Annotated in this window: 45 protein-coding genes (2 of these 45 running past the window's edge); 25 read left to right on the top strand and 20 right to left on the bottom strand. The window is 60.4% G+C overall.

The window, feature by feature from the left end; genetic code table 11:
* The 4 genes from IPK17_RS33805 to IPK17_RS33790 form a co-directional block, all read right to left on the bottom strand.
* A protein-coding gene (locus IPK17_RS33805; RefSeq protein WP_343422126.1) for a xylulokinase crosses the window boundary here: on the bottom strand, positions 1-979 show its 5' portion. It extends 500 nt beyond the left edge of the window; 979 of the gene's 1479 nt are visible here — the first part of the coding sequence; it begins with the start codon at positions 977-979; its stop codon lies beyond the left edge, outside the window.
* Positions 980-1126: 147 nt separating this feature from the next.
* The gene (locus IPK17_RS33800; protein WP_343422125.1) at positions 1127-2131 is read right to left on the bottom strand and encodes an ABC transporter permease; all 1005 of its coding nucleotides are present in this window, start codon (positions 2129-2131) and stop codon (positions 1127-1129) included.
* Positions 2121-3653, bottom strand: coding sequence for a sugar ABC transporter ATP-binding protein (locus tag IPK17_RS33795; RefSeq protein ID WP_343422124.1), 1533 nt, complete (start codon positions 3651-3653; stop codon positions 2121-2123). Before IPK17_RS33795 ends, IPK17_RS33800 begins: the two co-directional genes overlap by 11 nt.
* A gap of 55 nt (positions 3654-3708) precedes the next feature.
* Positions 3709-4653 carry a substrate-binding domain-containing protein gene (locus IPK17_RS33790; RefSeq protein WP_343422123.1) on the bottom strand — a complete coding sequence of 315 codons (945 nt, stop codon included), beginning with the start codon at positions 4651-4653 and terminating at the stop codon, positions 3709-3711.
* Between the two features lie 249 nt (positions 4654-4902).
* On the opposite strand from IPK17_RS33790, the gene IPK17_RS33785 reads away from it, so the two are divergent.
* Genes IPK17_RS33785 through IPK17_RS33775 form a run of 3 tightly spaced genes read left to right on the top strand, consistent with a single transcriptional unit; the run spans position 4903 to position 8177 of the window.
* The gene (locus tag IPK17_RS33785) at positions 4903-6045 is read left to right on the top strand and encodes a hypothetical protein (RefSeq protein ID WP_343422122.1); all 1143 of its coding nucleotides are present in this window, start codon (positions 4903-4905) and stop codon (positions 6043-6045) included.
* Between the two features lie 54 nt (positions 6046-6099).
* Positions 6100-7407, top strand: coding sequence for an SH3 domain-containing protein (locus tag IPK17_RS33780; RefSeq protein WP_343422121.1), 1308 nt, complete (start codon positions 6100-6102; stop codon positions 7405-7407).
* 14 nt (positions 7408-7421) lie between these two features.
* Positions 7422-8177, top strand: coding sequence for a class I SAM-dependent methyltransferase (locus IPK17_RS33775; RefSeq protein ID WP_343422120.1), 756 nt, complete (start codon positions 7422-7424; stop codon positions 8175-8177).
* Positions 8178-8229: 52 nt separating this feature from the next.
* Here IPK17_RS33775 and IPK17_RS33770 read toward each other — a convergent pair whose 3' ends face one another.
* Complete coding sequence (locus tag IPK17_RS33770; protein ID WP_343422119.1) at positions 8230-10512, bottom strand: glycoside hydrolase family 3 C-terminal domain-containing protein; 2283 nt, start codon at positions 10510-10512, stop codon at positions 8230-8232.
* A 174-nt stretch (positions 10513-10686) separates the two neighbouring features.
* Here IPK17_RS33770 and IPK17_RS33765 point away from each other — a divergent pair, with 174 nt between their 5' ends.
* The 5 genes from IPK17_RS33765 (at position 10687) to IPK17_RS33745 (ending at position 14124) form a co-directional block, all read left to right on the top strand.
* Positions 10687-11280 (top strand): FMN-binding protein, encoded by a 594-nt coding sequence (locus tag IPK17_RS33765; protein WP_343422118.1) that lies wholly within the window; start codon positions 10687-10689, stop codon positions 11278-11280.
* Between the two features lie 178 nt (positions 11281-11458).
* The gene (locus IPK17_RS33760) at positions 11459-11998 is read left to right on the top strand and encodes a DUF4405 domain-containing protein (protein WP_343422117.1); all 540 of its coding nucleotides are present in this window, start codon (positions 11459-11461) and stop codon (positions 11996-11998) included.
* Between the two features lie 22 nt (positions 11999-12020).
* The gene (locus IPK17_RS33755; RefSeq protein ID WP_343422116.1) at positions 12021-12740 is read left to right on the top strand and encodes a hypothetical protein; all 720 of its coding nucleotides are present in this window, start codon (positions 12021-12023) and stop codon (positions 12738-12740) included.
* A gap of 56 nt (positions 12741-12796) precedes the next feature.
* Positions 12797-13384 (top strand): FMN-binding protein, encoded by a 588-nt coding sequence (locus IPK17_RS33750; protein ID WP_343422115.1) that lies wholly within the window; start codon positions 12797-12799, stop codon positions 13382-13384.
* Complete coding sequence (locus IPK17_RS33745) at positions 13381-14124, top strand: FAD:protein FMN transferase (protein WP_343422114.1); 744 nt, start codon at positions 13381-13383, stop codon at positions 14122-14124. The genes IPK17_RS33750 and IPK17_RS33745 overlap by 4 nt, the downstream gene beginning before the upstream one ends.
* Positions 14125-14419: 295 nt before the next feature.
* Here IPK17_RS33745 and IPK17_RS33740 read toward each other — a convergent pair whose 3' ends face one another.
* The gene (locus tag IPK17_RS33740; RefSeq protein ID WP_343422113.1) at positions 14420-15769 is read right to left on the bottom strand and encodes a sensor histidine kinase; all 1350 of its coding nucleotides are present in this window, start codon (positions 15767-15769) and stop codon (positions 14420-14422) included.
* A 4-nt stretch (positions 15770-15773) separates the two neighbouring features.
* A complete protein-coding gene (locus tag IPK17_RS33735; RefSeq protein WP_343422112.1) occupies positions 15774-16460 on the bottom strand; it encodes a response regulator transcription factor in 687 nt (228 codons plus the stop codon).
* A gap of 502 nt (positions 16461-16962) precedes the next feature.
* Between IPK17_RS33735 and IPK17_RS33730 the strand changes: the two genes are divergently transcribed.
* Positions 16963-19518: a PAS domain S-box protein gene (locus tag IPK17_RS33730; RefSeq protein WP_343422111.1), complete on the top strand. Its 2556-nt coding sequence runs from the start codon at positions 16963-16965 to the stop codon at positions 19516-19518.
* A 6-nt stretch (positions 19519-19524) separates the two neighbouring features.
* Here IPK17_RS33730 and IPK17_RS33725 read toward each other — a convergent pair whose 3' ends face one another.
* Complete coding sequence (locus IPK17_RS33725) at positions 19525-21555, bottom strand: hypothetical protein (protein WP_343422110.1); 2031 nt, start codon at positions 21553-21555, stop codon at positions 19525-19527.
* Between the two features lie 292 nt (positions 21556-21847).
* Here IPK17_RS33725 and IPK17_RS33720 point away from each other — a divergent pair, with 292 nt between their 5' ends.
* Positions 21848-22249 carry a VOC family protein gene (locus IPK17_RS33720; protein ID WP_343422109.1) on the top strand — a complete coding sequence of 134 codons (402 nt, stop codon included), beginning with the start codon at positions 21848-21850 and terminating at the stop codon, positions 22247-22249.
* Here the strand turns inward: IPK17_RS33720 and IPK17_RS33715 are convergent.
* Positions 22246-23130 carry a cyclase family protein gene (locus IPK17_RS33715; RefSeq protein ID WP_343422108.1) on the bottom strand — a complete coding sequence of 295 codons (885 nt, stop codon included), beginning with the start codon at positions 23128-23130 and terminating at the stop codon, positions 22246-22248. The genes IPK17_RS33720 and IPK17_RS33715 overlap by 4 nt on opposite strands.
* Before the next feature lie 132 nt (positions 23131-23262).
* Here IPK17_RS33715 and IPK17_RS33710 point away from each other — a divergent pair, with 132 nt between their 5' ends.
* Positions 23263-23754 carry a c-type cytochrome gene (locus IPK17_RS33710; RefSeq protein ID WP_343422107.1) on the top strand — a complete coding sequence of 164 codons (492 nt, stop codon included), beginning with the start codon at positions 23263-23265 and terminating at the stop codon, positions 23752-23754.
* 63 nt (positions 23755-23817) lie between these two features.
* Here the strand turns inward: IPK17_RS33710 and IPK17_RS33705 are convergent, their stop codons facing one another.
* From IPK17_RS33705 to IPK17_RS33695, 3 genes are all read right to left on the bottom strand, one after another.
* Positions 23818-24747 carry an ABC transporter permease gene (locus IPK17_RS33705; protein ID WP_343422106.1) on the bottom strand — a complete coding sequence of 310 codons (930 nt, stop codon included), beginning with the start codon at positions 24745-24747 and terminating at the stop codon, positions 23818-23820.
* Positions 24744-25715: an ABC transporter permease gene (locus IPK17_RS33700; protein WP_343422105.1), complete on the bottom strand. Its 972-nt coding sequence runs from the start codon at positions 25713-25715 to the stop codon at positions 24744-24746. Before IPK17_RS33700 ends, IPK17_RS33705 begins: the two co-directional genes overlap by 4 nt.
* Before the next feature lie 272 nt (positions 25716-25987).
* Entirely contained in the window at positions 25988-27724 is a 1737-nt protein-coding gene (locus IPK17_RS33695; protein ID WP_343422104.1) for a peptide ABC transporter substrate-binding protein, read from the bottom strand.
* A 228-nt stretch (positions 27725-27952) separates the two neighbouring features.
* On the opposite strand from IPK17_RS33695, the gene IPK17_RS33690 reads away from it, so the two are divergent.
* The 4 genes from IPK17_RS33690 (at position 27953) to IPK17_RS33675 (ending at position 31614) form a co-directional block, all read left to right on the top strand.
* Entirely contained in the window at positions 27953-29341 is a 1389-nt protein-coding gene (locus tag IPK17_RS33690; protein WP_343422103.1) for a tryptophanase, read from the top strand.
* Positions 29342-29555: 214 nt separating this feature from the next.
* Positions 29556-30794, top strand: coding sequence for a HAMP domain-containing sensor histidine kinase (locus tag IPK17_RS33685; RefSeq protein ID WP_343422102.1), 1239 nt, complete (start codon positions 29556-29558; stop codon positions 30792-30794).
* On the top strand, positions 30791-31222 hold the full coding sequence (locus tag IPK17_RS33680; RefSeq protein ID WP_343422101.1) for a response regulator: 432 nt from the start codon (positions 30791-30793) through the stop codon (positions 31220-31222). The genes IPK17_RS33685 and IPK17_RS33680 overlap by 4 nt, the downstream gene beginning before the upstream one ends.
* Positions 31223-31242: 20 nt before the next feature.
* Complete coding sequence (locus IPK17_RS33675) at positions 31243-31614, top strand: response regulator (RefSeq protein WP_343422100.1); 372 nt, start codon at positions 31243-31245, stop codon at positions 31612-31614.
* A gap of 3 nt (positions 31615-31617) precedes the next feature.
* Here IPK17_RS33675 and IPK17_RS33670 read toward each other — a convergent pair whose 3' ends face one another.
* Both IPK17_RS33670 and IPK17_RS33665 read right to left on the bottom strand, forming a co-directional pair.
* On the bottom strand, positions 31618-34512 hold the full coding sequence (locus IPK17_RS33670; RefSeq protein WP_343422099.1) for a PAS domain S-box protein: 2895 nt from the start codon (positions 34510-34512) through the stop codon (positions 31618-31620).
* Positions 34513-34645: 133 nt separating this feature from the next.
* The gene (locus tag IPK17_RS33665; RefSeq protein WP_343422098.1) at positions 34646-37549 is read right to left on the bottom strand and encodes a PAS domain S-box protein; all 2904 of its coding nucleotides are present in this window, start codon (positions 37547-37549) and stop codon (positions 34646-34648) included.
* A 258-nt stretch (positions 37550-37807) separates the two neighbouring features.
* Between IPK17_RS33665 and IPK17_RS33660 the strand changes: the two genes are divergently transcribed.
* From IPK17_RS33660 to IPK17_RS33645, 4 genes are all read left to right on the top strand, one after another.
* Positions 37808-38599 carry a response regulator gene (locus tag IPK17_RS33660; protein ID WP_343422097.1) on the top strand — a complete coding sequence of 264 codons (792 nt, stop codon included), beginning with the start codon at positions 37808-37810 and terminating at the stop codon, positions 38597-38599.
* A gap of 132 nt (positions 38600-38731) precedes the next feature.
* On the top strand, positions 38732-39466 hold the full coding sequence (locus IPK17_RS33655; RefSeq protein WP_343422096.1) for an SDR family NAD(P)-dependent oxidoreductase: 735 nt from the start codon (positions 38732-38734) through the stop codon (positions 39464-39466).
* A gap of 89 nt (positions 39467-39555) precedes the next feature.
* Positions 39556-40338, top strand: coding sequence for an NAD-dependent epimerase/dehydratase family protein (locus IPK17_RS33650; protein ID WP_343422095.1), 783 nt, complete (start codon positions 39556-39558; stop codon positions 40336-40338).
* Positions 40339-40348: 10 nt separating this feature from the next.
* Complete coding sequence (locus IPK17_RS33645; protein WP_343422094.1) at positions 40349-41653, top strand: voltage-gated chloride channel family protein; 1305 nt, start codon at positions 40349-40351, stop codon at positions 41651-41653.
* Position 41654: 1 nt separating this feature from the next.
* Here the strand turns inward: IPK17_RS33645 and IPK17_RS33640 are convergent, their stop codons facing one another.
* The 3 genes from IPK17_RS33640 to IPK17_RS33630 form a co-directional block, all read right to left on the bottom strand.
* On the bottom strand, positions 41655-42890 hold the full coding sequence (locus tag IPK17_RS33640; RefSeq protein ID WP_343422093.1) for an MFS transporter: 1236 nt from the start codon (positions 42888-42890) through the stop codon (positions 41655-41657).
* A 139-nt stretch (positions 42891-43029) separates the two neighbouring features.
* Complete coding sequence (locus tag IPK17_RS33635) at positions 43030-44322, bottom strand: class II aldolase/adducin family protein (RefSeq protein WP_343422092.1); 1293 nt, start codon at positions 44320-44322, stop codon at positions 43030-43032.
* A 65-nt stretch (positions 44323-44387) separates the two neighbouring features.
* Positions 44388-45653 (bottom strand): L-rhamnose isomerase, encoded by a 1266-nt coding sequence (locus tag IPK17_RS33630; protein ID WP_343422091.1) that lies wholly within the window; start codon positions 45651-45653, stop codon positions 44388-44390.
* Between the two features lie 264 nt (positions 45654-45917).
* Between IPK17_RS33630 and IPK17_RS33625 the strand changes: the two genes are divergently transcribed.
* Positions 45918-47186, top strand: a complete 1269-nt coding sequence (locus IPK17_RS33625; protein ID WP_343422090.1) for a hypothetical protein — start codon at positions 45918-45920, stop codon at positions 47184-47186.
* Between the two features lie 22 nt (positions 47187-47208).
* Entirely contained in the window at positions 47209-48357 is a 1149-nt protein-coding gene (locus IPK17_RS33620; protein WP_343422089.1) for a TolB family protein, read from the top strand.
* 56 nt (positions 48358-48413) lie between these two features.
* Here IPK17_RS33620 and IPK17_RS33615 read toward each other — a convergent pair whose 3' ends face one another.
* Complete coding sequence (locus IPK17_RS33615) at positions 48414-49091, bottom strand: hypothetical protein (protein WP_343422088.1); 678 nt, start codon at positions 49089-49091, stop codon at positions 48414-48416.
* A 299-nt stretch (positions 49092-49390) separates the two neighbouring features.
* Here IPK17_RS33615 and IPK17_RS33610 point away from each other — a divergent pair, with 299 nt between their 5' ends.
* The 4 genes from IPK17_RS33610 to IPK17_RS33595 all read left to right on the top strand — a co-directional run bounded on the left by IPK17_RS33610 (position 49391) and on the right by IPK17_RS33595 (position 54308).
* Entirely contained in the window at positions 49391-50911 is a 1521-nt protein-coding gene (locus IPK17_RS33610; RefSeq protein ID WP_343422087.1) for a sugar ABC transporter ATP-binding protein, read from the top strand.
* A 127-nt stretch (positions 50912-51038) separates the two neighbouring features.
* Complete coding sequence (locus IPK17_RS33605) at positions 51039-52025, top strand: ABC transporter permease (protein ID WP_343422086.1); 987 nt, start codon at positions 51039-51041, stop codon at positions 52023-52025.
* 216 nt (positions 52026-52241) lie between these two features.
* Positions 52242-53162 (top strand): ABC transporter substrate-binding protein, encoded by a 921-nt coding sequence (locus IPK17_RS33600; RefSeq protein ID WP_343422594.1) that lies wholly within the window; start codon positions 52242-52244, stop codon positions 53160-53162.
* A gap of 108 nt (positions 53163-53270) precedes the next feature.
* Positions 53271-54308 (top strand): LacI family DNA-binding transcriptional regulator, encoded by a 1038-nt coding sequence (locus tag IPK17_RS33595; RefSeq protein WP_343422085.1) that lies wholly within the window; start codon positions 53271-53273, stop codon positions 54306-54308.
* Between the two features lie 5 nt (positions 54309-54313).
* Here the strand turns inward: IPK17_RS33595 and IPK17_RS33590 are convergent, their stop codons facing one another.
* Complete coding sequence (locus tag IPK17_RS33590; RefSeq protein ID WP_343422084.1) at positions 54314-56209, bottom strand: sensor histidine kinase; 1896 nt, start codon at positions 56207-56209, stop codon at positions 54314-54316.
* 147 nt (positions 56210-56356) lie between these two features.
* Positions 56357-57671 carry the 3' portion of a glucoamylase family protein gene (locus tag IPK17_RS33585; protein ID WP_343422083.1) on the bottom strand. It continues 794 nt past the right edge of the window, so only the last 1315 of its 2109 coding nucleotides appear in the window; the start codon falls outside the window, past its right edge; it ends in the stop codon at positions 56357-56359.

Below are 57671 nucleotides of genomic sequence, written 5' to 3'. Positions count from 1 at the left end.
ACGCCTGGGTGATGAATTCATCCACTGCCCCGGCGGCGAAAACCTCTTTGATCCATTCGAGATTTCCGGCGGCGGTCAGCAGCGGCGCAATCTGGATGTAGCGATCCGGCTGCGGGTGCGCCAGCGTGAATACTCCGTTGAGCGGCGATCCGGGCGCCGCGGAGGTGAACGCCACCCACCCGCTCGTGCCGAGATAGCCATACGCCCGCCCTACCTCGCCGCTGCCCGCGCCAATCGTCGCCGCGCCCGCATCCCCCGGCGCGTGATACACCGGAATGCCGACCGGCAGCCCGGTCACCGCCGCCGCGCGTTCGGTCACTGGGCCGACCTGCCCGCCCCCGGCGACCAGCGGTGGCAGCTTGGCCGCACACGCACCGATCCCCATGGCGTCGAGCACGTCTACGTCCAACCAGCGGCGCGTCTGCAAATTCATGAGTCCCGTCGTGGAGGCAACCGTCGTATCCGTGCTGGCGTGCCCGGTCAACTGATAAATGATCGCGTCCGCCGCGCCGAACAGAATATGCCGTGCCAATTGGAGCGCTCCCGGCTGGTGATGCGTGAGCCAAAGCAGCTTCGCCCACAGGCTGTCTGCCCCCTGCTCATTGCCCGTCAGCGCCATCAGCCGATCCGCACCAATCCGCTCAGTGATCAGGTCAGCCTCGGTCTGCGCCCGCGTATCGCTGTACAGGATGACCGGATGCGTGGGCACGCCGTCCGCGTCGAGGAGGATGCAATCCTGCATCTGCCCGGTCACGGCGACCGCGCCAACATGCTGAATATCGTCGCCAAACGCGCGGCAGGCCGCGATCACGGCCTGCCACCAGTCAGCAGCATTCTGCTCGTTGACGCCGCCCGCGGCGCTGAACGTTGCGTAGCTTTCGGTCGCCGTGCGCCGCAGGTCACCTGCCGCCGTGATCAGCGCGGCTTTCGCGCCGCTCGTCCCCACATCCACAATCAACCAGATCGCATTGTTGGTCATAGGCGTTCTTCTTAATGCTTAAACCTCACCCTGCTTGCTACACAAGCCGTCCCTCTCCGGGTGGAGAGGGACAAAAGCCAACTCGCTGTTGCCCCTCGCCCTCTGGAGAGGGGCAGTTGAGCGCAGCGAAACGGGGTGAGGTTGTGTCTACCGATTGCGGCGCGAAATGCTGCTCAAGGTGACCGACGCGATGATGATCGCGCCCGTCAGAATGCGCTGAATATACGTGTCGACGCCCAACTGCGTGAAGCCGTTCGCCAACACGCCGATCAGCAGCACGCCGACCAGCGTCCCGAGCACATGCGGTTCGCCCTCCTGACTCATCGTCATGCCGAGGAAGACCGCCGCAATCGCATTGAGCATCAGGCCATCGCCGAGCGTCGGGTTGGCCGTCGCCAACTGCCCGGTGAGCATCGCGCCCGCCAGCGCCGCGCCAAACCCGGTGATCACGAAGGCCAGCAGCCGCAGCCAGCGCACGCGCACCCCGGCGAGGCGTGCCGCTTCCATGCTCCCGCCGATGGTGTACAGCCGCCGCCCGAACACCGTCTGTTCGAGCACAAACCACACGAGGATCAGCACGGCCAGCGCGATCAGCGTGAGGTGCGGCAGGCGCACGGCTTGCTCATTAATCGTGCCAAGCGGAATACCGCCATTGGCGAACTCGGTCAGCACATCGGGGAATACATCGCCAAAAATCGTGCGCCCGCCGCTGATCGAGAAGGCCAGCCCGCCGAAGATCGTCAGCGTGGCGAGCGTCGCGACGAACGGCGTGATGCCCACATAGGCGACCAGCACACCATTGAGCAGCCCGCCGAGCATGCCCACCACCAGCGCGGCGATGATCACCACCGGCAGCGGCTGATCAGCTTGCAGCAGCACGCCGATCACGATGCCCGAAAGGCTGGCCATCGTGCCCACGCTCAAATCGAAGTCATTCAGCACCATGACGACCGTCATCACGAACGCGACCACGCCGAGGATGCTCACCTGCTGCGTGATGTTGAGCAGGTTGCGCACACTCATAAACGTCGTTGGACGCTGAGTGGCGAAGAACAGGACGATCAGGAAAAAGCCGATCAGCGTGCCGAAAGTGCGCAAGAAGCGCCCCCACGCGAACGGCGGTCGCGAACTCATCATCTTTTCAGCCGACATGATCCATGTTTCCGTAGCACAGGGCTAACAAGCGCTCCGCGGTCAGCCCCGAAGAATAGGCGGTGTCGGCCACTTGCCCGCCGCGCATAATCAAAATGCGGTCGGTCATGCCGATCAGTTCGGGCAGGTCGGACGAGACGAGCAGAATGCCCGCGCCGCGCCCGCTGATATCGCGGATGATGTGGTACAGATCCACCTTCGCGCCGACATCCACGCCGCGCGTCGGCTCGTCAAGCAGCAGCAAGCGCGGCATCTGCACCAGCGCCCGCCCAAATACGACTTTTTGCTGATTGCCGCCGCTTAGTTCGCGGACAATCTGCGCGGGGCCGCGCGCCTTCAACTGCACCGTTTCGGCGAGTTCCCGGCTCACCCGTCCCTGACTGCCATGCGCCAGCATCCACCCGCCGATGCTCAGACTAGCGAGCTTCGGCAGCGTCAGGTTATCACCGACGCTGCGTGAGAGCACCAGCCCCTGCGAGCGCCGTTCTTCCGGCACATAGGCTATGCCCTCCAGCCAGGCCCGTTCGGCGGTATGCGGCTTGAGGCGCTTGCCGTCGAGCCAGAGTTCGCCCGCGGTCAGCTTATCCAGGCCCATAATCGCGCGCAGCAGTTCGGTGCGTCCGGAGCCGTTCAACCCCGCCACGCCAACGATTTCGCCCGCGCGCACGGCGAAGGTCGCGGGCTGCACCGCCGCCGTCGCGATTCCCCGTGCATCCAGCAGAATGCTGTCGCCGATCGGTGCGGTGCGCACCGGATAGATCGCCTGCAGGTCGCGCCCCGTCATCTTCTCGATCAGTTCCGGCGGCGTGATCGCGCTGATCGGCGCGGTAGCGATTACCTGCCCGTCGCGCATCACCGTGACGCGGTCCGCGATGGTGAAAATCTCGTCCATCCGATGCGACACGTACAGCACCGCACTGCCCCGCTGGCGCAGGCGGTCGATCACGCGGAACAACTGCGCCGTCTCCGCCCCGGTGAGCGCGGCGGTCGGCTCGTCCATCACATAGATCAGCGCGCGGTCTTCGTCGAGGTTATCGCCGACGAAGGCGTGCGCGATGTTGACCAGCATCTGGTCACCGGGGCTGAGATGCCCCATCGTCTGCCGCGGGTCTATATGCTCAATGCCCAGACGCGCCAGCACCTGTTCGGCCTGCCGATGAAGCAGCTTCCAGCGCACTTGAATCCCAAAGCGCGTCGGGTACGTTTGACCGAGGAAGATGTTCTCAGAAGCCGAGAGGTGGCGGACAGCATGCAGTTCCTGATGGATGAAGCGCAGACCGTGCGCGAAGGCGCTCTGCGGGCTGGTGATGCTCACCAACCGACCGTCAACTTCAATCTCGGCGCGGTCCGGCGTGATCACCCCCGCCAGAATCTTGATCAGGGTGGATTTACCCGCGCCATTTTCACCCATCAGCGCGTGGACTTCGCCGCGCAGCAGGTCGAAATCGGCGTCGACCAGCGCGGGGATGCCGCTGTAGGCCTTTGAAGCGCGGCGTATACGGAGGAGAACAGACTGGTTCATGCGTGGGGACGAACGGAGCAAGGCTCTGCCCCGTTCGTCTCTTCACAATCTGGAATTAGGGCGCGGCGACGAAATCGGCGACGTTCGCGGCGGTCACGAGCGTGGTCGGCGCATACACAACGCGCTGCGTCAGCGTTTCGCCCGCCAGGTAGCGCTCGATCTGCTCGGCGACGAGGCTGCCAATGCCGCTGAAGTCCTGCGCGATGCTGGCTTCAAAGTTGCCGCCCTGAGCAATCGCGTCCAGCGCCTGCGGGTTAGCGTCAATGCCCGTGATCACGATGCCTTCGCCTTCGCGACCCGCGGCTTCAATCGCCTGCAGCGCGCCCAACGCGGGCTGATCCCACGCCGCCCACACCGCCGAAATGCTGCCGGGTTCGGGGTTCGCCGCGAGGATCGCTTCCATGCGCGCGCGCGAATCGGCGATGCCGCCATCGGTGACATCTGGTTCGATGAATTCGACGATTTCAATGTCGGGCGTGTTGCCGAAGATCGCCTGCGCGACCACGCCGCGCTTCTGCACGGGCGGGTAGGCGTTGAAACCGAACATGACGATGCGCCCCGCGCCGTTCAGGCGGTCGACCACGTAGGTGGCGGTCACGGCAGCCATGTCATAGCCGTTGCTGGTCACGTTGACGAGCACTTCCGGCGTGCTGCCCGCGTCCATACCGAACACGGGAATGCCCGCCGCCGCGGCTTCGCTCAGCGCGGGGATCTGCGACGGATCGACGTTGATGACAATCGCGTCTACCTGCTGCGTGACCGCGTCTTGCACACGGCTGTTCAGTGCAGCGACATCGCCCGCCGTGTCCACCACGTTGACCGTCCAACCGCGGCCTTCTGCCGCCGCCTGAAAGCCTTCGACCATGAACTGAGTGCCCGGCTGGGCGAGATACGGGGTGAGCACGGCGACGACCGGAGCGTCCTGCGCCACGGCCACGCCGATAGTGAACAGGGAAATACCGAAGACCACGATCAACAGCAGCATAAATCTTTTCAACATGCCGAAGCTCCTCAAAGTTATCATTACGTAAGAAATAGAACGGCGCAATTCTAGCGTATTTGAAGGGTTCCGCCACCTGATCCCGCACGAGTTTAGACGGCGTCCATTTGTGGAAAGCGCCTAGTCAAAACCTCAATTGACAGGTTTCTATTCTTATCTACACTATGGCATGTAATAGTTGTCATGCGTGGTTGACCCACGGCCTGAAAACTTGTCCGCGTAACCCATCTAGTTCATTGAGACCATCCTGTGAAATCATTGCTCACGCGCCTATTGGCTCTTGCCCTTGTCCTCGTTTTTTCCGTCCCGGTCAGCCTGCACGCCCAACTCATCGAAGGCCGCGTCGTCGCGCCGACCTTGAATGTGCGCAGCGGCCCTACCAGCCATGCTGAAAATGTGATCGGCCAGCTCTCGGTCGATGCGCTCGTGTCGATTGAGGGACGCAACCCCGCGGGCGATTGGTTCTACATCCGCGCGGAAGGCAGCGGCCTCGCGGGTTGGGCGGCGTCCGGCTTCATCGCCTACATTCAGGATCAATACAGCGCCATCCCGGTGCTGACCGAAGCGCCGCCGGCAGTTGCGGTGGCGAGCGGCGACACAGTCAGCACGGGCTCGGCGGATCTCATCATGCAGACGCCGATCTTCAGCAACTTCACCACCAGCACCGTCTACAACACATTCAACCGCGGGCTGCGCCTCGGCAACAACCCACACGTCTTCATGAAGGTTGGCGACAGCGTCAGCGCGACGCAGCCGTTCCTGTACGGCTTCGGTGGGCCGGGCTACAACCTCGGGCCGTATGCCGACCTGCAGGCGACGATCGATTTCTTCTCCGTCTCGCCCGTGCGCGACGTATCGAACTCGTTTGTGCGCACCAGCGTGAGCGCGGTCAACGGCTTTGTCTCCGGCGCGGTCTTCGACGGTACCTGGTCGCCGGAATACTGCAGCGGGCTCGTGCCGCTGGAATGCGAATATGACATCCTGCGTCCCAGCGTGGCGATTGTGCTGCTCGGCGGTCAGGATGTGCGGCTGTTCGACGCGGGTTTCTTCGAGACCAACATGCGCCGCATCGCCGTTGATCTCAAAGCGCTCGGCGTGATCCCGGTCTTTACGACCTTCCCCATGCACGCCAGCTACCGGCTGGATCAGACGATCCAGTTCAACAGCATCGTGATCAACCTCGCCAACGAACAGGACATCCCGCTGATCAACCTCTACCGTGCGCTGCAAGACCTACCGGACGGTGGCGCGAAGTCGGATGATGTCGTCCACCTCACGCAGGGGCCAGACTACTTCAACTTTGACGGCTCAGAAGCGACGTACGGCGTGACCCTCCGCAACTTGCTCACCCTGCAAGCATTGGATATGCTTCGGCGCGACGTTTTGCAGTAAGCATAGTGTGCCACCCGCCGCCTGAATCCGGCGGCGGGTGCCTGACAGGGTCCCATGTTCGCTCTCAAATCATCCCTTCGACAACTGGTGCTGATCGCCCTTCTCGTGTTGAACGGATGCCAGATCACGCAGGTGGCGGTCACGCCCGTCGAGCCAACGCCGCCCCCGACTACGCCCGCCGTCCTCCCGAGCCAACCCCCGACCGCGATGTCCGTGATTGCCACACTGACGCCGTCAATGACGCCCACGACGACCGCCACCCGCACGCCAACCGCGACCCGGACGCCGACGTTCACCCCGACGGCCACGTTCACGCCGACGCCCGATGTCCCCGACGCAGAAGTGCTGGAAATCGGTGAAGGGCTGCGCGTGCGCTCCGAACCGGGGCTGTCGGCGAGCGTCGTGGAGAACCTCGCGGCGGGCACACAGTTGAACATCATCGGGCGCACAGGCGATGGCGGTTGGTATCAGATCATCACGCCGGGCGGCGCGACGGGTTGGGTGTGGGGCAATTACCTGCGCTTCCTGACCGATGTGAGTGCTGTTCCGGTCACAGGCGAAGCGCTGCAAGCGCCGACCGTGCCCGCCGCCAACAACAGCGGGTCGATCTCGGGCGTATCGAGCAATGCCCGGCTGATCTTCGAACGCGGGCAGCAGTTAGGCAACCGCCGCGACGTGTTCTCGAAAGTCGGCGACAGCCTGACCGTGGCCACGTTTGTGCTCTACCCGATCGGTTGGGGCGCGTACAACCTTGGCAGCTACCAGCATTTGCAGTCGGCGATCAACTTCTTTTCGTCAACCACCGCGCGCGAAGGCAACTCGTTCGCCAATATCTCACTCTCTGCTGACAACGGCTGGACGACGCGCGACATCCTTGATCCCGGCCATGCGCGGGCGGGTATCTGTCAAGCGGGCGAAACGCCGCTCGAATGCGAATACCGGGTGGTGCGGCCGTCGGTCGCGCTGATCCTGATCGGAACCAATGACGTCGCCAACGTGCCGCTCGACGAGTACCGTACCAATTTGCAGCGCATCGTGCAGATCAGCCTGGATCGCGGCATCATCCCGGTGGTGAGCACGATTCCCAATCGTCTTGGCTTCGACGTTGCGCCATTCAATCAGGCGGTCACGGTGATCGCGCAGAGTAACGACATTCCGCTGTGGGACTATTGGAGCGCGATGCAGGTGCTACCGAATACCGGCCTGTCGCCGGACGGCGTACATCCGTCGTACCCGTCCGAGACGGATTTCGCGCAGTCGGCCAACTTCACGGGTGATAATTTGCAGTACGGCTATGTCATCCGCAACCTGACCGCGCTCGAAGTGCTGGACGCGGTGTGGCGCTACGTATTGTCGTACTGAGTCAGCGAGGCAGGATGAACGAACACGAACTGCTTAAGCAGTGGGAAGCGGAAGCGCAGGAACCATTTGCGGGGTGGGATTTCTCCCACTTGCGCGGGCGCTGGCACGAAGACGCGCCGCCGTGGTCGTATGAGGCGCTGGTGCGGGCGGCGCTGCCGGGCGCAGAGTCGCTGCTCGACATGGGGACGGGCGGCGGCGAAAAGCTGCTCGAATTCCGCGACGTGTTCCCGCCGCGCGTCTTGGCGACCGAAGGCTACGAGCCGAATATGGCCGTCGCTGCAGCGAACCTTGCCCCGCACGGTGTGCAGGTGCTCGCCTACGACGCCGAACGCGATCCCGCTCTGCCGTTCGCCGATGACAGCCTCGACCGCATTATCAATCGCCATGAAGCCTATGACGCTGCGGAGATCGCCCGCGTGCTGCGCCCGGGCGGCATCTTCTGCACTCAGCAGGTCGACGGACGCGACGCGCTCGACCTGTATTCGCTGTTCGGCGTGCAGCCCGCTTATCTGCACATCACACTCGGTCATCTGCAACCCGACCTTGAAAACGCCGGATTGATCATTCAAGCGGCCCAGAATTGGGCGGGCACGATGACCTTCGCCGATGTGGGCGCGCTCGTTTACTACCTGAGCGCCATTCCATGGAACGCCCCGCCCGATTTCTCCGTGCCGCGCTACAAGGATCAATTGCTGGCCTTGCACGCGCGCTCCCGGTTGGAGTTCACCATCCGGCGCTTCTACCTGCAGGCCGTCAAGCCCAAGTCGTGATCAGGATGTTGAGAGCGGGACACAGCCTCTAGGGCGTGTCCCGCCTCGGGGCTTACAACTGCGCGAGCAGACCCTCGACCACTTCGTCGGGCGACTTGCCGGGCACGCCGCCGACGAAACTAATTACGATGGGCAGCGGTAGATCGCGGAAGAAGACCTGCGGATCCGCGCCGAGGGTGTCGTTGTTCAGCCCACTTTCACCCTGACTGTAGAAATGGTCAAGCATCGGCTTCAGGATCGCGGCGCTGCGCGGGTGCTGCATCCAGTCGCCGACGGTGCTTTCGAGGTGCAGGCGCGGCTCAAACGGCGTCCCTTCGACCAGCTTGACCGTCTGGCGCAGGTGAATGGCCGCCGCCGAACTCCCAACGAGCAGTTCAAACTCGCCCGCATCGGCGATCCACTGGCTGTAAGTCGGGTCATAGTAGCTGAAAGCCCGGCTGCCGAGCGTGAGCGTCACCGTCTTGGTCTCACCGGGTTCGAGCGCCACTTTCGCAAACGCCTTGAGTTCCTTTACCGGGCGGCGCAGACGCGCCACCGGGTCATGCACGTACAACTGCACAACTTCCTTGCCCACCCGCTTGCCCGTGTTGGTCACATCCACGCTGACCGTGATGGTATCGTCGATATTGAATTCGCTCTGCGACACGCGCAGCTGGCTGTAGGCGAACTGCGTATAGCTCAGGCCGTAGCCGAACGGGAACAGCACCGGGCGGTTGGTCGCTTCGTAGCCACGATAGCCAACAAAAATGCCTTCGCCGTAGCGCACGACGTCGCCGTCGCCGGGGAAGTTGAGGTACGCGGGCGTATCCGCGAGATCGAGCGGGAAGGTCTCGGTGAGGCGCCCCGCCGGATTCACCACGCCATACAACACATCCATCACCGCGCCCGCGCCCGCCTGACCGGGCAGCCACGCTTCCAACACCGCCGGAACCGAGTCGATCCACGGCACCATGTTGATTACCGAGCCGTTGTTCAGTACGACAACCGTGCGCGGCTGGACGGCAGCAACCGCCTTGATCAGCGCTACCTGATGCGGCGTCAGGTCAAGGTTGCCCCGGTCGTAGCCTTCCGATTCGATTTGCGCGGGAAGCGCGATAAACAGCACCGCGACATCAGCCTCGCGGGCTGCCGTAACCGCATCGTTGATCAGCACCTGATCGATGAACGGTTTGGAGTTGTCGCCCTCGGTGAAGCTAACTTCGGCGCGTTCCTTGATGAGTTCGAGCGGCGCATCGACCTTGGTCGAGTTGACGTGCGAACTGCCCCCACCCTGATACACCGGGGTGAGCGCCGCGCGTCCGATGACAGCCACGGTTTCGTTCCCGGTCAGCGGCAGCAAATCGCCTTCGTTCTTGAGCAGCACAATCGCTTCCGAGGCGATCCGCCGTGCGAGGGCGTGATGGCCTTCGATGTCGAGCGTGCCCGTCTTCGGCGTGGCCTGTGCGCGCAGGATGATATTGAGCAGGCGTTCAACCGCGCGATCCAGCGCCGCGACATCCAGTTCGCCGCTGTTGACTGCCTCGACAATGCGTTGGAGGTTGTGCGGCGCTGGCCCCGGCATCTGCAGATCGAGTCCCGCCTCTACCGACGGTACACGGTCGCGTACTGCCCCCCAGTCGGAGACGACGAAGCCCTCAAAGCCCCATTCATTGCGCAGAATCTGCGTCAGCAGGTAAGGATGTTCCGAGCACAGCGTGCCATTGACGCGGTTATACGCGCACATGACCGTCCACGGCTTCCCCTGCTTGACCGCGATTTCGAAACCTGTCAGGTAGATTTCGCGCAGGGTGCGTTCATCGATCTCGGAGCTGACCGTAAAGCGCCGCGTCTCCTGATTGTTGACGGCGAAGTGCTTGAGCGACGTGCCGACGCCCTTGCTCTGCACACCTTGAATCAGCTTGGCGCTGAGTTCGCCCGCCACAACCGGATCTTCTGACAAGTACTCGAAGTTGCGCCCGCACAGCGGCGACCGCTTAATGTTAATGCCCGGGCCGAGCAGTACGTCCACGCCAAGCGCGATGCACTCATCGGCAAGCGCCTGCCCGAGTTCGTAGAACAGGTCTTTGTCCCACGTCGCTGCGACCGCCGCCGCGACCGGGTAACACGTTGCCGGGAGACTCCCGGTCATCATCGACGTGATGTCGGACGAGCGGCGCACCCCATGCGGCCCGTCAGAGACCGTCATCGCCGGGAGGCCGAGGCGCGGCACCGCGAACGTTTGCCACGGGGTCGCGCCGATGATGAGCGCGGCTTTCTCCTCCAGCGTGAGCTGGCTGAGGATAGATTGAACTTGATCAGAGGCCATAAGTTTTCTCTTTGCTGAACTGTACTGCAATTTAATCGTTGTGAAGTTTAACCCTCTGTCAGTCTAGTCTGCCACCCGTCTTTCGAACTTAGTTTGTGAAAATCAGGTGTACCATTACGAGTGGTTATTATGCTTCGGTTGTGCAGACGATCGGCATGTAACCGTACCGCTGTAATCACACTTAGCCGCGAGGAACACAAGCCCATGAAGCGAGCCCAACGTAAATATTGGAAGAGCAATGCCCTTGGTGCGTCTTTCTTGGTGCTAACGGCAGTGGCAGGTTGCAGCGATATTGACACGGATACTCAAGAACCAACGGTACAGATCGATGCCACGTCACCAGAACCAAGCTCGGAAACGGTACAGATAACGGAACAACCTTTAGACGAAGTGGGCACCAACCCGGGAACAATTGAACATGTCCCGACGCAGTCGGCACAGAGCGAACAAACTCAGCCGAACGTCACAGTAGAAGGTTCTGACTATTACGATGGACAGTACTATGGGGATGCCGTTAGTGCAGATCAGTGGGGTATGGTACAGGTTGTCGCTGTCATTGAAAACGGCGTACTGATAGATGTGCTCATTGCCGATTATCCACATAGCAACTACGAATCAACTATCATTAACCGTGTTGCCCTACACGCGCTGATAAGTGAAGCTATCGAGGCACAGGATGCCGAGGTTGATATTATTTCACGGGCGACTGACAGTAGCATTGCCTTCGTCCAATCGCTCGATTCTGCCCTGCTTGATGCTGCCATTGGTATGGACTTCCAAAATAACTCTGCGGGTTGATCTTCAAGCCCCTTGACCAAAATCTAGTCACCTTATTCCTGCAAATACCCAGTCTGACAACATTGCCAAGCTTCAACTTAAAACAGATTTAAGGATATTTGAGGCGCATATAACCATGCCCCACCGAGAAACGGCTAAAGTGATAGACGTAATCGCACAGCTAAACAGGAGCCAAGCCATGACGGCGACGCAACTTCTTCCACAGAAATCTATCGCTCAAGAGCGAGCGATCACCAAGCGCAAACTCAACAAGGTGAGGATCAACGTCTTCCTCGACCTGCTGCTCACCGGCGTGTTCATCGTTGAACAGGAAGAGCATTTCCTCGGCCTGCAAATGCACGAGCTCCTTGGTCTGTTCTTCGGCGCGGCGCTCATCCTGCACATCGTGCTGCACTGGGACTGGGTCGTCAACATTACCAAGACATTTTTCAAGATGCTGCTGCACGAATCACGCCTCAACTACGTGCTCAACCTCGTGCTGTTCGCGGACATGGCCTTCGTGACTATCAGCGGCATTCTGATCTCACGTACGCTCGGCCTCAGCCTCGGCCTCGCCGAAGACTTCACACGGACGCTGCAAACGCTGCATATGGTCGGCTCCGAATTCGTGCTGATTCTGGTCGCGCTGCACATCGCCATGCACTGGAAGTGGATCAAGACCAACGGCAGCAAGTATTTGTTCGGCTGGCTTCCGCGGCTCACGGCGCGGGCGAAGTAACGAGACACAGGAGCAGAACATCATGGCCCACACAGCCAAAAAACGCAGTGGCATCCGGGGATTTATCGTGCTCACGCTCATCGTCGCCGTGCTCGGCGGCTACCTGTGGTCGCAGGGCGACTTGATCAGCCCGGTGGAGACGACCAGCCTGCTCATCAACGTCTCGTCCGGCGACGCCGGGTTCGCGATGGTTGGCGAACGAGGTGCGCCACCCGACACGACTGTCAGCGACACCGCCACCACCGCAGCTGAAACCACCGTGGATACCAGCGTGGACGCCGAAGTTCAAGCGGAAACCACTACAACCGACGCTGCTGATGTGAGCATCACCTCTGAAACCGCCACGACGGGCACGCTCACCATGGACGAATTCGTCGCGCAGTTGGCCGCCGCCGGGGTCGATGTGGACGCCGTCAGCGCCAGCATGAGCGCCGAAGGCCGCAGCCTCGACAACCTGCTCGCGGTCGTCAACAGCGGGCGCACCACCGTCGCCGATCTCGCGGTACGGCTGAGCGGCCAAACGGTGGTCCGCGACACCGGCAGCACGGAAGACACCGCCCTCACGGTGCCGGAAGGCGGCGACGCTGGCAGCACTTCCCTGTTCGACCTGCGCTGGGATGAAATTGGCAGTGTCGCCTACAACCTGTGGTTCATCCTCGCCGTCACCATCGTTGTCATCGTCGTGGGGCGTCCCATCGGCTGGGTGATCAACCGCCTCAAGCGGACCCCAGCCCGCGCCTAAATCGCAGCCTTGTACTGTAATTTGCTCGTCACACACTCTAAGGAGAGAGAACTACCATGAAAGCAGCATTCCGCAAACACTGGAAGCGTAACGCGCTCGGCGCGTCGGCCCTCGCCCTTTCGACCATCATCGGCTACAGTGGCATCACGTCCGTCTCCGCCGATGCCACCGACCAGACGATCCCCACCACGCCGACTGCCCCGCAGGGACGCGGCGGTCGTGGCGGACGCGGCGGCGCGGATCACCACCTGCAGGGCATGAACCTGAACCCGCCCGCGGTCGAACTCGCCCCAGCGGAGTCCTCGGTCACGCCCACGCAGTCCACCGAATTGGCGCCCGGCGCGGAATACTATGACGGCCAGTACTATGGTGACGCGGTCAGCGCGGGACGCTGGGGCACGATGCAGGTCGTCGCCGTCATTGAAGACGGTGAGCTGGTCGATGTGCTGATCGCCAACTATCCGCGCAGCACCACCGAGTCGGACATCATCACCCGCAACGCGCTGCCCACGCTGATCAGTGAAGCGATCACCGCGCAGAGCGCCGATGTCAACTTCGTCTCCCGCGCCACCGACAGCAGCCGCGCCTTCGTCGCCTCGCTCGACTCGGCGCTGCTCGACGCCGCCATTGGCATGGATCTATGAAGCAGACCCGCTGGTTGATGGGCATGCCCATCACCGTGGAGATCGTCGACGCCTCGGCCACCGCCGGGGCGTTTGACGATGTCTACGCCTACTTCAACTATGTCGATCAGACGTTCAGTCCGTTCAAAGACACCAGCGAAGTGTCGCGGGTGAACCGGGGTGAACTGGCCCTCGCCGATACCTGCCACGACATGCAGACGATCCTCAAGCTGGCCGCGCAAACCACCGAGGAGACGCACGGCTACTTCGACATCTGGCACAACGGCACGTTCAATCCCTCGGGTATCGTGAAGGGCTGGGCGATTGACGAAGCCGCTTCCCTGCTCTACATGGAGGGCTTTCGCAACTTCTTTGTCGATGCGGGCGGCGACGTGCAGGTCTATGGCAGGAATGCGCAGGGCGAGCCGTGGACGGTCGGCATCTGCAATCCGTTCAACCTCCAGCAGATCGTCAAGAAGATCGCGCTGGATGAACGCGGCATCGCCACGTCTGGCTCGTACATGCGCGGCGCGCACATCTACAACCCGCGCGACGAGGCCGATCAGCTTGACGAGATCGTCAGCCTCACGGTGATTGGGCCGGATGTGCTGGAAGCCGACCGCATGGCGACCGCCGCCTTCGCTATGGGGCGTATGGGCGTGTACTTCATCGAGGCGCTGCCCGACTTCGAAGCCTACATGATCGACCGGAGCGGTCAAGCGACCATGACCACTCACTTCAGCGACTACGTCTGCGCGTGATGAGCGTGAACGACCACAACCCAGGCAGAAACAAACGGGACGTACGACGGTGCGCCCCGTTGGGCATCCCTACACAAATGCTCCGAGCGGTCGCCCCTTCCTGAATTCTGGGTGGAGAGAGGGTGGAGTCGGATACAGCGGACACGCAGAAGCGTGTCCCAGCGAGAAAGATGTCGTTGTGTAGGGACGCAATAAATAGCGTCCGCTGTTTCCAAATCGACTTCACATTCTTTTGCGGAGCTACCGGCAGCAGCCTCCTCCTCAGGAGAATATAGGGTTCGTGCTTCTAGCTGCCCTAACTCGGCAGCAGAATGGTCATCGTCGTGCCGTGACCGAGCGCGCTGTCCGCCGTGATCGTGCCTTTGTGTGCCTCGACAATTGACCGGGCAATCGCCAAACCCAGGCCAGATTCATCGCCGTCCGACGTTCGTGACGGATCAGCCCGGTAGAAGCGGTCGAAGATTTTGGGCAGGTCATCCGACGCAATGCCCGAACCGGTATCCGTGACCTTCAGCGCGACTTTATCGCCCTGTGGCGCGGCGGTCAGCGTCACCGAACCGCCTTCGGGTGTGTGGCGCAGCGCATTCGTGACCAGATTGCCCAGCACCTGCACCATGCGTTCGCTGTCGACCCACACGTGCGGCAAATCCGCGCTCACGCTGACCTGCAAGCGCACCGCTGCCGCGCTGGCGGCAGGCTGGAAAGCCTCGGCGATGCGCTCCAGCAGTTCACGCGGCGGCGTGGCTGCGCACAACAAGCGCAGTTCCCCCGCATCGGCCAGCGAGAGCGTGCGCAAGTCTTCGACCAACCGCTTGAGCAGGTTCACTTCCTCGCTCATCGCCTGAAAGCGTTCGGGCGTTGGCTTGAGCGTGCCATCGCGCAGCGCCTCGACATAGCCGCCGATCACGGTGAGCGGCGTGCGCAGATCATGCGCGATATCGGCGGTCATCTGCTTGCGCAGTTGATTGGCGCGGTACAAGTTACTGCTCATCTCGTTGAACGTGCGCGCCAGAATGCCCAGTTCATCTTTCGTGCGAATCTCAACCTTCTGATCGAGATCGCCGGAGTGCATGGCGGTGATCGCCCGCGTGAGTTCGGACAGCGGACGCAGAAATTGACGGGAGAGCAGCAGGCCAATCACCAGCGCGGTTGCGCCCGCGCCGACCGCGCCAATCAGGAGTGCCTGCGTCGTCGCGGTAATGTATTGGCGTTCGCGCGGGTCGAGGGCGGGCGGCGGCTGGGCTTCCAGCACCGTCCCCACCCGCACCCCATCGATGAGCAGCGGCGTGCCATTCGCCAATATGAACGCATCGATCGTTTCGCCGACGCGAAATGGCCCATGCCCCACGACGATGGTGTTATTTTGATCGGCCAATGCATACTGATCGGGAAAGCGAAAGCGGTCTTGCGGAGCATCGGCGGCGCTGCCCGTCCGCAGCCAGCCCTCCAAGCCAGCCCATGTCTGATTCGTCTCGTAGTAGGTCGTCACATTCTCCATGAACAGCGCCCGCGCCTGATCGCTGCGCAGTTGATCGTAGGCACTGGAGGTCGTGCGATAGGCGAAAATGCCGACGAGGATCACGCCCAGCAAGCTGGTGATCACGAGGGTCATCGTCCACTTAAAGGCGAGCGAGCGCCACATCATCGGGCTAATCCCCTTCATCACGGAAGCGATACCCCACACCGAACACCGTTAGGATGTACTGCGGATGCGCCGCGTCCGGTTCAATTTTGGCGCGCAGATTCCGCACGTGCACGTCGACCGTGCGCTCGACATTTTCGAACAGGTCGCCCTTCAGGCGTTCCAGGAGCTGCGTGCGCGTGAAGACCTGCCCCGGCGCGCTCATAAACACGATTAACAAATCAAATTCCGAAGGCGTGAGATCAATTTTGCGACTCTCGACCCGCACCACGTGGGTCCCTTTGTCGAGCGTGACCTCGCCCACGCGCAGCACATCCGTGGTCGGTGTGGGCTCCGCCGTGCGCCGCAGCACCGCGCGAACACGCGCGACCAGTTCCGCCATGCCAAACGGCTTGGTGACGTAGTCGTCCGCGCCCAATTCCAGACCGATGACTTTGTCGGTTTCCTCCACGCGCGCCGTCAGCATGATGACGGGTGTCTGCCGTTCCTTGCGGAAGTGGCGCATGAATTCGAGACCGTCCATTTCCGGCATCATGATATCCAGCAGTACGAGGTCGGGCTTTTCGTGCCGGGCGACATACAGCGCTTCGCGGCCATTCCGCGCCGTCACAATCCGGAAGCCATTTTCCGTCAGGTAGTCGGTCAGCAGCCGCAGCGCATTGAGTTTGTCATCGACGATCAGGAGAGTTTTCACCGCGCTATCCTTTCATCTGCCGCCGCAGTCCCCGCCGATTAAGTGGGCAGCATGGGCCGCGACAGGCTGTTGTTTTCGTAGTTCCTGTAAAGGTAAGTAATTCGTATTCAGAACCTGTTCAGAGCGGGTTAAGACTGCGGCAATTCCGCCCGTGGAATCTGTCCGTGCTTGGCGCAACCATAAAAGGGTCGCAGACACTTGACCTTGACGCATCGCCGACATTAATTTAGACTGCAACATGAATTAACGCACTCTACATTTATCATCAATTAATTATTCTGACAGTAAGGCTTTACGACTGTCAATTGAGTTGCGCGTTATAATAGATCTGATCGCAGCCACCAGTTATTCTTATGCTGGCACTGTAACACTGGTTCGCACAACTTTTACTACCCTTCAACCATCGCAGGCCAAGATGAAGATTGCCGCCGCCCAATTGATTGTCCGCCATAACCATCGTATTCCGCATCGTGTCAGACAGGCGCCATCGGATAACGCTTGGATGCAGCGGCAGATTATCGACCACACTCCGGAAAGCCTGACGCTGGTCGACGCGCTTCAACCTGACCTCCCCATCATCTACGCGAATCCCGCGTTCGAAGCGCTTACCGGTTACCCCATCGCCGAAATCATCGGCAAGAACTGCCGCTTTCTTCAGGGGACTGACCACGACCAGCAAGAATTAGCCACCCTGCGCGCGGCGCTCCAAGCCGGGGAAGCGTGTGTGGTCACGCTGCGCAATTATCGCAAAGATGGCAGTCTGTTCTGGAATGAGCTGCACATCACCCCCATTCGCGACCCGCACGGGCAAGTTACGCACTTTCTCGGCGCGCAGAAAGATGTGACCGAGCGCAAGTGGGCGGAAGTCGCCGTCGAACTGAGCAACCAGCGCTACTACCAAATCTTCGACCGCGCCAGCGCGGTCAAGCTGATCATTGACCCGGGATCCGGCACCATCGCGGATGCGAATCTGGCCGCCGCCGCTTTTTACGGGTACCCGCGTGAACAACTGCAAACGATGTCTATCCGCGATCTCAACCCGTATGCGGAAACCGAGGTTAGCACGACCCTCCTCGCGGCTGAGCGCAGTGAGCACGGTTATTTTGAGACGCGCCACCGGCTCGCGTCCGGCGAAATGCGCGATGTCAATGTGTATGCCACCCCCGTCGACACACCCGAAGGCCGCGTACTGTACCTGATCGTGGTCGACGTGACGCACAAGCGCCAGTCCGAGCTGCGCTATCGAGCGCTGTTCCGGCAGTCGAACGACGCCGTGTTCATTGTCGATCTCAACGGCCAGCATCTCATGGTGAATCAGCGCGCCGCGGACATGTTCGGGTATACGGTCGAGGAGCTCAGCCGCGCGACCTATCGCGATGTCGTGTATCCGCAGGATTACCCGGATACGCTGGCGTTCTACCAGCGCCTGATCGATGGTGAACAGATTACGCCGTACGAATGTACACTGCGCCACAAGAATGGTCAGCCTGTGACCGCCGAAATCAACATTGAGGTGGTTCGCGATACGGATGGCCGTCCGGTGCATTTCCAGAGCATTCTGCGCGATGTCAGCGAACGCAAACTGCTGGAAGCGGAGCTCAACCAGCGCTATCAGGAACTCGATGGCTTCTTCTCCGTGGCGCTTGACCTGCTGTGCATCGCCGACAACAACACCGGCACCTTCCTCAAGGTCAATAAATCATGGGAAGCCACCCTCGGCTACCCTTTGGATGAGATGCTGAGTCACCCGTTCCTCGACTTTGTTCATCCCGACGACATTCAGCCCACGCTCGACGTCGTCGAATATCTGCGCCAGCAAAACGACTTACTCCACTTCACGAATCGCTACCGCCGCGCCGATGGTACCTACTGCTACATCGAATGGCGCGTCCATCCGGTCGGCGACATTCTCTATGCCGCCGCCCGCGACATCACCGAACGCAAGCGGATGGAAGATGATCTACGCCAGAGCGAAGCCAAATACCGACTGCTCGCCGAAAACACCTCGGATGGTCTGCTGGTCTTTGATGCAACGCTTGGACAAGTCACCTATGCGTCGCCCGCTTATGATCGGCAAAATGGCCGTCAGCCCGGCGAATTCATTGGCCTCGACCTGAGCGAAGCAATCGGCAATTTGAATCCGGATGACCGCGTGGCAGTCATGACGGCATTCGCCGATGCCGTACGCCAGCAAGCCGAAACGGCGACCTATACCTACCGGATCGTGCTGGCATCGGGTGAGTATTCTTGGCGCGAAGACAGTGCCCGCTTCAACTATACGGCGGATGGCAACCTCAAGACGATGTACGTGATTTCGCGCGACATCAGCGAGCGCAAGCAGGCGCAGCAGCGAGAATTTGATCTCGCGCTCGAACGTGAACGAGTGCATCTGCTCACCACCTTCGTGCAGGATGCCGCGCACGAGTTCCGCACCCCCTTATCGATCATCAGCACCGGCACCTACTTGATGGCACGCAGCGATGACGCCCAGCGGCGCACGCTCAAAGCGGAACAAATTCACGGTGAAGTCGGGCGCATTACCGAGCTGGTCGACATGCTGCTGCTCATGGCGCGGCTCGAAAGCACGGATTTGCAGCGGTTTGCGGCGGTTGACGTCAGCAGCCTGATTATGGCGGAGGCGCAGCGGGTCGCGCTCACAGGTGGGCAGGGGCCGCGCCTGAAGTTGAGCCTGCCCGATGGGCTGCTCACGATCTCCGGCGACGCCGAGCATCTGGCCCATGCTTTCTATCAAGTGCTCGACAACGCCTTCCGCTTCACCCCCGCCGAGGGGGCGATCACCGTGTCCGCACAGTGGGTCGAAGGCCAGATCCACATTGACATCAGCGATACGGGCATCGGCATCAGCCCGGAGGATTTGCCGCACATCTTCGAGACGTTCTGGCGGCGGGATAATGCGCACACTACGCCCGGTCTGGGGTTAGGTCTGCCCATCGCCCACCGCATCATCGGGCATCACGGTGGGCGCATCTGCGTAACGAGCGCGCTCGGGCAGGGAACATCCGTTACGATTACCCTGCCCGCTGCAGCGGAACGCTAACCCGGCCTAAGGCGTAAACGTAAACTGCATCAGGCAGAAGTCACCGCTGGGGTTGAAGCTGTTAAACGAGCCGGTGACGGTGCCATCGTCCATGACCTGCGACAGACTGAGTGACGCCCCTGAACCGTCATCCTTGAAGTCCATGTAGACCCAGTTGCCGCCCTGATTCGTCAGCAGATAGCTGGTATCGGCTGTTTCAATCACCACACCATCCGCGGTGGTTGTCAGCGTCGCCTCAGTAAAGGTCAGTACGGTCGGCAGCAGAGCTTCCGGGCATTCTAGACCGGGGATCGGCGCCCATGTCACCGTGTAACTGCCTTCGGGCACGACCAGCGTTTCGACCGTGCCACTGTCCGCGCTGCCCATATCGGGCGTCGGCGTCGGCTCTGCCGCTTCCATACCGGGCACGGCGATGTCGATCATCGCATAGCAGATATTGCCCGAACCATCTTGCTGTGACCAACTGATATTGCCTGTGCCATCCGGTTCGATGTACACGAAGATGTCATAGCGCGGACTGGCGTCGTTGCCGCTGTCGTATTGATACATGCCATCGCCCAGGCTGTAGACGACCTGCGTCCCTGTCCCGTAATCGAGCAGCAGACTGCCATCGTCCTGCACGTCGATGTTCACCTCAGCGAACTGCGGTGGCGTGTTGACGTCACCACACACCTGCGGGTCGGTGTACTGCGGTTCACCGGCCAGGTACAGCCCGCGGATGATCGGCGCAGGTTCAGTCATGATGGGCGCGGGCGTCGCATTCGGGTCGGGCGTTCCGGCGACCGGTGTGGAAATCGGCACGGGCGTCTCAATTGAGATCAACGCCGGGCACACCGACTCATCCGCGGTCACGAGTTCGAGATTGAACGTCCCTTCTCGGGTGCAGCCGCCCTCTTCCTGATCGACAATGTGCACTTCGATGAGGTCAGGCGCGACGACGCGGTATTCGGTCGTGATCGTCCGCTGCATGCTGCCGATGGTCGCGCCGCTGCTGTTGCGTATGACTTCCTGCATCACCAGCGGCTCTTGGCTGTAGATGCTGCCCGTTCCCGGTAGATAAGGATGTGTCCCACCCGACCACGTGATGAACGGCAGCCCGCCCGGATTAGCGTAACCGCACAGCGGCTGACCGGGATCTTCTTCGCCTTCGCCAAAGCCCATGCCGCCGTTATCACCGCTCGTGTCGATGCACTGACCGCTGGTCACCATCTCGAAAGGTTGGACGCGCCAATTGCCATTGATGGGCAGCAGTGACGACGGGACTTCCCAGATGATGAGGTTATCCATATGCTGCCTCACGAGGTTCGGGTGGCGCACACCGCTTTGGTTGATCGCCTGCCGCGTCGCATTGCTGACCGAACGGCGCACAGTCGCCGGATCTTCGTTCTCCACAGACGCAACATACTGTGCAACGGCATGGGAGACCGCTTCCGCCCGTGGATCGATTACGGGCTGCGCGTTCAGCGAGTCGACGTAGCGTGAGTATTCATCGACGGCGGCTGAAATCGCTTCAGCGCGCGGATCGCGCGGAGCTTCAGCTTTCAGCGAATCCACATAGCGGCTGTACTCATCCACCGCATCCGAGATAGCCTGCGCGCGCGGGTCGAGCGGTTGCACTGAGCCAACTTCTTCGAGGTCGCGTCCATACTGGTCGACCGCGTCTGAAATGATCTGCGCGCGCACGTCGATCGGCGCATCCGCGCCCGCCTGTTCCATCTGCTGGTTGAACTCGCCAACGTGCTGATCGAACTCTGCGAGCCACGCATCGACCTCCGGGCCAAAATCATCTGCCCGACTCATCGATTGGCTGTAGTTCGTGACCTCCTCGTAGAGCGCCACGGCCAGCGACTGCTCGACGGGTTGAATCGATTGGTTGCCGTTCGGAAACCCGCTGGCGCTCGCCTGCTGATCAAGCGCGTTGGCAAACAACTCGACTGTCAGCGCGGACTGGGCGAAGCCACTGCTCAACGTCAGCAGCACGACCAGCAGTAATCCCGCGCGTACAATCCCTACCGCATACTTTGAGATTCCCTGCATTGTTCCCCCTAAAACCGGTGAGCAGTACCGTAATCATCACAAAGCCACATGCCACCGCAGCCCGCGGGTGCGCTGGGGAATGATTGAAGATGAAGTTAGTCAGGTGACAGAGCGGCGGTGTGGCCTGTGGCAAAAATCCTGTTCGATCATAGGCAGGTACGACTTATGTGTCATCAGGCTTTTGTCGGAGAAATCAACGCGCGTTCCGACCGAGGTGACCTGCCAATGAGTGCACATTTGTTCGGATTACAGGCTATAATTGAATCGGTTTTGGCTACAAGGAGTAGATCACATGCCCCCGAAACTTGATCTCATCGGCATCATCGTGCGCGATATGCCCGCCGCCCTCAACTTCTACCGTCAACTGGGGTGGGATATCCCCGCCGCAATGGACACCGAAGGCCACGTCGAATATGTGCTGCCCAGTGGTTTGCGCATCGCCTGGGACACCCAGGAGGTGATCCGGATGTTTGAGCCGGATTGGCAGCCCCCGACGGGTTCGCACCGCGGGGGCATGGCTTTCCTGTGCGCCAATCCGGCGGAAGTCGACGCGCTCTACGCCCGGCTGACGGGCATGGGCTACGCGAGTCACAAAGCCCCGTGGGACGCCTTCTGGGGGCAGCATTACGCGCAGGTTGAAGATGCTGACGGCAACGTCGTCGATTTGTTCTGTCCGCTGGAGCAATCGAGCTAAACGCCCTGCAGCCGCGCAAACGCGCGCACGGGGAACGTCCCCATACCCGAAAACTTGGGCGGCACGGCGCTAAACGTGAATCCGGTGTCTGGCAGCCGCCCCAGCTCACACAGATGCTCGCAGATCAAAATCTCATGGGCGAGAAGCGTCGTGTGGACGGGTCGCGTATTACTGCGCGTATCGTCGATGTTATGCGAATCGATGCCGACCAGCACCGCGCCCTGCTCGACCAGATACGCCGCGGCGGCAGCGGTCACATACGGGTGATTCTCGTAGTAAGCGGACGTGTTCCAGTGTTCCGCCCAGCCGGTATGCACCAACACAGCTTTCCCTCTCAGCGCTGCTCCGGCGAACGCCACAACATCGACGGCTAGTCCGCTCTGATAGGGTGCGCGGATGACCACGGCGGGCAAGTCGACAAAGCGTTCCAGATGCACCTGCGCGAGATCATGCCCGTGTGCGTAGCGGTGAAACGGCACATCGACATACGTCCCGGTGTTCGAGACCATCTCCAGTTTGCCGATCTGGAATTCCGTCCCCGGCGCATAGCGTGAGCGCGACTCCTCGCGTGAGAGATAATCGCAGATAATCGGCGCGGGCAGCCCCTTATACGTCACCAGCCCATCATGAATCGTGTGGCTCAGGTCGACGTACAGCCGTGCGGCCGGGCTGGTGCCGCGCTTGTGCGCCTCTTCGATGATGCGTTTATTGAGGATCTGCACCTGCTCGACCATGAGTAGGCGCAAATCGGCGATGATGTAGTCCGCCAGCGCCGCATCGGAAATCTCAGCGCCGACCAGATCCAGCCGAAAATCCTGCCCCTGTAAGCCGCCCCCGTTGCTGAACGTGAGCGCAAAGTCGAATTGAACGCGCTTATCCATACCACCTCCTGATTACCTTGAGAAACTAGAATCTTCCTCTTTATGTCCGACTGGTGGAATTCTGCGCATTCGCCGCGCAAATCGCTATAATTACAGGCCAAACAAGCCATCAAAGAGAAGGAGCGGGAAACTATGCGCGGTCGACGAATGACAGGGATGCTGGTGAGCATGGCGCTGCTGCTCGCCGCCTGCGGTGGTGGAACTGACGCAAATACCACAGACAACACCTCAGCTCCGGCAGCTTCTTCTACCCCGGTGGTGAATGTGCCGACCTTCAGCTTCACACAGCCGACCGCGCCGCCCGCCGTCGCGACCGCCGCCGCGACCTTAGTGCCTGCTGGTGACGCGACTGCCGAAGCCAGCGCCCTTGACCCCGAAAAGGTCGAACGTGGACGCGGACGCTATGAAGCGTTGGAGTGCGCGAGCTGTCACGGGGCGAACGGCGAAGGCGTGACCGATCAAGGTGGGCCGCTGCTGGAATATGCCGCCACTGAAGCTGATTTCGTCACGTTTATGCGCTCCGGTGGCGAACTGGGCGTCGATCACCAGTACGCGACCAATCGCCTGAGTGACTCCGGCGCATCCAATCTCTATGCGTACTTACAATCCCTGCAAGGGGAGTAATCCTAAGATTTGCGGCTGTAGGGGCGCACGGCCGTGCGCCCCTACCAAGGGCAGAAATCACACTTAGCGGTGATCCGCGCGCTGCGGGTCGAGCGCCTCTTGCAAACCGTCCCCCACAAACGAGAACGCCAGCATCGTCAGCGCGACCATGATCGTCGGGAACAGCGCAATGTGATAGTACACGCGGATGAAGTTCCCGATCCCCGACCCGACCATTTTGCCCCAACTGGCGGTCGGCTCGGTGATGCCGATGCCGAGGAAGCTCAACCCCGCTTCCGCGAAGATCGCCAGCGGCACAGCAAACGTGAACGCTACGATCAGCGGTGACAACGTATTGCGCAGAATGTGGATGAAGATGATGCGCCAGTGCTGCGCGCCGAGCGACTGCGCCGCCATAACAAAATCGCGCTCGCGGTAGGTGATGAACTGTGCGCGCGTCAGGCGCGTCGGCTCAATCCACGCCGTGACCGCCAGCACGGCGATCACGTTCCAGATGCCGCTGCCGACGATGCTCAACAGGAACAGCGCGAACAACAGCGGCGGAATCGCCGTCGCCACTTCGACGATGCGCATGACGATGAAGTCGAACTTGCCGCCGAGATACCCCGCCAGCGCGCCTAACGGCACGCCAATCGCGAACGAGATCAGCGGCACCATCAAGCCGACGAGCATCGACGTGCGCGCGCCGAAAATCAGCCGGGTCAGGTAGTCGCGGCTGCTGCCATCGAGCCCCAGCACGTGCGCCGAATTCACGAACGGCAGCGTATTGGCGCGCAGCGTTAGGAAGACCTTGTCTACCTCGTACGGCGCGATCACATCCGCGAACACGGCCAACGTCAACAGGATCAGCAGGATGAATAGTCCGAACATCGCCAGCCTGTTGCGGCGGAAACGCCGCACGGCGTCTGTCCACAGTGACCGCTTGACCGTCTTCGGCGTGAGCGTGGCGATCTGTTCGCTGGGTTTGGTGCTCGAAGTTGTCGAGTTGCTCATCGTGCCGCCGATCCACCCAGCCGAATGCGCGGGTCAATCAAGGTATACAGAACGTCGGTGACCAAATACATGATGCCCCAGAAGAACGCCACCAGCAGCACCAACCCCATGATCATCGGGTAATCGCGGCTAAAAATGCTGGTCACGAAGAATTTGCCTAATCCCGGAATGCCAAACACGACTTCAATGAACAGCGACCCGGTGAGTAAATTCGGGATTTGCGGCAGCAGCACCGTCACCATGGGGATGGCCGCGTTACGCAGCACATGCCGGAACATGATATTGCGATCCGCCAGCCCTTTGGAACGCGCCGTGCGCACATAGTCCGCGCTCAGCGCATCGCTCACACTCGACCGGGTGTAGCGCGCCACCAGCGCCAGCGGCGCAAGCGCATACGTGATCACCGGGAGAAAATAATCTTTGGAGAGAATCGCGGGACCGCCCTGCCACAACGGACCGATAATCCACTGATTTTGCACACCCCAGCCATTTTGATAGCCGAAGATGAGCAGCAAAAACGTCGCGATGATGAAGTTCGGCAGCGTGATGCCGAGCGTCGCCAGAAACGTCACCCCATTGTCGAGGGGGCTGTTGCGGCGGTACGCGCTGACGATGCCCATCACAATGCCGAGCGTGAACGAGAGGCCAATCGTCAGGATGCCCACATGCAGTGTGATCGGCCACGTGCGCAGAATGACCTCAGTCACCGGCGGGTTGCCCGCCACCGCGAAGGAATTGCCAAAATCGAGTCGGACTGCGCCCAATAAAAAGTTGATATAGCGTTCGGCGAGCGGCTTATCCAGCCCGTACTTGCGTTCGAGGTTGGCCAGTGCATCCGGCGAATAGCCGCGCTCGCCTAAGCTGAACGGCCCGCCGGGGATGCTGTTCATCAGGACAAAGACGATGAGCGAAACCACAAACATCACGAAGAACAGGCTGATGATGCGGCGTATGAGGTATCCAGTCATGAAGTTTTCTTGCTATGTAAAGGGGCGATCCGGCTGCGAATCGCCCCTTGTCTGGTAAATTGGGTTACGCTCGGCAATTCCCATAAGTAGGGGCAAGGCATGAGCAAATTTAGAAACCCCTCACCCCCAACCCCTCTCCCACGCAAGCGGGGAGAGGGGCGGAACGGCGAGTCTGCTGTCTCCCCTCCCTGAATTCGGGGAGGGGCCGGGGGTGGGGTCGGAATCTGACCTTTTTCAACACGCTTATGCCTTGCCCCTATGCAGAGCGGACGTTAGTCGCGGTACGTGTCGTAGTTCGCGACGTCATTGGTGATGTAGAACGTGCCCCAGCACCAATCGTTGCCCCAGTGCCACGCCGACACACCCTGCGCGTCCGGACGGAAGCATTCGCCCGCCACGTACGGCTGGAACAGGTCACCCTGAATACGGTGGACGAGGAAGACGCCCGCCGCTTCTTCGACAAGGATGCGTTCCGCGTCACGGTACATCTGGTCGCGGGTTTCCAGATCGCCGACGAGCACGTTGGCGTCGTTGACGAGCTGATCGAATTCCGCGCTGCGCCACGAGTGACGGGCAGTCGAGACCCACACGCCGAGCATGTTCGACGGGTCAAGGTAGTCCATCCCGTAGGAGACCGCGCCGAAGGTGATGCCCGTCGGACGCGCCAACAGCGCTTCCATGAAGGCGTTGAATTCCATGTTGTTGACGGTGATTTCGACGTTCAGGCAGTCGCTGATCGAGGCCGCCGACGCGATCCACCACTGGGCGCGGGCTTCGGTTTCGCCGCGCAGCTTCAATTCCTGCGCCGGGAAGCCTTCGCCGCCGGGATAACCCGCTTCGGCCAGCAGGCTTTGCGCGAGTTCACAGTCGTAATTCTGATACTCGCGCAGGTCCCCGGTCGCATCCGACGACGGGAAGCCGGGGGCGAGGAACGAATAGGCAGGCACGCCAAACTGCGAACCGATCACGTTCTCGACAATGCTCTCCCGGTCGAGCGCGTGGGCAAACGCCTGACGCACCTGCAGGTTGTCGAACGGCGCGGTGTAGGTGTCAAAGAACAGGTAGTCCGTACGGAAGTCGCCAAAGTTCGGCAGGTAGTTCTCCGCCAGAATCGGATCACTGGCGATCACTTCGAAGTCCGCCGGGCTGAGGTGGACGTACATCACGCGGTCGATCTGGTGGTTCTGGAAGGCGAGGAAGCTGCCATTGAGCTGATCGCCATACGTCGCCGTGATCTGGCGGATGTACGGCGGGCGGTACCCCGTGTAGGTCGGGTTCGCTTCGAGCGTGAGGCGGCTGCCCGCTTCAAATTCGGTTAACATGAACGGGCCGGACGACACGCTCAGCGCGGGGTCGATCACGTAGCCGGGGCCATGTTCGGCCAGCGCGGCGGCCTGCAGCGGCGGCCAGAAGTAGACCATGCCGGGGAGGTACGGACGCGCGCCATCGGTCGTGACCTTGACGGTCAGGTCGTCGACGGCTTCCACACCTACATCTTCCGGCGAAACTTCACCGGCGACGGCTTCCGACCAATTCTTGATTGTGCCCTGCCACATCCACACGAAGTCATAGGCATTCGCCGGGTCCGCCATAAAGCGGAAGCTAGCGACATAGTCCGCCGCCGTCAGCGGCGTGCCATCGCTCCACACCTGACCGGGGCGCAGGTGGAACAGCCAGGCCGTACCGTCTTCGGTCGGTTCCCAGCTTTCCGCGGCTCCGGGGATGAGGTTCAGGTTTTCATCAAGGTTGACCAGCGCGTCGCCGAGCAGATCGAAGATGTTCGTATCACCGCAGATACGCTGATACACAGTGATGATCGACGACAGTGACATTTCGGTACGGGTCGAATCGCAGAGTACCGACCATGTTTGCATTTCATATGGAGCCGCATCTTCGGGCAGATCGCGCCCATAGATGTCTTGATTGCCCTCTTGAGCGCTCACCAGCAGCACCGAAGTGACGCTGAGCACCAATAGGATCACGAGTACGAGTGACGCTCTTTTGACCATTGTGCATCCCTTTGCAAGAAGAGTATGAAACTATTTTCGACTAACCAGCCGTTTAATCAGCCTAACACAAGAAAAAATGCCTGTCAAAAAAAGTCTGCACAAAGTTGTGCGTGGGACTTTTGTAACGAACAGCCCATGTTCGCTGACGTTTTGCACAGAATGTTCGCCAAGCCGCCGCGCGCGCAGGATAATGGCGGGCATCATCTTTGCAGGCGTAAGGACAGCAAAATGCGTGATTTTCAACCCAAAACGATTATTGAACCATTCCGGATTCGTTCCGTCGAACCGGTGCACTTCACGACGCGGGCGCAGCGTGAAGCGGCGCTGCAGGCCGCGGGTTACAACCCCTTCCTGCTGCGCGCCGACGACGTGCTCATCGACCTGTTGACGGACAGCGGCACGGGCGCGATGTCCTCGCGGCAGTGGGCGGGCATGATCGCCAGCGACGAGTCGTACGCGGGCGCGTCCTCGTTCTACCGCTTCGAAGCCGCCGTGCGGGACATCACGGGCTTCAAACATGTCATCCCGACGCATCAGGGCCGCGCGGCGGAAAACATCCTGTTCACCACCATCGCCAAACCCGGCGACGTCATCCCCAACAACACGCACTTCGACACCACCCGCGCGCACGTCGAGCACTCGGGCGCAGAAGCCCGCGATCTGGTGATCGCCGAAGGTCGGCAGCCGCGCCTGATTCATCCGTTCAAGGGCAACATGAATATCGACGCGCTCGAAGAGACGATTCGCACGGTCGGGCGCGAACGCATCCCCGCGATCATGCTCACGGTGACCAACAACTCCGGCGGCGGCCAGCCCGTCAGCATGGCGAACGTGCGCGCCGTCAGCGCCGTCGCCCGCCAGCACGGCATCCCCTTCCTCATCGATGCCTGTCGCTTTGCCGAAAACTCGTGGTTCATCAAGATGCGCGAGGAAGGCTACGCCGACAAAACGCCGATGGAGATCGCCAAGGAGCTGTTCAGCTACGCCGATGGCTGCACGATGAGCGCCAAGAAAGACGGTATGGCGAATATCGGCGGCTTCCTCGCCGTCAACGACGATGACCTCGCCGCGCAGTGCCGCAACCTCGAAATTTTGACCGAAGGCTTCCCGACCTACGGCGGCATGGCGGGCTATGATCTCGAAGCGATTGCGCAGGGCTTATATGAAGCGCTCGACGAGAACTATCTGCGTTACCGCATCCGCTCCATCGCCTACCTCGGCGACCGCTTGATCGAGGCGGGCGTGCCGATCGTGCAGCCAACAGGCGGTCACGCCGTCTATCTGGACGCGCGCGCCATGCTACCGCACATCGCGCCGACGCAGTACCCGGCGTGGTCGCTGAATAACGCGCTGTATCTGATCGGCGGCGTGCGTGGGGTCGAAATCGGCACGGTGATGTTCGGCATGCAGCCCGACGGCACGGAACTACCCGCCAGTATGGATCTGGTGCGCCTCGCCTTCCCACGCCGCACGTACACGCAGAGCCACGTCGACTACCTCGCCGAAGTGATCCTCGAAGTGTTTGCGCAGCGCGCCGAACTCCCCCCTTACAAGATCGTCTACCAAGCGCCCGTGCTGCGGCACTTTACCATCCGCCTCGCACCGATCACCAGCTAAATCGAGCTCTAGCTCGAGTCGGGACGCGCACCCATGCGTCCCGACACTGTTCGCAGCGCAACCTATCCACCTGTCTAGTCGAGAAACTATCCAAGTGGTGGATAACGATCGCTGGCGACTCATGTAATATGAGTAAACACGCACCCGCAGCGAATCGCCGTCGACATTGAGAAAGTGAAAACCGGGTATGACTTCGTCTCAACACGCACCCCCTATGGACCAGCTCAGTTCCCTCTCGCTGCGCAGCAAACTCGCGCTGGCCTTCGGGCTGATCTTTGTGGTCACGGCGGTCGCGGCGAGTGTCATCCTCATTGGGCTGCTGCACATCAGCGCGGAAGTCGCCAGTATCAGCAGCGTAGACCCGGTTCTCAATGAGGTTCGCGAACACATCCAGCAAATCTTTACGCTGATCATTGGGCTGCTCTTCATCGGCCTCGTCATCACAATTGCCGTCTCCGTCACCTTGAGCCGCTACCTGCTGCAGCGTTTATCGGCGCTGCGCAAAGCCACCGACGAATTCGCGCGCGGGAACTTTCAAGCCCGCATTCCCGTCTCCGGTCAGGATGAATTTGGCAGCTTGTCCCTCGCCTACAACGACCTGGCCTCTCAGTTGTCCCGCCACATCAAGCAGTTGGAACAGGCACGCGCGACCGCCGAAGAGGCGACGCGCCTGAAAGACATGTTTCTCGCGACCATGAGTCACGAACTACGCACACCGCTCAACGCGATCATCGGCTTCCTCCACCTGATGATGTTCAGCGGGCAGATGTCCGATGACAACCTGTACATGGCAGAACGCGCGCTGGCCAATACCCAGCGTCTGCATACGCTCATCAACAACATCCTCGACCTCTCGCGCATCACGACGGGCGGTCTGGAACTGGTCTCCGCCCCGGTGGCGCCGCGCGCGCTGGCGGACACCTTGCACAAGGATCTTCGCGTTCTGGCGCACAGCACTGACCTCCGCTTCGAACTGGAGGTGGATCCGGCCCTGCCCGACAGCCTCCAGCACGATGAGCAGCGCATCACGCAGATTGTGACGAATCTCGTAGGCAACGCATTCAAATTCACGGAGACCGGCGTGGTAAACTTGAGCTTCCGGCGGCATGCGGATCGACTGCGCATTCAGGTCACAGATACGGGCATTGGCATTTCCGAGGTAGATCAGGCGCGCATCTTCGACGACTTCTTTCAGGTCGATTCCAGTTCGACGCGGATGTTTGAAGGCGCAGGCCTCGGGCTGGCGATTGTGCGCCGCCTGACGCTGCTCATGAACGGCAGCATTAACCTGACCAGCCAGCTCGGCGTAGGCAGCACGTTCACCGTCGATCTACCGCTCAATCTGCCGCGCTCCGAGCCAAAAACGCCGCCGCGCTTCGCCGATCAGGCGCTCGGGAGCATGGCAAACGAATACAAACTCGCGCCGTTATCGGGCCTTGAGGAGGCCTCGTGATCAAAATTCCCCGCGCCTTCGTCGGTTGGGATGTGCTCGTCATCGACGATGAACCGGATAATCTCGAAGTCGCTTCCCGCTTGCTCAAATACGGCGGCGCGAACGTCGTCGTCGCCCGGGATGGCAAGCAGGCGTTGGAACTGGTCGCGGCGCACCCCACACCGTTTAAGTTCATCCTGTGCGATTTGTCGATGCCCGATATGGATGGCTGGGAAGTCCTCTACCGCCTGCAGCAAGATTCGCGGCAGCAAGCGGTGCCTGTGATCGCCCTCACCGCCCATGCGATGGCGGGCGACCGCGAACGCGGTCTCGCGGCGGGATTTCACAACTACATCACCAAACCGCTCGACCCGCTGCATTTCGTTCACCAGTTGATTACCATTTTGATCGACATCCCTGAGTATGCCGAACATTTGAAAACCTTTTAGTTTCCCTTTGGAGTAGAAAAATGACGCGCTATCCGCTTTTGATTGTTGAAGATGACCCCGACGGGCAGGAACTGGTTGCCCGGCTGCTGAAGCAGGTTAACCGCGAGGCCGATATCGCCGCAAATGCCGAAGATGCATGGGCGATGCTGCGTTCCGGCGGCTACGTCGGTGCAATTATCGATCTGGCGCTGCCCGGGCAGGATGGCTTTCAACTGCTGAACGCCATTCGCAATGACCCGGAACTCGCCAACCTGCACTGCATCGCCATGAGCGCCTATCACACGCCGCGCCTCAAGGTCGATGCGTTGGATTCCGGCTTCAATGCCTTTTTCCCCAAGCCGCTTAACCGGACGCTCTTCCTTGGCGCGGTGGAAGACATCTTCTGGCAGTAATGCTCACGCGGGCACGGTGAAATAAAACGTCGTGCCTGCGTTGGGAGCCGATTCCAGCCAGATTTTCCCGCCGCAGGTCTCGACGATCCGCTTGACCAGCGCCAGCCCTACCCCGGTGCTTTCAAACTGGTCTTTGGGCGTCAGCGTCTGGAATAACTGGAAGATCCGCTCATAGTACTGCGAGGCGATTCCCGGGCCGTTGTCGCGCACCCAGAACATCCACATGTCGTCGACCTGTTCGCAGCCAATGGCGATTTCGCCCGCTGACTTATCCATGAACTTGACGGCGTTGTCGATCAGATTCTGGAAGACCTGCCGCATGCGGGTGGGCTCGAAGAGCACGGTCGGCAGCGGCGTCTCAATCGCCACATGCATCTGATCGGGAACGATATCCTGAACGAGCTCCGGCACCAGCAGCATCAGGTCGACGGGCATGTGCTTCTCCCGTTCGCGCCCAATGCGAGAATACTCCAGCACACCGTTGATCATCTGCTCCATGCGCAGCACGCGCTTGCCCAACAGAATGATCAGTTCCTGACCGTCCGCATCGAATTTATCGGCGTAGGTGGTGCTCAGCCAGCGCGAAATCGAACTGACCCCGCGCAGCGGTGCTTTGAGATCGTGCGAGACCACATAAGCGAAGTCCTGGAGGCTCTGGTTGGCGCCCTCCAGCTGCACCATCAACTGCCGGTGCTGTTCATCAGCCGTTTTACGTTCAGTCACGTCGCGCAAGACGCCCAGAATTTGTTTAGCCGTGCCGTCTGCCGCCCGTTCATAGACCATCAAGCGCATGTTCAGCCAGATGAAACCGCGGGTCTTGTGCCGCACCCGAATTTCCGACTCGTCAATATACGAGTCTGCGAGCTGGCTGAGGCGACGCTGGGACTCACCGATGTCGACGAAATCTTCCGGATATAGCAGTTCAGTCACGACATTCGCCCCCATTACAGCGAGTTCAGCCACACTGTAGCCCACCAACTCCTCACTACTGCGGTTAAAGTAGATCGGGAGTCCGGTCGAGAGATCGAACACGAAGATCACATCGGGCATCATGGTTGCCACGCGCTGGATAAAGCTGCGATTTCGCGCTAACTCGATCTCCGCCTCCTTGCGCGCGGTGATGTCGAGCCGAACGCCATTCCAGATGAGCGTGCCATCCTCACGCCGCGTGGGAATAGCTTCAATCCGCGCCCAATCAACTCGGTCCGGGCGGAGCACACGCCCCTCCCACGCGAAGGGCGCAAAGGTCAAAGCGGATTCACGCAGTTGCTCGACCAGAACACACAGATCTTCCGGATTGATGGTTTTGAAGAGGAGCAGCGGATCTTCGAGAACTTCTGCCGGTTCGAGACCATCAAACTTACGCAGGCTGGGACTGATATAGTCAAATCTACCCCAAACATCATCAATCTGGCGGTACTGATAGACGACGGCGGGCAGGTTCTCCACCATCGTATTGAAGCGTTGATTGCTTTCACGAACTGCATCTTCGGCGCGGCGCCGCGCATCGATATTATGTAGGACTACTAGAAGATGGGTGACTTTACCGCCGCTGTAGATCGGGCGGGCGCGCAGTTCCACCCAAAAATGCGTACCTTCCTTCCGGACGATACGATATTCCAGCGGCGGCATGGAATCGCCCGCCAACAACCCCTTGAACCACAGGTAGTTCCGCCGCCAGTCCGCATGATGACAGAGTTTGCGGATTTGTTCCAGACCCATGGCCATCAGTTCGCTGTTGCTGTAGCCGAGGTGAATCGTGCAGGCCGGGCTCGCATACAGGTAGTGCCCGTCTACCGTCGTCAACATGATCATGTCGGTACTGTTTTCGGCGAGCAGACGGTAGAGTTCTTCAGACTGCCGCAGCGCCGCCTCGACCGTTTTAAGTCGCGTGATATCGCGCAGCACCAGCATGCGATTCTGGATCGCGCCGTGCGCCATGGGAAACGTGGACAACTGCGCGTCAAATACCCGATCCCCTATAGACAGCTCAAACTGAGCCTCGGGCGTACCGGGCAAGGTAAAAGCGGGGCTTGATGACTTCACTAACTGCTCCAAGGGCTGGCGCACGATCTGTTTTGGACTCCCGCCGAGAAGTTCGGTCGCGACGGCGTTCGCCTGAATGACTTCACCGCGCTGATTCAACACAATCACGGGATCTTTCAGGCTCAAATATCCCATCTGGAAGCCAATCGGGAACGTGTCAAAGAAGTGGTAGCGGAACAGCACCCAGCCGAATAACGCCAGAATCACGCTGAAGACGCTCGCCGTGGCTACAAATGGCGGGCGATAACCGAACACACTGGGAACGATAATCATCACCGTGATGATGAACGTCCCGGCGAGAAACACAAGCATCTGCCGCCGGACGATCGCAGTCGCGTGCCGGGCGTAACGGAACAACAGGACAACGATCAGCCCCAGCAGTAGGTGATTTTGGAGTTGATAGACGCGAAACCACGTTCCTTCGAGGACGATGCTTTCAATGAGCAGCCCACCGATCCGGGTCGCATGCCAGTGCTCAAAAAACAGATGCTGCCAGGCCTCATTCCAGATCACGATCTGCGTCACGGTGGGGACAATGCCGAGCGCGGCGAGCAACCACCGCTTCCGCAGCGGGTTCTGCCCCATCACGTCCAACGAGAAAACAAACAGCAGCGGCGCAAGAACCGCTAAGCTGATGAAGCGCAGCCGTGTCCAGAACCACGCCTGACCCACATCGGGGCTAAGCACTTGCATCGCGTAGGCGAGCAGCATCCACATCATCGTGACGACAAGCAGAAAATAGACCTGAGCGCTGGAAAACTCCCAGTAACGCAGTGCCGTAATCGCGAGGACTGCGCAGCAAATCAGGGATAGCAGAATGGGGAGAAGATGAGTGAGAAAGGTGGCGTCCATGGGCAGATAATTTCTTAGTGATGAGCGGACGGATAGAAGATAATACGAAAACATAAAGCATGCCAGTAAAATAGGCGGCGAACAACTACGGTGTTCGCCGTCCCGCAGCAGGTCAGCGCCGCGCCCATTCGACTTAGCACTCCTGCGGCAGTGTGAAGAAAAACGTCGACCCGGATGTCTCCACAGATTGCACCCAGATGCGCCCGCCATACAATTCGACAATGCGCTTGGTCAGGGCCAGTCCCACGCCCGTGCTTTCCAGTTTGTCCTTTGACTGCAGCGTCTGAAACAACTGGAAGATGCGGTCAAAGTGCTCAGCCGGGATGCCGGGGCCGCTGTCACGGACGTAGAAGCGCCACATTCCGTCATCGGGTTGGCAGCCGATACGAATTTCTCCCTGTGGCTGATCCATGAACTTGACGGCGTTATCGATCAAGTTCTGGAAAACCTGCCGGATGCGCGTTGGATTGACGGTGACGGTCGGCAGATCGCCTTCGATGATCACAGGGATGCGGTCTGTCGGCACGATATCCTGCACAATCTGCGGGACGACCACAGCCAGATCAACCGGGCTGGGAGCCGCTTTGTCCCGACCAATGCGCGAATATTCGAGCACGCCGTTGATCATCTGCTCCATACGCCGCACCCGCCCGCCGAGCAGCTCGATCAGCTCGCGGCCATCACTGTCGAAGCTCTCGCCATAGCGTGAGATCAGCCAGTGAGAAATAGAACTCACCCCGCGCAGCGGAGCGCGCAAGTCGTGCGAAATCACATACGCGAAATCTTTGAGCTCCTGATTGGCGGCTTCCAGACGCGCCAACAACTGCTGGTTCTGCTGTTCGGCGGTTTTCCGTTCCGTCACATCGCGAATCACGCCGAGGACTTGCTGCACCCGCCCCTCGGGGTCGCGTTCATAGACCACCTCGCGCACATTCAACCACACGATCCCTTTGGTTTTGTGCTTCCAACGGTATTCCGTCTCCAGTACCATGTCATCGCGCAGCGTCGCATAGCGATTCCCGTAAGTCAGCTCTGTCTGATAATCCTCCGGGTGCAGCAGCTTTTCCAGATGATTGCTCCAGGTTAGTTCCGCAGCCTCATCGTCGTCATAACCGAGCAGCTTATAAAGTGATTGGTTGGAATAGACCTGTGTCCAATCTTTCAAGTCCACCACATGGATTACATCGGGCAGCGTACGGGCAATGTGCTCAACCATTTTGCGCGAGCGTTCAAGTTCCAGTTCGGCTTGCTTCTGCGCCGTGATATCGAGATACACCCCATTCCACACGACCGTCCCGTCATCCAACCGGGACGGAATTGCCTCAATATGCATCCATGTGCCGTCAATCCAGGCGCCCTCCCCTTCCCACACCAGCGGCTTGAGGTTGGCGTAGGCCTCAGTGTGCGCCGCCATGAGCGACATCAGCGAGTTTGGAGCGATCAACCGAAAGACCAGCGACGGATCAGCGATAATGGCAGTCGGGGACATCCCACCATACTTAACCGAGTTCGGGCTGATGAAGTCAAACAGGAGGTCGCCCTGCGGCAGTTGGCGCAGTTGAAAGACGATAGCCGGAATGTTGGTGACCAGTGTATCGTAGCGGTGGTTGCTATCCCGCAGCGCTTGTTCCATGCGTTTGCGCTCGTCGACGTTGCGCACCACGCTCATGATGTGGGTCAACTGCCCGGCAGCATCATGGATCGTTGTCGCCCGCAGTTCCGCCCAGAAGTGCGTCCCGTCTTTTTTCAGCAGCCGCACCTCAACTGAGGACTCCGCTTCCCCCATGACCACCTGCACGTAATAGTTCATGCTGACTGGTAGATCGTCGGGATGGACAAAGCTGAGGATTTGCTCGGGCGGCCGCGCCAGCAGTTCGGCTTCGGTATAGCCGGTGAAGTTCAGCGAGGAGGGGCTCATATAGACGAACTGACCGGCAGGCGTATGCAGTGTGATCATATCGGTGCTGTTTTCCGCCAACAACCGGTACAACCGCTCGGCTTCCAGCCGGGTTCGCTCGGAAGCGTTGACATCCGTGATATCACGCAGCACCAGCACCTGCCCGACGGCGTGACCGTTCGACATTCGCAGGGCCGACAAGCGCGCGTTGAAGTCGCACCCGTTCATCGTGATCTCAAACTCGGCTTCGGCAGCGGTTGGTAGGCGGTCTCTGACCCCGTGCAGGGCGAGCACGGTATCCAGCCGTTCATACATGAGCGTTGGCACGCGTTTTCGCAGCAGCGCATCAGCGGCGGGGTTCCACTGGACGATCTCCTGTTGACTGTTCAGCACGATGACTGCGTCCTGAAAGCTCAGGAACACGGTGTGATACGCGGCTGCCAGCACATCGAACAGGCGATGCCGAAAAAGCCCCCACCCGGTGATGATCAACCCAGCGGAGATGCCGAACGGAGCGATATTCAAAGGCAAGACGTTACCAATCAGGCCGGGTATTGCCGCTACACCATAAGCCAACACGTTCCCTGCGAGAATCCACAGCATGGCAGGGCGCTGTGCCCCTTTGGTCGCGCCGTAGCTGCTGATGAGGCAATAATAGGCGGCAATCGACAGTGCATAGGAATGCAGCCCGTGAATCTGAAACCACAGGCCGAACTGCGAACGTTCCACACTGAGAAAACTGTAGCTGGTCAGCGACCAGCTGGTGAAAAACAGCGGCACCACCTGTTCCGACCACAACACGAACAGCGCGAGCGCGGGAATGACGAACATCATTCCGGCCAGCACGCGCTGACCGCGAAATGTCTTTCCGGTGTAGTCCAGCACAAACAGCAGAAACAGCGGGGGACTGGTGAGGATGCCGAGGAACCGCAGGCGTGACCAGAAGAAGGCTGTGCTCGGCTCCCGGCTGATGGCCAGCATCGCAAACGACATCAGCGCAATGGCGGAGGACAGCACGTATAACAGGAAGATGCGACCGCCGGGAAACTGACGAAACTGCAGCGAATGCACCGCGAGCACCAGCACCGCGGCGAAACCCAGCAGTAAAGCGGCAACATATAGAGAAGCAATGGTGTCCATAGACGACCTTCAGAGTGCAATGTTAGACTCTTTTATTGTAACTCTTGAGCATGGTATCTCGCGTCTTCCAAGTGGCTAAATCGCGCCGCCAGCTTCAGCTAGTCGATCGGCCTGTCCGACGAGGCAGGCAGTCCACTGCAAAAACTAGTCACTTGGCAGTTGTAAACAGATCTGCTCTCTCGTAGACTAAGAGAAGGCTTGTGCCGCAGATGCACAGGCTGCTCGCTGAACCTCCACCTACCCTCAGGAACTAAGCGCATGGCTTTCAAAGTGCTGTATGTTGAAGATAATCCCCTCAACACATTTCTCATTCGGGAGATGCTCACGATCACCGATTACGAACTGCTGGAAGCGGTGAACGGCAAACAGGGGTTTGAAGTCGCGTTGAACGCCCGACCAGATCTCATCATTATGGATGTGGGACTGCCGGACGTGAGCGGGATCGAGCTGACCCGGCACATCAAGAGCCAGACCGAGCTGAAAAACACGCCTGTGATCGCGTTGACCGGAGATGCCTCCGAAGAAGTCGCCGCCGCGTGCCGCGCCGCGGGCTGCGAACGGGTGCTGCACAAGCCGGTGGGCCGCTTCCTGCTGCTGGATACCATCCGCGCGTATTCAGAACTCAAGGTCACGCCGACAAATCCCAACGCGCTCAATCCGCCGAATGGCGCAACCACCGACAACAAAAAGAAAGTTTTGATCGCCGAAGATAACCGGGATTTGCGTGAGATCTTTTCGCACACGTTCAACCCGCGCAGCTTTTCGGTGAAAGTCGCGGTCGATGGCCGCGAAGCGCTCAGCCAGCTTGAGCAGGAGATCCCCGATATCCTCATCCTCGACGTCAATATGCCCTATATGACGGGGCTGGAAGTGCTGACGCGTGTTCGACAGGATGCGCGCATGAAGCATATGAAAGTGATCGTCGTGACGGGCAACGCCATGGCGACGCACGCGCCGGAAGCCGAACTGGCCGATCTGTTCCTCGTCAAGCCGGTCAACATCGTCGATCTGATGACCTTCGCGCAGCGGTTGATCGCTAAACCAAACTAGTCCTCACTGACCGCGCGGCGTTCCTGCGCCGAACGCGGCGCGTTTCTCAAGCCTCTCCCCCGTTGACACCGCCTGGTTTCGCGACTATGGTTCAGGGAACACACGTGGCAGCACAGCATGGAGAGGCGCTGGATGGATTTCACCGGACAACACATTCTGATCACGGGGGCTTCAGGCGGGATTGGCCGAGCATGCGCGCTGGAATTTGCGCGGCGCGGCGGCACCGTCGCCATCCATTACCACGAGAATGCAGACGCGGCCCGGTCAACTTTAATGGCGCTGGACAACACAGGTCACACGACCATTGCCGCGGATCTCAGCGACCCAGCAGGCGTCGACACGCTCATTGAGCATGTGGTCGAAGTTTTCGGGCGCATCGATGTGCTGATCAATCACGCGTCCGTCTTTGAGCCGCATCCACCAACACAGGTAAATTACGCGGACTGGTGCGCCGCCTGGACGCGCACGCTCGCCACTAATCTGACGGGCACGGCCAATGTCGCTTACCGCACCGCTCAGCATATGCTCGGCATCGGCGGCGGGCGCATCATCAACATTTCCGCCGACGCCGCCTTCAAAGGTCAAGCCGATGCCCCGGCCTATGCCGTCAGCAAAGCTGGCTTGAACGCGCTCGGTCAAAGCCTGGCGCTCGCGTACGGGCCGCACAACATCTACGTGTACACGATTGCTGCTGGGACGATCGCGCCCGAAGCGCCGATGCCGATTGGCAAGTCGACGCCCCGCAGCGCCCGACCAGACGCCGCCGCCGATGTCGCCCGCACCGCCGCGTTCTTGGCCTCGCCCGGCGCGGAGATGCTCACGGGGGGTATCATCGACGCGAACCGAGCGGCCTACTTGCGGAGCTAATCATCCGCGCAGAAGCTTTATGCTCCCTCACTCGTGAGTTCGGCTAGGATTCGGTATGCTTATACTCACGAGTGAGGAGTTGGCGTTTCGTGAAAGCGATCATCACAGGAGCAAATGGCACGCTGGGGCGCGTCCTCAAGACGACGCTGGAAGCGCACGGCGACACAGTTGTGAGCTGGGATCGGCGCCAGACGCCGATTGACGATTTCGCCGCGATGGAAGCCTTCGCGCGCGCGCAGCGCCCGGACGTGCTGTTTCATCTGGCGGTTGCCTCACAGCCCACGGGACGAGCCAACGAAGGTTGGTTGGTCAACTACCACTGGACGAGCGAACTCGCGTGGATTTGTCGTCAGCTCAATGTGCGCTTCGTCTACACCAGCAGCGTGACCGTCTTCAGCGACTTCGCGCCGGGGCCGTTCACCGTGAATTCGCGACCGGACGCGACTGAAGGCTACGGCTATGAGAAGCGGCAGGCCGAAGAACGCACGCTGGCGCAGAATCCGAACGCGGTAATCGCGCGGCTGGGCTGGCAAATCGGCGACGCGCCGGGGTCGAACAACATGGTCGATCATCTGGAACAGCAGGCGCGCGAACATGGTCAGATTCGCGCCAGCCGCCTGTGGTTTCCGGCCTGCTCCCATTTAATTGACACCGCCGACGCGCTGACACAGCTGGCGACGTTCGCGCCCGGATTGTATCTGGTGGACAGCAACACGCATTGGACGTTTTACGAAATCGCCAATGCGCTCAATGCGCGGCATGGTGACCGCTGGATCATCAGACCGGATGACGATTTCGTCTTCGACCAGCGCATGCTCGATCCGCGCGTGCCCATCGCGCCGCTCAACGTGCGCCTGTCTCAGTTAGGATAAATCTGCAACCGTGCTGCTCGATCTGTTGCACCTGAATCTACGCGACTTCGCGAGTTTTTGGCGGACGTTCGCCAAATGGACGCTGCTCGGCGGCGCAGTTGGCGTGCTCTCCGGCACAGCTTCCGCCATCTTCCTGATCACGTTGGGCTGGGCGACCAATATCCGCCTCGACTTCCCCGCCCTGCTCTGGCTGCTGCCCCTTGGCGGATTCCTCGTCGGCTGGCTGTACTATCGTTTTGCGGGCACTTCGGCCCAGGGCAACAATCTCGTCATCGATGAAGTGCACGTGAATCAAGCGCGCATCCCGGCGCGCATGGCGCCGTTTGTGCTGTTCGGCACCATCATGACCCACCTGTTCGGCGGTTCAGCCGGGCGCGAAGGCACGGCGATCCAGATGGGCGCGAGCCTCGCGGACAGCCTGCGTCGTGTGCTGCGCCTCTCCCGCGCCGACCGCCGCCTACTCATCATGGCGGGAATCAGCGGCGGGTTTGGATCAGTGTTTGGGACGCCGGTCGCGGGTTTCGTCTTCGGCATGGAAGTGCAGAGCATCGGGCGCATTCGCTATGAAGGGATCATTCCGTGCTTAGTGGCGGCCTACGTCGGCGACCTGACGACGCGCTGGTGGGGCGCGGCGCACTCGCATTACCCGCATCTCGCCAACCTTGAGATCGAGCCGGGGCTGCTCATCAAAGTGGCGATCGCCGCGGTCGCCTTCGGCTTGACCAGCACCCTGTTCGTCGAACTGACGCACGCGATCAAAGCGCTCCAGGCGCGTTATATCCCGTACCCGCCGCTCCGCCCGGTGATCGGGGGTGTGGCCATCGTCGCGCTGACGCTGCTGTTCGGCACAACCGATTACCTCGGCTTGAGTCTGCCGCTCATCCAGCAAAGCGTCAACGGGACGGGCGTCGTAACCTTCGCCTTTCTGCTCAAGCTGATCTTCACGGCGATCACGCTCGGCTCGGGCTTTCTCGGCGGCGAAGTGACGCCCCTGTTCGTGATCGGTTCCACGCTCGGCTCTACGGTCGGGACGCTGCTCGGCGTCGATCCGGCGTTCATGGCGGCGCTTGGGTTTGTCGCCGTTTTTGCGGGCGCGAGCAATACCCCACTCGCCTGTGCCTTAATGGGCATCGAACTGTTCGGCGGCGGGTCACCGCTCTACCTGATTCTCGGCTGTGTAATCGCTTATCTCGTCTCCGGGCATCGCGGTATCTACCACACCCAGCGCATCGATTCGCCCAAGTACAGCGGCGTGCTCGTGCTGCAGGACGAGAGTCTGCGCGCATTCGCCGAACGCCAGCGCACCCGCAAGTAAGCTAGGCGGTCACCAGCGGAGTGACTCGTTCACGTAAACTCACGAGCGCGACCACCGTCGCCAGCAGTGCCAGCCCCATCACGATCCACAACACCAATTGGTAGTCACCCGCTTGATCATAGAGCATCCCGGCGACCAGCGGCGCGACGGTGTTCCCGATCGTCACGACAATGGTGAGCACACTGGAGATGCGCCCATAGTGCGTTGAGCCAAACAGTTCGACCAGCACCGAGGGGCGCGAGAGCGTCGCCGCCCCTTGAGAAGCCCCAAAAAACAAGATGAACGCGCCAACCAACACCGCCGAATGTCCGACGACCAAACACACCGCCGAAAGCGTCTGCATGATGAAAATGCCGAGGATGACCGTCAGCACCGAGAAGCGGCGATCCAGCGGCGCAAAGAACACCCGCCCAACCACCTGTGTCACGCCGATGATGCCAGTCGCCGCCGCCGCCGTACTCGCGTCGATGCCGATAGAGATCAGATACGGGATGAAATGCACCCGGATCGCCGCGGCGGCGAGCGTGCTCAAACCAAATGCCAGCGTGAGCAGCCAGAAGATGCGCTCCTGCATCGCTGCGCGGAACGGTAAGCCCCGCGGTGGCTCAAACGTATCGTCGTCGGTCTTGACGCCGCCATCGGGCAGCAGTCCCAGGTCGGACGGACGGCGGCGCAGCATGAAGGCGTGCAGCGGAATGGTCATGCAACCGAGGAAGAGACCGAGGATCAGCACCGCCGTGCGCCAACCGAACGCGCGCAGCAGCGCGTCACACAGGGGCAGGAAAATCGTGCTCGATAGCCCCGCCGCGAACGTAATCACCGTGAGCGCCAGACTGCGCCGCACGTGAAACCACTGCGCGATCACGGCGAAAGCAGGCTCATAGAGAATCGCCGCGCCGCATACCCCCAGCCCCGCCCAGACCAGGTAGAACCCGGTCAGAGTTTGCACCTGCGACCAGGCGATTACCAGCAGCATTGCGCCGACCGAGCCGAGGGTCATCAGCCGCCGCGCCCCGTGCTTGTCGATATACGCACCGACCGGAAATGCCATCGCCCCGGCCACGAGCAGCAGCAGCGAAAACCCGCCGATTAGTTCGGCACGCGACCAGCCAAATTCGGCTTCCATCGGCGTGATGAAGACGGTGAAGGCGAAGTAGAGCACCCCCCAGGAGATTGTCTCGGTGCAGGCCAAGGTGATCGCGATAAACCAGCCATAATACGGCTTTTTCCGGCGCATACGAACCATTCTGAGCAACGCTGATGAATGGTGTGTATTGTGGCGAAAAAGCGCGGGTTTACCAGTCCGCAGTTGCCACAGTGGAGAGGTTGCCCGTTCTCCTCGAATACATGAGGAGAACGGGTAGATCCGTTCTCGACTACCCCATCAGCGAGGCGAAGGCGCGCTTGAGGTCGTCGATCTCGCTGTCGCCAATCGACTTGAGTTCGCCAATTGACGCGGTTTCGATGATCGAGCGGGCGGTGAATTCCGCGACTTCGAGGCGGTCGAACGCTTGCAGCAGACTGTTCGCGCTGATGAGCACGCTGTCGTTTTGCAGCAGCAGCACGGGCGTCCCCGGCGTGATCGAGTCGGCAATGCGCTGATGCTCGACGTACGGGCTGCCATACGGGAGCTTGGGCACGTCCATCAGCATGATGTAACTTTCGGGGATAGTCTTGGTATCCAGCGACCGTTCCGCGATGGCGTAGGCGGTGATGTACGGTGCTTGCGCCGTGATGATCGCCTGCACGCGGGGATGCTGGCGGTAAATCGCGTCATGCAGGCGCACCGACCGGCTCGGCACTTTGCCCGCTTCGCGCTGGCACTCTTTGACGAGCACCATGTCGTCCACCACAACGCTCGGGCGATCCAGCGCCGTCGGCGTGATCAGGAACGACTCGGCGTCCACGCGCGCGGAAACGACACCTTCGGTGCTGATCATCAACTGGCGCTGGCAGGCGCGGCGCACAATGTCGACCATAAGTTCGCGCAGTTCCCGTTCGCGGCTGGAACGCGCGGTCGGCGTATATTCCGGCAGCAGGTGATCGTCCTTGTCGAACAGGGAGAGCTGTTCGTCGTTCAGCGTGCTGTACTTACCCAACGCCTGCGCGTACATCTGTGTGCGCGCGCAAAAGTCGAGCGTCTCGAGGCGCTGGAAGGCCGCGAGCAGCGTCTGCCCGCAGGTCACCGCGCCGTGATTTTCCAGCAGCACAACGTCATTGCCCTTGGCGAAGCTTTCGGCGATGTTGTGGCCGAGTTCTTCGCTGCCGGGGAGCGCGTACGGGGCATAACCGACATGCCCACAAATGCGCCGCGCTTGCGGGATGATGCGCGTATCCGGCTTCTTGCGCACGATGCTGAACGAAACGAGCGCCGGCGCATGCGCGTGCACGATCCCGCGCACATCCGGGCGCTGCTGGTAGATCGCGCGGTGGAACGGCAGTTCGGACGACGGGCGGTGCAGCCCTTCGACCGTGCCGTCTGACAGCACATGCATGATGTCGGCGGGGGTGAGTTTACCCTTATCGACGGCACTCGGCGTGATCCAGATGCTGCCGTCGTCATCGCGAATGGAGAGGTTGCCGCCGGACAGCGTGGTCATGCCACCGTAGTAGATGCGATTCATGATCTGTACAAGCTGTTGGCGCGGAGAGAGGAGCTCAAATGTCATGGACGTCACCTTTAGGGGCGAGGCACGCCCCGCCCCCGAATTAAAGCGTGCAAATGAGTCAAGCCTTAAGAGCGCGCGGCGAGCACCGTCTGTTCATAGGACTTGATGTCATCCATGTATCTTATACCCACAGGCACGCCCTGTCGCTGACAGTAGTAATCCCAAACTGCGCCGAATGGCAAGCCTTTGGCTTCTTCCAGCAGCGCGAGGCGCGAGGTGTGATCGCCCGCCTGCTCGTATTTCGTCAGCAGGTCGCACGGTTCCAGCAGCGCGAGCATGAGCGCCCGCAGCGCGTTACGCGTGCCGATCACCCACGCGGCGATGCGGTTGATGCTGGCGTCGAAGTAGTCAAGGCCGATGTGCACGCGCGGCAGGAAGCCCCCGCGCACAATCTCCTGCATGGTCGCTTCGAGATCGTCGGTCAGCGTGACGACATGATCGCTGTCCCAGCGCACGCCGCGGCTGACGTGCAGCAGCAGTTCCGGCACGTAGAACAGCGCCGAGCTGATCTTGTCGGCGATGCCTTCGGTCGGATGGAAGTGCCCGGCGTCGAGCGTGAGCAGAATCTGCTTCTGGATCGCGTACCCGAGATAGAACTCGTGCGAACCGACGACGTAGCTCTCCGAGCCAATGCCGAACAGCTTGGCCTCGACCGCATCGAGGTGCAGGCGCGGATCAAGCGGCTCAGCCAGCACCTGATCAAGCGCATCCCGCAGGCGCTGACGGGGTGCGACCCGGCTGGCGGGGCTGTCCTTATAGCCGTCGGGAATCCAGATGTTGGTCACGGTCGGCGTGCCGAGGTTCGCGCCGAAGTACGCGCCGATCTTGCGCGACGCGATGCAGTGCTCGATCCAGAACTGGCGGATGCCCGCATCCTGATGTGCTAATGTGAAACCATCGTTCGCCAGCGGATGAGAAAAGCATGAGGGATTGAAGTCCACGCCCAGGCCATTGGCCTTAGCCCAGTCGAGCCAGCGCGCGAAATGTTCAGGCTGCAAGTTGTTACGCTCGACCTTTTGTCCGCCCGTCTCGGCGTACATCGCATGCAGGTTGAGGCGATGCTTGCCGGGAATGAGGCTGAAAGCTTTATCGAGATCCTGACGCAGTTGGTCGGGCGTGCGCGCCTTACCGGGGTAGTTCCCGGTCACGGCCAGCCCACCACCGAGCGCCGCATCCGGCGCTTCGAAGCCGCCTACATCGTCGCCCTGCCAGCAGTGCAAGCTGATCGGAATGTGCGCCAGCCGTTCGAGTGCCGTATCCGTATCGACTCCCAAAGCCGCATAGCGCTCTTTAGCCGCTAGATAAGTTTGCTCCAATGTTACGGAATTCATGATATTTTCATACCTTTACTAACGCCACGCTTGCGCAATTAAGCAATTTCAGCCGATAATATAGCCGATGAGTTGTGAAAGGGGAAATGCAATACAACTCACAGTTGAATGGCAAGCCGGCTGTCCGCACTAGTCCGCACCGTATCACCCTCTAGAACTGCCTTCCTATCTGTGTTTTACCCAAACCCACCCCTAACCTAGCGCCGTCGCCACATCGGCAGCGTTTGTGCTGCCCCTGATCGGAGCTTACAGCGGGGAAAAAGCATGAAGAACACGACCTTAGGCGTATTATTTATCGTCACCTTGATCTTGCTGGTCATAAGCATGACAGCCCTTTCCGGGGGAGCGGCGCAAGCAAACACCGCTGAACCACCGGATGCCAGCCCAAGTTCCACTCAAGAACCAACCGTCGCCAGCAGTGAGGCGACCACCGAAGCCACTCCACCCATCGACGCCAGCGCTGAACCAGCGCCACCTCTGCCCGAAGCGACCAACGAACTGCCAGTGCCCGACCGCACGGACGAACCGCCAGCACCCGACCGCACGGACACCCCACCAGTCGTCGAGGTGACCGTGGAAACGACCGCCGAAGTTCCCGCACTGACCGCAGAAGCGACGGACGCCCTGCTCGCCGTCCAACCGGTCGCGGCGCCACTCGTGCAAGCGGCCGCCATCTCACCGCAGCCCGTGCTGGAATGTCCGGTGAACACGACCACCATCGTCCTGCAAGACATGATGATCGAGCTGTTCCGGGACCGCGAACCGCGAACCAGCACGTACGACATCAGCCTGCCAGAAGCCAGTCTGGGGACGTTTATCATTGCCACGATGGCGGGACATCCCAATCGCGGCTGCCAGATCGGGCCGAATAACGACAATGGGGTGTATCCGTGTGATCAGCCGCAGCTCTACGAAGAGCTCAACGTGCTCATTGACGGCGTGCAAACCCTGTACGTCCCGGATCCCGGTGATGACACGTGGGAAACGTTCACCTTCCCACTGGCGAATCCTATCCCGGCGGGCGATCATCAGATTGACTTCGCCCACACCCTGCGCGGCGACTCGGCTGAGAGCGTCGGCGTGCTTGCCCTGCTCTGCGTCCAACCAGCCAATATCACCCTGACGCCGACCAACACGCCATCGAGCACGCCCAGCCCGACGCCGACCAACACGCTCAGCGCCACGCCCACCACCACACCAACCAATACGCCATCAAGTACACCGACCGCTACCCCGACCACCACGCCTACGGGAACGCTCAGCGCTACGCCGACCGGAACTCTCAGCGCAACCCCCACGGATACGCCGTCTGCGACCCTAACCAGCACCCCCACTGACACGCCGTCAGTTACGCCCACTGGGACGCTCTCGCCCACACCGATCACACCAACGAATCTACCACCCACCCACCAATCCGCCACCAACGAACGTCCCGCCGACCAATACACTGCCTGCGCCGACCAACCCACCGCCGACCGGCACACTGCCGGCGCCGACCAACCCACCCGCCGTCACCCCGTTGCCGCCGACTGATGAGGTGACGCCGGCGTGCGGTGTGGAGGCGACAACCGGCGCGAACGGCTTCCCGGTCATCGATTTGACGCTGTGCGGCGTGGACACCGCGCTTGTCGAACGCGCGCCGTGGTCGCCCGTTGAAGTCGGCGGCGCAACCTGCCCCGATTGGCTGGTCTACCACACGAACATGACGGGCGATTGGGAGATCTTCCGCCTCGGCGAGCTGCCGGATGGGGCAGCGGGCGATCCAAACTTGTCGCGCGGCGTCGGCGAGCGCGTCTTCGACATCATGCCGGGCTTCTCGCCCGACCGAGCATGGATCACGTTTGTGAGCAACCGCGACGGCAACTGGGAAATCTATATTTCCGCCGTGGAAAGCGACCAGATTCAGCGCGTCACGTATAACTCGTTCGCCGTGGAACTGGATCCGGCGTGGTCACCCGTCGGCACGCAAATCACCTATGGGTCGAATCGCGATGGCAACTGGGAGATCTACCTGTTCGATGCGGCGACGGGCACCGAACAGCGGTTGACCACCGATCCGGGCAACGACACGAATCCTTCATGGTCGCCGGACGGCACACGGATTCTGTTCCAGAGTGATCGTGACGGTTTCTGGCAGTTGTACGAGCTGGAGGTGAGCACGGGGACGACACGCGTCGTGAGCGACGGCACTGTGGATGATCACGACGGATCCTATTCGAACGACGCGCAGCAGGTGGTCTTCCGCTCGTACCAGGCGGATGGCACGAGTGTGGTCTACCTGATGAACGCCGATGGGAGCGACCTGATCCCCGTTTCTGACCCAAGCAGCGACGCACTGAATCCGGTGTGGTCGCCCGATGACTCGCTCATCGCTTACCAGTCCGCCCTCGATGGCGATCTCGACGTGTACGTCTACGAGATCTCGACCGGGACAACGCGCAAAATCACTGACAACACGCTTGGTGATTACGCGCCGACGTGGTTGTGCAATACCAATACGTTGGTCTTTACGTCGGATGTGACGACGGATGCAAACCTCTTCAGCGTGCCCGCGCTGCCCATTGAGGCGGATCCGATTGATGTGGTCGAAGCGGCGGTTCAGCTCACGACCATCGACGCCGCCGATCAGTATCCGCTGGGCAGTCCGCAGGAAGAGAACGCCAGTCGGGAGCAGGCGTTCCCGCCACCCGTCCAAAACCGTTAGCCAACCTTAGGGGGCATGGTTCGCCCAGCCCCCTACTGGACAGGCTGAGTTATCAGTCAAGGCGCGGAGCGATTCTCTGGTACGGGATAGATGCTCACATTATCAAACGCGACGTCGACCGGATTGACGCCCGCAGCCACGGCTAACCCGGTGTAGCCGCTGGTGTAGGTCGCATCCGTCGTTTCGATGAGGAGTTCGCCGTTCGCATACAGCGCAAGATAGTCGTCATAGCAGATCGCTTGAATGTGATTGCTGTCGATGCCCGCGTGAATCGCATCGGACGGCGTCCACTCGACCAGCGGCGTCAGCGTCTCATCCGCGCCGAGGAACAGCGCATAGTAGCCGTTCGCGTTGACCATGAAGAAATAGCCGTCCCCCTCGTTAGCCTGATCCGCCCGGCAGACGATACCATAGCCATTCTCGGTGAAGATATTGAGCAGCAGCGCGTCCGCTTCGATCACAACATCGGTATGCGTCGCGTCATTGCGCCCCCACACAAAGCCTTCGGTCTCCGAATAGGCACGGTACACGCCCCGATCCACGGCGAGTTCACCGCTGCCATCCGGAGCAGCATAGGTTTCCCACACATGAGGAGCATCGAACAGCTCGGTCGTGGCGGCATTGACGCGTACAACCTCACCTTGAGGCGTCGTAAATGTCACTTCTTCCTGGGCGAGAACAACGGTGACTGCGAAACCGATACACAGCAAGAGGATGATTTTCAGGTACCGCAAAGACCAATTCCTTATGTGAAACAAGCATTCATGCATCAACGCACTTGTGTTTCAATATAAGGCTCACCCAACGCGAATCAGGCTTAAGACATGGCAAAAATCAGCCGTTTGACCCAGAATAATGGTGTCCTTCTGGCTGACTCAAGCATTAACTTGAGTCGGTTCGGGCAACTTGATCTAAATTGTTGACAGCAGAAAAATTCCGTGTTACCGTAGTGGCATCGAGATGGTACCCGTACCATAATATACTTTGAGTGCCAGCTCGGACGGAAAAACTACTTTCTGAATTGAGGCTTTATATGGATTTATTGGTTCAGATGCAAGGCATCGACAAAGCCTTTGCGGGTGTTGTCGCATGTTCTGACTGCCAATTTGAACTCCGCGCCGGAGAAGTGCATGCCCTGGTGGGCGAAAACGGCGCCGGAAAATCAACCCTCATGAAGATTCTGGCGGGTGTGTACCGCAAAGACGCTGGACGCATCTTCCTGAGCGGAAATGAAGTTGAGATCCATAGCCCCCATGATGCGCAAGTGCTCGGTGTGACCATGATCCATCAGGAACTCAACCTGATGCCGCATCTCACCATCGCGCAGAACATTTTCATCGGTCGCGAACCCCGGCAGAACGTTCCCTTCCTACTCAACGAACAGAAGATCAACCAGCAGGCGCAAGAAATTCTCGCGTCGCTGCACCTGAACCTCAACCCCAAGCAGCGCGTCGGCGGGCTGACCGTGGCGCGCCAGCAGATGGTGGAAATCGCCAAAGCCCTCTCCTACAATTCCAAAGTGCTGATCATGGATGAGCCGACCGCCGCGCTCACCGAAGCGGAGATCGACGAGCTGTTCCACATGATCAACCGCCTGCGCACGCAGGGTATCGGCATCATTTACATCAGCCACCGCATGGAAGAGATCAAGAAGATCACGGATCGCATCACGGTCATGCGCGATGGGCACTTCATCGAAACGCTCATCACCAAAGACACGACGATTGACAAGGTCATCTCGTTGATGGTGGGGCGCACAATCTACGAATCCAAACCGGAACTTCCCGAGCGGCCATCGACCAATATTGCCTTGGAAGTCCGCAATCTGAATCGCGGGCGCGTCCTCCGCGACGTGAGCTTCCAGCTCAAGCGCGGCGAAATCCTCGGCTTTGCCGGGTTGATGGGCGCTGGTCGCACCGAAGTCGCCCGCGCCATCGTCGGCGCTGACCCCTGTGACTCGATTGAACTGCACGTCAACGGGCGTCCGGTCACCATCCGCCACCCTAAAGATGCGGTGCGGCACGGTATCGGTTACCTGTCCGAAGACCGCAAGCGCTACGGGTTGGTGGTCGGTATGGATGTGGCGAACAATGTCACGATGGCGTCCCTGCCGAAGTTCCTCGGTGCGCTCGGCATCATCAATGATGCGAAGATCACGCAGACCGCGCAGGAACATGTGCAGACGTTGTCGGTCAAAACGCCGAGCGTCAAGCAGCGCGTGCGCAATCTGTCGGGCGGCAACCAGCAAAAAGTCGTCATCGCCAAGTGGCTCACCGCCGATACCGACATCCTGATCTTTGACGAACCCACGCGCGGCATCGACGTCGGTGCGAAGAGTGAAATTTACAAGCTGCTCAACGAACTCGCGCGGCAGGGTAAATCGATCATCATGATCTCGTCAGAACTCCCGGAAGTCCTGCGTATGAGCCATCGCATCGTCGTGATGTGTGAGGGTCGCATCACGGGGGAATTGTCGAGCGCCGAAGCCACGCAGGAAAAAATTATGCAGCTCGCCACGCAGCGCACCGAGATGGTCTCGGCTGAAAGCACTTAAGCGCACGCGCCGCGGGTCGATAGTCATAGAGAACTAGGACGCGCGCCGTCCATCAAGAAGATTGTGAATTGAGGATTTTTACATTATGCAAACTGGCACGCTGCCCCGTGAAAACTCCGGATTATCCATGAAAACCATTTGGAAATCCGACGCCCTCCAGCGCTTCCTGGCTTTTGGCGCTCTCGTCATGCTCATCATCTTCTTCTCGATTGCGTCTCCGCGGTCTTCGGACGGCAGCAGCATTTTCCTGGGTGCCAACAACATTGAAGGCATTCTGATCATGACCGCCGTCAACGGCATTCTCGCCGTCGGCGTGACCTTCGTCATTGTGACAGGCGGCATTGACCTCTCGATTGGCACGGTGATGACGCTGTCCGCTGTCATCACGGCCAAGCTGGCCAGCGATTTCGGCTTGCCCATCCCGCTCGCGATCCTCGGCGGCATCCTCACGGGCGCGATTGCCGGGTTCATCAACGGTACGGTGATTTCGCGGATGCGCGTTCCACCGTTCGTAGCGACGCTCGGTATGCTGTATGTCGCCAAAGGCTTATCGCTTATCATTGCGGAACTCGCGCCAATCTACTTTGATCGTGCCTCCGGTTTCAGCGATATCGCGATTGGCGTCATCGTACAAATCCCCGGCGTCATCGAAATACCGAACGGCGTGCTGATCATGTTCGGCGCGGCCATCATCGGTGCGTTCATCCTCACCCGCACGCTGCTCGGTCGCTACACATTTGCACTCGGCAGCAATGAAGAAGCCGCGCGAATCTCCGGCGTGAACACCGCGAAATGGAAGCTGCTCGTCTATACGCTGGCGGGTATGTTCTCCGGCTTGGCGGGCGTGATGATCGCCGCCCGTCTGAATTCGGCGCAGCCGTCGCTCGGTCAGGGCTACGAGCTGGACGCCATCGCCGCCGTGGTGATCGGCGGGACATCGCTCAGTGGCGGTGAAGGCTCGATCCTCGGGACGGTCATTGGCGCGTTCGTCATCAGCGTGCTGACCACGGGTCTGCGCATCCTGTCCGTCCCGCAGGAATGGCAGCTCGTCGTCACCGGCGCGATCCTCATCGGCGCAGTGTTTCTCGATATGGCACGCCGCCGCAGCGCCTAGGGCGCCGCGCAGCCAGCCGTTTGCCGTCAGGATCGCTGGCAGTTCCCTACTTTGGTTAGGCGCTCTCACAAGAGCTTAACAGCAGTTTTAAGGTTCTTTGTTAAATGGAGCATACACATGAAGTTCAGCCTTAAGTTCCTCACCTTGTTCGCCTTGTTGTTCGTCTTCGCCCTTGCGGTCTCCGCGCAGGATGCTACGCCGGAAGCCACCCCCGAAATGGTTGAGAAGTATTGCACGCCGGAAATCGCCGCGGAAAATCAGGCCGCTGGCATCACCATCCCCATGATCTCCAAGGGCTTCCAGCACCAGTTCTGGCAGGCCGTGCGTTTGGGCGCTGAACAGGCTGCCGAAGACTGCGGCGTCATCATGACCTTCGAAGGCCCCGAGAACGAATCGCAGGTTGACCGCCAGATGGACATGCTGCAGGCGGCGCTCGACCTCGAGCCCGATGCTATCGGCTTCGCCGCGCTCGACAGCCAGGCGGCCATTCCGCTGCTGGAACGCGCTCAAGAAGAAGGCATCCCGGTGGTCGGTTTCGACTCCGGCGTTGACAGCGACATCCCCGTGACCACCGCTACGACCGACAACGTGGCTGCCGCTGCCCTCGCCGCGGACGTCATGGCCGAACTGATCGGTGGCGAAGGTGAAGTTGCCGTGATCGCGCATGACCAGACCAGCCGCACCGGCATCGACCGCGTGAATGGTTTCGTCAACCGTATCGAAGAAGCGTACCCGGACATCACCGTTGTTGACGTGCAGTACGGTGGCGGCGACCAGCTCCGCTCGACCGACCTCGCCCGCAGCATCATCCTCGCCCACCCCGAACTCAAGGGCTTCTTCGGCGCGAACGAAGGCTCGATCATCGGTGTGCTGAACGCCGTGAGCGAACTCGATGTGGCCGACCAGCTCGCGATCATCGGCTATGACTCCGGCGCGCAGCAGATCGAAGCGATCCGCAGCGGCCTGCAGGACGGCGCGATCACGCAGAACCCGATCGGCATCGGCTACAAGGCCGTCGAAGCCGCCGTGATGGCGCTGCGCGGTGAAGAACTTGACCCCGTCATCGACACCGGCTTCATGTACTACAACGCCGAAACCATTGACGACGAAGAAATCGCCGCCGTTCTCTACCAGTAAAACGGGCACTACACTGAAAGTTGTAGGGGCGGGCATCCACCCGCCCCTACTCATCAGCGTCCCAGCGCTGACTGTCACGGTTGAGACCGCAAGAGAGAACCCGCGAATATGTCGTCTGCCAGCAAGAAACGCACCACTATTCGTGATGTCGCCCGCCGTGCCCAAGTCGCCCCAATCACCGTCTCCCGGGTCGTCAACAACACCGGCTATATCAGCCCAGACACCCGGCAGCGGGTCGAAGCCGCGATTCAGGAACTTAACTACATCCCCAACGCGCTCGCGCAAAGTCTCCGCTATCAAAAGACCAACATGGTGGCGTTGATCGTCACCGACATCACCAACCCCTTCTGGACGACGGTGGCGCGCGGCGTCGAAGATGCGTGCAACGAACACGACGTCAATGTGATCGTATGCAATACCGACGAACGTCAGAACAAGCTCGAAAACTACATTAACCTGCTCTTGCAGCGGCAAATCGATGGCTTGATCGTCGTGCCGACCGAAGGCTATACCGGCTCGATGCTGGAAAACCTGTATACCAACCACGTGCCGAGCATCATCCTCGACCGGGTGCTGCCCAACTGGGATAAGCACACGGTGGTCCGCAGTGACAGCGTGCTCGGTGGCTACCTGCTGACGAAACACCTGCTCGATCTGGGGCATCGCCGCATTATGCTGCTGTCAGGGAGTGATAACGTCTCGACGGGCGTCGAGCGCGCCGAGGGGTACAAACGCGCGCTGCTGGAAGCCGGGCTGCCGCTGGAACCCGAACTGATGTCCTTCGGCAAATTCACCCAGCACAGCGGTTATGAGCTCGCGGTGCACATGCTCAAGGATATTCACCCCCGCCCAACGGCGATTGTGACGGCGAACAACTTCATCGCCTTTGGCGCGCAAACTGCCCTTGATGAGTATGGTGTGCGCATCCCCGACGACATCTCGCTGACCACGTTTGATGATTTGCCCGAACAGATCAACCCGCGGCCATTCCTGACGAGCGTGATTCAGAATCCGTATTACATGGGGCAAGAGGCCGCGCAGCGCTTGATCGCGCGGTTAGAAGACAGCGACGCGCCCGTCGAAGAAGTCATCGTCCCCGTAACGCTGATCGTCCGCCGCTCCAGTGGGCCGCCCGCGACCGCTTAAAGTCTCTACTTCGGCAGTTCGACGATGAACGTCGTCCCCTGCCCGACCACGCTCTCCACCCGAATCGTCCCATTGTGGCGTTCCACACAGTCTTTAACGATGCTCAAGCCCAAGCCCGTCCCCTTGATCGCCTTGACGGTCGCAGCACGGTAGAATGGCTCAAAGATGTGCGGTACATCGTCCGGATCAATCCCCAGACCGTGATCGATCACACGCAGCACCAGTCGATCAGCCGTCGCATCCAGTTCCAACCGCACTTCGCCTCCCTGAGGCGAATACTTGATCGCGTTCGTCAGCAAGTTCAGCAGAATGCGGCTGAGCAGAATCTCGTCGACTGTCGCCGTTTTGACGCCGCCCACGTTGAGGAATTTGAGCGTATGCCCAAGGCTGGTCTCGCTGATCTCGTCGACGCTGATCTGGCACAGGGCATCCAGATTTACGAGCGCAGGGTGGAAGATGCGGTGGTTCAGGTTGCTGTTGACCAGCCCGACTGTATCGTCCAGCAGTTCCAGCGCATACTGCAACTGCCGCCCGATGCTGTCCAGCTTTTGCTGGCGCACTTCGAGACTCAAACGGTCGAAGTAGCGGCTGAGAATGTCCTTCGCCACGGAGATCACCGAGAGCGGCGTGCGCAAATCGTGCGACAGCGCGGAGATCGTGCGCACGATCAGGAAGTTCTGCTCCTGTTCGCGGCGGAAGCGCGACTTGAGGCGCTCGTGTTCCAGCAGGAGCTGCTCGGTGCGTTCGCGTTCGGTCACATCCTGCTTGACGGCAATGAAATGCGTGATCTCGCCCGCGCTGTTGCGCACCGGCGTAATCGTCTGTTCTTCGGTATACAGCGTGCCATCTTTGCGGCGGTTGGTGAGGCGACCCATCCACACCTGACCCGACAAGATCGTATCCCACATCACGGAATAGAATTCGTCGTCATAGAACCCGGAGCGCACCAGCGCATTCGGATTTTTGCCGCGCGCTTCTTCCAGCGAATACCCGGTCATGCGCGTGAAGGCTGGGTTCACCCACTGGATGTAGCCGTTGCGGTCGGCGATCATGATGGCGTTGGCAGTCGCTTCGAGCGCGGAATAGCGCAGTTCGAGCAGTTCCTGCGTCTTGCGGTCATCGGTCACATCGGACGCGATGCCGACGATGCGCTGCGGTCGCCCGTCGGCGTCGCGCACCAACCACGCGCGGACGCTCACCCAGCGCATTTCGCCATCCGGGCGCAGAATCGGGAATTCTCGTTCGCTCCACCCAGTTGCCGCCACTTCGCGCTCAATCTCATCCAGCGCGTCGGCGTGCTGCGGATGTACCACTTTGCGCCAAATTGGTGCGCCTGTATAAAACTCCTCGATTGAGCGCCCGGTGATAGTCTGCACCGCCGAACTGACATATAGGGGCTTAGAATCGGGGATGGTGATCGACCAGACGACATCTTCGACCGAATCGAGCACTTCACGCATCAGGGTTTCGCTGTGCAGGAGTGCCGCCTCCGTCCGTTTCCGGTCGGTGATGTCACGCGTCATCCCCATAATCTGCGTGACCTGTCCCTGCTCATTGCGAATGGGCACAGCGGTAAGCAGCACCCAGACCGTCGCACCGTCTTTGCGCACCATGCGGAACTCGGCGCGCGTGACCGACTCGCCATTGATCACCCGCTGGTACACGGGCAGCGCCACCATCATGTCTTCGGGATGTATCATGCCCATCGCCTGTTCGGCGGGCATGTCCATCAGTTCGTCAACGGTGTAGCCGAGGACTTCGGCATGGATCGGGTTGGCGTAGGTATAACCCCCATCCAGGCTGTGCAGCGAGATGGGGTCATGGCTGTTTTCGATGATCAGGCGGTAGAGCGATTCCTGCGTTTGCGCAGGCGTGGGCGGAGGATCCAGCAACCGAGTCACCAATTCGTCAACCGTACAGCCCTCTTGGGCAGCGCGTTGCACCAAAGACTCGAGGGTCTTGGGGCTTATTTCCAATATATTGGCCATACAGCTATCCGCAAGTGTCTATTTGTTTCACTGTACCACGATTCACCGGGGGCAAAGCGGTTAATCTTTCTTCATGAACCTTAATTTTTTCCGCAGATCGGTGATCTCCGGATTGCTCGTGAATAGGCCCCAGAGCAGCCCGCTGCGCTGATTCTCGATCATGGCAGTCACCGGCCCCTGATTCAGCCCCATGTAGATGCCGGAGACCCAATCGCGACCGGGGTTGATCGCATCCCGGAAGCCATAAATATCCCACAGCGACGCGCCGAACTCGCGATAGAAGTGCTTGAGCGCGCGCAGCGATTCGTCGGGCGTGTAGGGGAAACAGGCCAGCGCCCCGGTCGGCGTGATGGTGCCGTTGTCGTTCTTGGGGTTGGCTTCGCGCGGGGAATAGCCCGCATAATCGTCGCTGGCGGTCAGTCCCCAGCACGACTCGCTGTAGCCCGCATAGCCGCCCGGATTCGCCACACAGTACCGGTAATTGATCAGCGTGATGTTGCGGTTGTTCTCGAAGTAATCGCAGTAGCCGTCGTGCAAGCCGCGCGGGTCACAGCCGAGATACGAGTAATGCGTGAAGAACAGCGGCCCACCCGGCCCCACGCCGACCTCCAACTGGATGTCATAGTAGGTTTGCCCGTTGGTGTACTGATTGCCCGCCGTCGTCTGCCCCCAGCCCTCGCGGTATTCGCGGGCGATCTCCGCCTGCGACGCCCACCCGCTGTAGTACACTTCGGGCGGAATCGGATGTGTGGGCGACGCCAGCGCGAGCAAATACGTGATGTGCGTCTCGTTCCAGCCGATCAAGCGATGATTGATGTGCCATTCGTGATCCGGCGACCAGTGCCAGTACAAAAACGCCGGATCTGCCGGGTTGCGATACCAGTCCCACTCGACTTCTTCCCATAGACGCGTGATGCGGGCGCGCAGGCTGCGCTCCTCCTCGGTGTCGCGGTCGAAGTACTGCCGCGCGGTCAGCAGCGCCTGCACGATGAACGCCGTCTCGACCAGATCGCCCCCGTTATCGTATTTGCCGAATTCGGGGATCGTCTTGCCTGTGCGCCCGTCGAGGAAATGCGACCACACCCCGTGGTAGCGATCCGCGCCTTCGAGGAACGTCAGCGCCTTGCGCATCCGCTCAATCAACTGAGCACGCGTGATGAAGCCGCGTTCCGCACCTACCAACCATGTAAAAATCCCAAACCCCGACGCGCCGAGCGCAATCTCATGCGGATCACCGGGGATGCATTCCAGCGCCAGCCCGGCGTCGGCATGCGCGCCTTCCCAGTAGTAGCGGAAGTGCGCCTCCTGCACCATCGTCAGCAGTTCGTCATCGGTGAATGGGCGCGTCTCCGCGCTGACCACCGCCGACGGCGCT

The sequence above is a fragment of the Candidatus Flexifilum breve genome, from assembly GCF_016713355.1.
The sequence above is the reverse complement of the archived record's forward strand: the minus strand, read 5'-3'. Positions and strand labels throughout refer to the sequence as shown.

Excerpts from the sequence above, each read along its gene's own strand:
- IPK17_RS33800 (WP_343422125.1), bottom strand. The coding sequence starts at position 2,131 with ATGTCGGCTGAAAAGATGATGAGTTCGCGACCGCCGTTCGCGTGGGGG.
- IPK17_RS33795 (WP_343422124.1), bottom strand. The coding sequence starts at position 3,653 with ATGAACCAGTCTGTTCTCCTCCGTATACGCCGCGCTTCAAAGGCCTAC.
- IPK17_RS33790 (WP_343422123.1), bottom strand. The coding sequence starts at position 4,653 with ATGTTGAAAAGATTTATGCTGCTGTTGATCGTGGTCTTCGGTATTTCC.
- IPK17_RS33780 (WP_343422121.1), top strand. The coding sequence starts at position 6,100 with ATGTTCGCTCTCAAATCATCCCTTCGACAACTGGTGCTGATCGCCCTT.
- IPK17_RS33775 (WP_343422120.1), top strand. The coding sequence starts at position 7,422 with ATGAACGAACACGAACTGCTTAAGCAGTGGGAAGCGGAAGCGCAGGAA.
- IPK17_RS33765 (WP_343422118.1), top strand. The coding sequence starts at position 10,687 with ATGAAGCGAGCCCAACGTAAATATTGGAAGAGCAATGCCCTTGGTGCG.
- IPK17_RS33760 (WP_343422117.1), top strand. The coding sequence starts at position 11,459 with ATGACGGCGACGCAACTTCTTCCACAGAAATCTATCGCTCAAGAGCGA.
- IPK17_RS33755 (WP_343422116.1), top strand. The coding sequence starts at position 12,021 with ATGGCCCACACAGCCAAAAAACGCAGTGGCATCCGGGGATTTATCGTG.
- IPK17_RS33750 (WP_343422115.1), top strand. The coding sequence starts at position 12,797 with ATGAAAGCAGCATTCCGCAAACACTGGAAGCGTAACGCGCTCGGCGCG.
- IPK17_RS33745 (WP_343422114.1), top strand. The coding sequence starts at position 13,381 with ATGAAGCAGACCCGCTGGTTGATGGGCATGCCCATCACCGTGGAGATC.
- IPK17_RS33740 (WP_343422113.1), bottom strand. The coding sequence starts at position 15,769 with ATGATGTGGCGCTCGCTCGCCTTTAAGTGGACGATGACCCTCGTGATC.
- IPK17_RS33730 (WP_343422111.1), top strand. The coding sequence starts at position 16,963 with ATGCAGCGGCAGATTATCGACCACACTCCGGAAAGCCTGACGCTGGTC.
- IPK17_RS33725 (WP_343422110.1), bottom strand. The coding sequence starts at position 21,555 with ATGCAGGGAATCTCAAAGTATGCGGTAGGGATTGTACGCGCGGGATTA.
- IPK17_RS33720 (WP_343422109.1), top strand. The coding sequence starts at position 21,848 with ATGCCCCCGAAACTTGATCTCATCGGCATCATCGTGCGCGATATGCCC.
- IPK17_RS33715 (WP_343422108.1), bottom strand. The coding sequence starts at position 23,130 with ATGGATAAGCGCGTTCAATTCGACTTTGCGCTCACGTTCAGCAACGGG.
- IPK17_RS33710 (WP_343422107.1), top strand. The coding sequence starts at position 23,263 with ATGCGCGGTCGACGAATGACAGGGATGCTGGTGAGCATGGCGCTGCTG.
- IPK17_RS33705 (WP_343422106.1), bottom strand. The coding sequence starts at position 24,747 with ATGAGCAACTCGACAACTTCGAGCACCAAACCCAGCGAACAGATCGCC.
- IPK17_RS33700 (WP_343422105.1), bottom strand. The coding sequence starts at position 25,715 with ATGACTGGATACCTCATACGCCGCATCATCAGCCTGTTCTTCGTGATG.
- IPK17_RS33695 (WP_343422104.1), bottom strand. The coding sequence starts at position 27,724 with ATGGTCAAAAGAGCGTCACTCGTACTCGTGATCCTATTGGTGCTCAGC.
- IPK17_RS33690 (WP_343422103.1), top strand. The coding sequence starts at position 27,953 with ATGCGTGATTTTCAACCCAAAACGATTATTGAACCATTCCGGATTCGT.
- IPK17_RS33685 (WP_343422102.1), top strand. The coding sequence starts at position 29,556 with ATGGACCAGCTCAGTTCCCTCTCGCTGCGCAGCAAACTCGCGCTGGCC.
- IPK17_RS33675 (WP_343422100.1), top strand. The coding sequence starts at position 31,243 with ATGACGCGCTATCCGCTTTTGATTGTTGAAGATGACCCCGACGGGCAG.
- IPK17_RS33670 (WP_343422099.1), bottom strand. The coding sequence starts at position 34,512 with ATGGACGCCACCTTTCTCACTCATCTTCTCCCCATTCTGCTATCCCTG.
- IPK17_RS33665 (WP_343422098.1), bottom strand. The coding sequence starts at position 37,549 with ATGGACACCATTGCTTCTCTATATGTTGCCGCTTTACTGCTGGGTTTC.
- IPK17_RS33660 (WP_343422097.1), top strand. The coding sequence starts at position 37,808 with ATGGCTTTCAAAGTGCTGTATGTTGAAGATAATCCCCTCAACACATTT.
- IPK17_RS33655 (WP_343422096.1), top strand. The coding sequence starts at position 38,732 with ATGGATTTCACCGGACAACACATTCTGATCACGGGGGCTTCAGGCGGG.
- IPK17_RS33640 (WP_343422093.1), bottom strand. The coding sequence starts at position 42,890 with ATGCGCCGGAAAAAGCCGTATTATGGCTGGTTTATCGCGATCACCTTG.
- IPK17_RS33635 (WP_343422092.1), bottom strand. The coding sequence starts at position 44,322 with ATGACATTTGAGCTCCTCTCTCCGCGCCAACAGCTTGTACAGATCATG.
- IPK17_RS33630 (WP_343422091.1), bottom strand. The coding sequence starts at position 45,653 with ATGAATTCCGTAACATTGGAGCAAACTTATCTAGCGGCTAAAGAGCGC.
- IPK17_RS33625 (WP_343422090.1), top strand. The coding sequence starts at position 45,918 with ATGAAGAACACGACCTTAGGCGTATTATTTATCGTCACCTTGATCTTG.
- IPK17_RS33610 (WP_343422087.1), top strand. The coding sequence starts at position 49,391 with ATGGATTTATTGGTTCAGATGCAAGGCATCGACAAAGCCTTTGCGGGT.
- IPK17_RS33605 (WP_343422086.1), top strand. The coding sequence starts at position 51,039 with ATGAAAACCATTTGGAAATCCGACGCCCTCCAGCGCTTCCTGGCTTTT.
- IPK17_RS33600 (WP_343422594.1), top strand. The coding sequence starts at position 52,242 with ATGGTTGAGAAGTATTGCACGCCGGAAATCGCCGCGGAAAATCAGGCC.
- IPK17_RS33595 (WP_343422085.1), top strand. The coding sequence starts at position 53,271 with ATGTCGTCTGCCAGCAAGAAACGCACCACTATTCGTGATGTCGCCCGC.